The organism is Microbacterium sp. M4A5_1d (assembly GCF_053345465.1).
On record NZ_JBKFAD010000001.1, the window covers coordinates 1631581 to 1689251 of the forward strand.

Genomic DNA, 57671 nt, shown 5'->3' on the forward strand with positions numbered 1-57671 from the left:
GAGCCTGCGCACGCGGTCGACGGGCTCGCGGAAGAGACCGCCGCCGATCCCGACGGCGATCGCGCCCGCGGCGATCCAGTCGGCGGCGTCGTCGACGCCGATGCCGCCGGTCGGCATGATCGCGACGTCGGGCAGCACGTCTCGAACCGCGCGCAGGTGCCCGAGACCGCCGCTCGCGGCGGGGAAGAGCTTCGCCATGCCGCTCGTTGCGGCAGCGGCGCGGAGCTCCGTCGGGGTAAATCCGCCCGCGATGAATGCTGCTTCTCCGGCCGCCGCGCGTACGGCATCCTCGACGATCGTCGGCGACACCAGGAAGCGTGCCCCGGCATCCCGCGCCGCCTCAGCCTGGGCCACCGTCGTGACGGTTCCCGCACCCAGCAGGATGCGATCGAATGCGGTGTCACCGGCGATCTCCGCCAGCACGCGCTCCCACCCCGGGGTGGTCGTCGTGATCTCGAGCACCGGCAGCTCGGCGTCGACGGCGAAGTCGATCTGCCGACGCAGTTCCGCCTCCGACGGCGCCCGCAGCACGGCGACGACGGCGGCGGCGCGGAGCGCGGCGCGCACGTCCGCGGTCATCGTCCCACCTCCGCGAGCTCGCGCCGGGCCGCTTCGAAGGCGTCGAGCTCGGCACGCCGCGGAAAGCCGTCGTGATCGCCGGGATCGGCCACGACCCGGGCCGCGCACCACGCGGCGATGGGCAACGCGACATCGACGGTGTCGCCGCGCAGCGTGCACGAGATCCACGCGGCGGCGAACGCGTCGCCTGCGCCGACGGGGTGCGTCGGCTCGGCGACGACGGAGGCCGGGGTGAAACGCCGACCGTCGGCGTCTCCGGCCAGCGCGCCGCGACCGCCGAGCTTGACCACGACGACGCGGGGGCCCCGGCGGGCGAGATCGTCGACGGCGGCTTCCGTCGAGGTGGTGCCGGTGAGGATGCGTGCCTCGTCCTCGTTGCAGAAGAACGTGTCGACGACGTCGATCCAGTCGTCGACGACCGCTCGGAGCTCGTCCTCCGACATCAGCTGGGGCCGGTGGTTGGCATCGAGCGAGATGGGGATGCCGCGCATCGACGCCTCGTGCAGGACGTTCTCGAACAGCCCCTTCGGGCCAGCGCCGAGGGCCGGCGTGATGCACGTCGCGTGCAGCCAGTCGGCTCCGTCGAGCGCCGCTGCCGGAAGATCATCCGAGCGCAGCCGGCTCGCGGCGCTCGTGGCGCGGTAGTGCTCGGAGCGGATGTCGCCGTCGTCGAGGCGATGCTTGACGATCAGCCCTGTCTGCTCCCCCGGCGCCGCCACGACGAGATGATCGTCGATGCCCTCGACCCGGAGTGTCTCGCGCACGAGCCCGGCAAAAGCGTCGTCGCCGAGCCGCGAGGCCCACGCGACGTCGTGCCCGAGCCGCGCGAGCCCGACCGCGGTGTTCAGCTCGGCACCCGCGACCGTCGCCCGGGTCAGAGTTCCCGTCTCGTCGACGGTCGCGGTGGCGAGCGCCTCGCCGAACGTCACGATCCGGGCGCTCATCGTTCGCCGCCGCTGCGAGCGGGGCGCAGCACGAACAGCGCGTCGCCGGTGAACTCGGGCTGCTCGAGCCGGATGCCGCCGTCCACCGCGGTCCATCGCGCGGCATCGGGTCGCCGTGCCGCCAGGTCGTGGACGGTGACCTCCAGGCCGGCAGCCTCGACGTCGCCGAGAACGAGGGTGAGCGCGAAGGGGGTGGGCGCGTAAACGGCGATCGTGCCGTCGGGAGCGCGCCCGGTGACGGCCCCGGAGGGCTCGGCGACGAGCAGATCGGGAGCCGCATCGAGTCCCCACAGCCGTTCCGCGTCGACGACCCGGCGGAGGTACGCGACATCGTCGGCGCCGGGGAACGCCGCGGCGACCGAGAAGGGGAAGGGCGCCCCGTGCACGTCTTCGGCTGAGAATCCCTCGCCGCGACGATGCCACGACCAGACGCCGTGCGCGCCGTACCCCAGGCCTGCGGCAGCGCCCGAGACGACGCCGGTCCAGCTGGCGCGACGGACGTCGGCGGCCGAGTGCCGCGCGGCGCCGCGGAAACGCCCGAGTCCCTCGTAGCAGGGCTCGAGGTTGATGATCGGTCGAGCGACATCGAGCGCGCGGTAGTCGTGGGTCAGGTCGGCAGGCAGCGTGTCCCAGGCCTCGTTGTGTCCCGACTGCAGCGCATGGAAGTCGACGAGTTCGCTGTCGGCCAGCGGCTGCGGCATCCTCGCGGTCGGAGTGTCGTGCCACGTGACCAGCTGGCCGGGTGCGACCTCGCGCAGCAGCGCCGCCACCGAGCTGTACCGCTCGAGTGCGACGTCGTCGTCGAGGTCGTCGTCGCCCGACACGATCCAGATCGGATCGAAGCGGCGGAACCTCGCGACTGTTTCGCGCACGTAGGTCTCGGTCTGGTCCGCGCTGAGCACGTGCTCGGGCGTGAGGCGGGAGCCCCACGTACCCGGGACGAAGTTGTTCCACAGGAGCACGAGCATCGGCGTGAAGCCGCGCTCGCGAGCCTGCTCGAGCAGCCGCTCGGCCTCGGTCCAGTAGTCCGGATCACCGGCGCCGAAATCGACGGCACCGTCGCGCAGCGCGTACGGCGACCGGGTGCCCGTCGATCGGTCGTGCTCGATGGGCAGGACGCTGATCAGCAGGGCGTTGAAGCCCTGACGCCGGCGGAGTTCGAGATGGTCGAGCCATTCGTTCTCGGTGGGCCCGCCGAAGGCCGCCCAGACGGTGTCGGCCAGGAGGAACGTCGGTTCGCCGCCGTGCAGCAGCCAGCGCCCCGAGGGCGCGATCGACCAGGTGGTCATGGATCTCTTTCGGGTTCGGGTTCGGGTTCGGAGGTTCGAGAAGCGGACGCTCAGGGCGCGATGAGGGCGCCGTCGGGCGCGCGGACCCCTGCGGCCCAGGCGTCGTGCCCGGAGAGACCGGCGGGGAAGCGGGCGGCGGCGGCCTCGTCCATCTCGATCCCCCAGCCGGGGGCGTCGTTGGGCGTCAGCCAGCCGTCGACGATGTCGATCATGCCGGGGAAGACCTCGTGGGTCTCGTCGTTGTAGACGTGACCCTCCTGGATGCCGAAAGCCGGCGAGGTCACATCGAGCGCGACCGCCGCGGCCACGGCGAACGGCGAGGCGTCGCCGGGCGAATGCCAGGCCGTGCGCACACCCTCGATGTCGGCGAGGACCGCGAGCCGGCGCGCGGCGCTGACGCCCCCGATATCCGAGAGGTGGCTGCGGATGTAGTCGACGTGATGCTCGCGGATGAGGCGGGCGGCGTCGGTGAAGGATGTCGCGAGCTCGCCGACCGCGATCGGCACGGGTGACGCGGCCCGCACCTCGGCCAGGCGGTGCCAGTGCTCGGGTGCGAGCACGTCCTCGAGGAAGAAGGGCCGGTACGGCTCGAGCGAACGGGCGAGGGCGATCGCGGTCGCGGGGGTCAGTCGCGAGTGGACGTCGTGCAGCAGCTCTACGCCGTCGCCGAGCGCCTCGCGCACGTGGGCGAACAGCTGCGGCGTGCGGACGAGATAGTCCTCGACCCGCCAGCCCGCGGGGTTCTTCGCCCACGCGAAGGAGCCCGCGACGGGCGGCGCGCCGTAATGTCCGACGCCCTGCTGGCCGGTCTGGATGCGCACGTGACGCTGGCCGGCGGAGATGAGCTCGCGCGCGTGCGCCGTGGTCTCGTCGAGATCGGCACCCTCGGCGTGCAGATAGGTGTCGGCCGCGGCACGCACCCGCCCGCCGAACAGCTCGTACACCGGCATCCCGGCGCGCTTGCCGGCGATGTCCCACAGCGCCATGTCGATGCCCGAGAGCGCGTTGTTGCCGACCGGTCCCTCGCGCCAGTAGCCGGTGAACCGCACCAGACGCAGCAGGTCTTCGATGTCGCCGGGGTATCGACCGACGAGCAGCGGGCGCAGGTGGTCGAGGAAGGCGACGACGGCCTGCCAGCGCTGCGTGAAGGTCGCGCAGCCGTATCCCCACAGTCCGTCCTGGTCGGTGTCGATGCGGACGACGACCAGCGGAATGCCATCGGGCGCCGTCACGATCGCCCGCACGTCCGTGATGCGGACGTTCTCGCGCGGCATCCAGGGCTGATCGAAGGTCGTGGGCTCTGTCGTCATCGGTCGCTCCTCACGAGTGCCGGGTAGGGGGTGGCGGTGCCATCGTGGATCGACTCTCGGGGCTCGAAGCCGAGCACCGTCCGCGCCGTCGTCAGGTCGACGAGCGCGTCGTGCCCGGCGAGGTGCGCCGGCGGCTCGACCGCAGGCGCGTAGCGGCGCAGGAGCTCGGCCGTCGGCACGTCGAGGAGGGTGTCGCGGGCACTGAGCGGCACCACTTCGGCGCCGGCGACATCCGCCCAGAGCGCCCGCTCCACCGCGCGCACGGCGTCGGTCATGGTCAGGTACGCCCAGCCCTCGCGGGCCATCCGCACGGGATCCGCGCGGACCTCGTCGGCGACGTCGCGCAGGACGTGCGGCCATTTCACCAACGGGAACCGCAGCGCGACGACGTCGATGCCGTACCGCCGGTGGGCGTACCGGGCCGTCGCCTCGTCGGCCAGCTTCGACAGCGAGTAGGCGTCGGCGATGTCGGGCGGCGTCCCGGCGTCGAGCGGGAACGCCGGCGGGAACGTGTCGTGCGGATTGTTCGGGTAGCCGATGGCGTTGATGCTGCTGGCGATGACCGCCCGGTGCACACCCGCCTCGGCGGCGCGCGTGAGCACGTTGAACGTCGCCGAGGTGTTGACGCGGAAGATGTCGTACGGGGTGCCAAGGCTCGGATGCGGGATGGCGGCGAAGTGCGCGACCGCGTCGGCGTCGCGCATCGCTTCCTCGACGTCGGCCCGCGAGGTCGCGTCGCCCGTGATCTGCCGGTCCGCGGGGTGTTCTCCGCCGAATGCGAGGGACAGCGCAGTGACCTGGTGGCCGCTCGCGACGAGATGGTCGCTGACCGCACGACCGATCTCGCCGTCGGCGCCGGTGACGAGGATGCGGCTCATCCCTTCACCCCGCCCGCCATGCTCGCGCCGCGCAGGAACTGGCGCTGGAAGATGAGGAACAGCGCCACGGGGATGATCAGCGAGAGGAACAGGGCCGCCATCTGCACGCTCAGCTCGGTCTGGTCGGCAAGGCGAGGCAGCGCCACCGACACCGGCTGCTTGTCGGGGTCGGGCAGCACGAGGAGGGGCCACAGGTAGTCCTTCCACGACGCCACGACCGTCAGCAGGCCCACGACCCCGAGGATCGGTCGCGACAGCGGAAGCACGATGCTCCAGAGGATGCGGAGCGGGCCGGCGCCGTCGATGCGGGCCGCCTCGTAGAGGTCGGCGGGGATCGCCTCGAGGAACCGGGCGATGATGAGCACGTTGAACGCCGCTGCGCCCGCGGGCAGCCACACGGCCCACCAGGTGTTGATCAGCGAGACGCCCAGCACCGGCAGCTCGCGCACCGTGAGGTACAGCGGCACGAGCGAGACGATCGACGGGATGAACAGCGTGGCGAGGATGGCTCCGGAGAGCAGCTTGCCCCACCGCGGCCGGAGCACCGTGATGACGAAGGCCGCCGTCGTCGAGACGACGAGGGTCACGACGACCGATCCCGCCGCGAGGATCGCCGTGTTGGTGAGGTAGTGGCCGATGCGGCCCCGCTCCCACGCGATCGCGAGGTTCTCCCACTGCACGGTCCCGCTGGCGAAGAACGAGAACGGGCCGCGGATGAGGTCCTGCGTCGGCGAGACCGCGGCGAGCGCGAGCCAGATGAGCGGGCCGAGTCCGGCGATCAGCAGACCAGCCAGCACCACGACCTGTCCGATGCCGAGCCACACGCGCACCGAGGGTCGCTGGCGGTCGCTGTCGGAGATGTTGGTGCGCGTGAGCGGATCGGGTGCGACGTCGCGACGCCGGGCGAGCCGCCGGGTGGGAAGAAGGGCGCTCATGCTCGGCTCCAGCGTCGGGTCAGTCGGAAGTAGAGGAGCGACAGCAGGCCGAGCGATGCGGCGAGCAGCACGCTCAGCGCGGTCGCGGCGCCGTAGTCGACGCGCACGAAGGCGTAGTCGTAGATGGTCATGAGCAGCGTCTTGGTGGCTCCCTGCGGCCCGCCGCCGGTGAAGAGGAACGGCTCGGTGAAGATCTGCATCGTGCCGATGATCTGCAGCAGCAGCATCGTCGCGATGATGCCGCGCATCTGCGGCAGGGTCACGTGCCAGACGCGACGCCAGATGCCGGCGCCGTCGAGCTCGGCGGCCTCGTAGAGCTCGGAGGGGATGCTCGTGAGGGCCGCGATGTAGATGATGATCGCCGTGCCCGCGCCGGCCCACGTCGTCTCGAGGACGATCGAGGGCATGGCGGTCGCCGTCGAGTTCAGCCAGGGCAGCGGCCCGATGCCGACCCAGCCGAGCACGGTGTTGAAGAGACCGTCGGCGTCGGGGGCGTAGAAGAACTTCCACAGCAGGATCGCGACCACCGGCGGCACCATGACCGGCAGGTAGGCGAGCGCACTGAAGTACCAGCTGCGCGAACGCATCTCGGAGATGAAGACGGCGAGGGCCAGCGGCACCGGGAATCCGAACAGCACGGCGAGGACCGTGTAGTAGATCGTGTTCAGGGTCGCCTGCGGCAGCCCGGGGTCGGAGAGGACGTACGCGAAGTTCTCCCACCCGACGAAGCTGCTCTCGCCGCCGATGACGACGCGCTGCACGCTCATGGCGAGCGAGCTGACGATCGGTCCCCACGAGAAGTACAGGAAGACGAGGATCGCGGGCGCCGCGATGGCGAGCGCCGTCAGGCTGGGACGCCAACGGCGGCGCCGCCGCGGCGGGGCGGGCTCGGGGGAAGCGGACGCGGATGTCGTCGTCCCGGTCCGCGGTCTCACGTCGGTCATGGGGTCCTCCGGTCGGGGGCGAGCCGAGGTCGTCGGCCCGCCCCGTCGGGTCAGCGGCTCAGGCGGGACTGGACGTCGCTCTGAGCGGTGGAGAGAAGAGCGGGGATGTCGGCGCCCTTGTCGGTGAGCACCGTCTGGACGACGGTGTCGAGCGCGCCGTAGACCTCCTGCGCGTTGTTCACGGGCTCGGGCACGATCGGGATGTCGGCCGAGGCCTCGAGGTAGGGCGTGAAGTTCTCACTCGGAACGTTGATGTAGTCGGCGATCCAGGTGAAGTACTCGGAGTACTGATCGGCGTTGACGACCGGCAGTCCGGGCAGGCCCGTGACCGAGCCGGCCTCGTTCGAGGCGCGCGCGTCGTCGACGGCGGTGTCCTCGTCGAGGAAGCGCTGGAGGTAGAAGAACTCCACCCACTTCACGGCGGCGGCCTTCTCGGCGTCGCTCGCGTTCGGGTTGACGATCTGCACCGTGCCACCGCTCAGCGTGCCCTGCGTGCCGCTGGACTGCGGCATCCCGCCGATGCCGAACTGCTCGGCGGGCAGCTTCAGGTTCTGGACGACGTTGTAGTACGAGTCGCTCGCACCGAGGATCATGCCGATCTTGCCCGCGGCGAAGTCCTGCCCCTGTGACTGGACGTCGTAGAGGGTGTTCTCCGGGAGCGTGCCGTCCTCCCAGCGCATCGTCTGCAGCAGATCGAGCGCGTCGGTCGACGGGGTGTCGTCGAAGGTCGCCTTCGAGCCGTCCTCGTTCTCGACCGTCCCGCCGAACGAGTAGGTCATGCCGGTGAACTGCCACCCGCCGGTGTTCGCGGTCGTCAGCACGGAGAAGCCGGCGGCGTCGGTCGCGTCGCTGATCTTCTTCGCCGCCTCGCGGACCTCGTCCCAGGTCTTCGGCGGGTTCTCGGGATCGAGACCCGCCTGGGCGAAGAGATCGCGGTTGTAGACCAGCCCGAACGAGTACGCGTTCGTCGGGATCGCGAAGACACGGTCTTCGCTGTTCTTCGTGAGGGCGAGGATGGTCGGGTTCAGCGCGTCGAGCAGGCCCTCGCTCTCGAGCGCGTCGGTGATGTCGGCTGCCTGGTTGCGCTTGATGAGCCCTTGCGGCTCGGTGAGCGGGACGCTCATGACATCGGGCAGGCTGCCGCCGGCGGCGAGCGCCTGGAACGTCGAGGCGTCGTAGCCCGTCTCGACGGGCTGCAGGTCGATGTCGGGGTTCGCCTTCTCGAACGCGGCGACGCGCTCGTCGAAGTAGGCGCGGTCCTCCGGCCGGTCGGCGGTCGGGCGGTCGCCGATCTCGATCGTGACGGTGCCGTCGGCGGGCGCCGATGCGTCGCTGCTGCAGCCCGCGAGGGCGGCGACGGACAGGCCTCCGACCGCGATTGCGGCCGCGACGGAACGGAAACGTTTCGTCATTGAAACTCCTAGGTGTGAGTGGCAAGCAGGAAAAACGATTGCTCTCCGATGTCTAGCACCTCTCGACCCGACACGTCAAAACAAAAGTGTTCGAGCGTGTCGATGCATTGAAGATCCGAGGTTCGTCTCGGCGCACGTGTTGACAGACGACTCGCCTGGCGGCCAGACTGCCCGCTGGACAAACGATTTTCCTCCCGTCCACCATCCGCGAACACTCGATGAGGAGCACCGCGTGCCGAAGCATCCGTCCCCCCGTCCCGTCCCGCGGCTCATCGCCGCCTCCGCCGCGCTTGCCCTCGCTGCCACAGCCAGCGTCGCGCTCGCCGCGCCGGCATCCGCAGACGCACCCGCGCTCTCGATCGAACCCGACGCGTGGGGCAACCTGTTCCACGCCGGCGACACGGTGTCGTTCCGGTACGACACGACGGCCCCGACGGTCGCGTGGCGCGTGGTCGACGGCTGGGGCGAGGTCGTCGACGACGGTACGGAACCGGCCGATGGCGCGCTGACGCCCGACGTCACCGAACGCGGCTGGTACCGCCTCGAGGTGACCGCGACCGGTGACGAAGTGGCAGACGCCGCGACGACGTTCGCGATCCTCCCCGACGCGGAGGCCGCCACTTCGGCGACCGGCCGGTTCGGTGCCGCCACGCACTACGGGCAGTCCTGGGATCCGGCTTCGATGCAGGCGCTGACCACGGGCGGCTTCGCCCAGCTGCGCGACGAGGTCTATTGGAGCGAGGTCGAGACGCAGCCGGGCGTCTACGACTGGTCGCGGGCCCGGGCGGAGTTCCTCGACCCCGCCCGCGAACAGGGGATCCGGCCGCTGCTGCTGGCCGGCTACGGAAACCCCCTGTACGACGCGGGCAACGGCCCCGTCAGCCCCGACGCGGTCGCCGCGTACGCCGACTATGCCGCGGCGATGGCCGCGGAGTTCGGCGACATGTCCACCGGCATCGAGGTGTGGAACGAGTGGGATCTCGGGCTCGGCGGCAACACCAACGTCTCGCCCGAGAACTATGTCGCCCTGCTCTCCGCCGCGGCGCCCGCGATCAAGACAGCCAGTCCCGATCTGCCGGTCATCGGCCCCGCGGTGGCGAACCTCAACACCGACTGGCTCGAGCGGACGTTCCAGCTCGGCGCGCTCGATCACCTCGACGGCATCGTCCTGCACCCCTACAGCTACCCCGTCGGAGCCGACGCGCTCGACGAGACGCTGAAGCGCATCGACGCCCTGGTGCGGCGCTACAACGGCGGCGAGTCGAAGCCGCTGTGGATCACCGAGCACGGCTGGCCCACCGGCACCAACGCGCGGGCGGTGTCCGAGCGCCAGCAGGCGGCCGACATCGCGAAGTCGGCCGTGATCGCGGCAGCCCATGACGCCGCGCGGTACTACGTTTACGACCTCGTCAACGACGGCGTCGACGACGCCGAGACGGAGGAGAACTTCGGCCTGCTGCACCACCCCGACGACGAGCTGGGGGCCTTCACCCCCAAGCCCTCGTTCGCCGCCTACTCCGTGGCGGCCGATGCCCTGGCGACGGCGACGTTCGCCGAGCGCGACGAACCGCTGCCGGGACTGCGCCGGGTGCGATTCGACACCGCCGACGGACCGCTCCACGTCCTGTGGTCCGACGCCCCGCAGACAGTCGCACTCGAGGTAGCCGGGTCCGCCGAGCTGACGACGATGTACGGTGCCGCTGAAACCGTCACCGGCGGTGCCGGCGCCCCGGTGCTGGCGTCGACGGGCACGGAACCGCTGTACGTCCGCGGTGAGGTCACGTCCATCGCGCAGACCGATGCCGGGCTGACGCTCGACCCGGGTGTCGTCGGAGCCCCGGTCACGGGCTCGTGGACCGTGCAGGGCCGGGCGGATGCCGCGTCGTCGTGGCGGCTCGTTCTGCCGGACGGGTCCGAGGCGGTCCAGACGACCGCTCCCGGCGCTGTCGCGACCACGGCGGTCTCGTTCCCGGCTCCCGCGACCGCGGGGACGTACGAGACGAGCGCACGCGTCTACGAGGGCGACCACTACGTCGGCACGCTGCGCGCCGCCACGTCGGCGAGCGAACCCGTGACGCTCCAGGCGGCGCAGGCTTTCACCGAAGAGGGGGCCTCGGTGCTCCGCATCCGTGTCGCGAACGCTTCGGCCGCACCCCGTGCGCTTGACTCGCTGTCGTACACGCTGGGCGACGACGGCGGAGAGCCGGAAGCGCCGGCGACGATCGAGCCGGAGGCGGATGTCGTCATCGACGTCCCGCTCGATGCGCTCGCGGGGCCCGCGCCCTTCACTGCGACGGCGGTCGTCGACGGGGTGACGCTGACCGCTTCGGGGCGCGTCGCGCCGGTCGAGCAGGCGTCCGTTCTGCCGGCCGCTCATCGCACGATCACCGTCGACGGCACGCTCGACGACCTCGACGGCGTCACGCCGATCGCCTTCTCCGCCAACCCGGAAGCCGACGACGAGGCCGACCAGTCCGCTGTCGCCTGGCTCACGTGGGACGAGGAGTACCTGTACTTCTCGGCCGATGTCAAGGACGACGTGCACGACCAGCCCGCGCAGAGCGCGAACATCTGGCAGGGCGATTCCATCCAGTTCACCGTCGCAGGCGGCGCCCCCGGCGCCGCGACCACCTGGCACGAGTTCGGCATGGCGCTCACGAGCGCCGGCCCCCAGCTGTACCGCTGGCTCTCCGTCGACGCGGGGGCGGGGCCGGTGCCGGGCGCTCCGGTGGCCATCTCGCGCGACGACGCCGCCGGGCGGACGGTGTACGAGACGGCGATCCCCTGGACCCTGCTGCGCGGCGTCGACAGGGCGACATCCCTCCTCAGCAGCGCCGCGATCGTCAACGAGGCAGACGGCACCGGGCGCGCCGGCTTCCTCTCCTGGGGCGGCGGCATCGCGGGCGAGAAGGACTCGGGCGAGTTCACCGCCGTGCGGCTGCTCGCGCCGGCGCCCGTCGTCGAACCACCTGTCGAACCGACGCAGCCCGTGACGCCGGGCGACGGGGGTTCGGCGGCACCCGGCACCCCCGCCGGCGGCAACGGCACCGCGGCCGGAGCCACCCACGCCCGCGCGTTGGCGAGTACGGGCGGCTCATCCCCGCTCGCGTGGCTCGCCGCCGCGTCCGCGACCGGGGCCGCCGGCATCGCACTGCTCGTCACGCGCCGCCTGACCCGCCGATCGTGACCGTCGCCAAGGAGCCACGCATCGTCGGCCTGCGCGTGGGGCGGCGGCGGGATCTGTCCGTCGCCGCCTCACCGCGGCCGCCCGTGTCGTGGCTCGTAGAGGCGCCCGCCGCGTGGGAGGCGACCCGAGCCGAGCTGCGGCTCGACGGTGGGACGACCGTGGCCACGCGCCCCTACGGCATCCTCGAGGACTGGCCGTTCGCACCGCTGCGAGCCGGCGCCGCGCACCGACTCGAGGCCCGCGTCATCGGCGCCGACTGCACGGCGAGCGCCTGGTCGGAGCCCTGCGAGATCCGCGCGGGGTTCCCCGCCGAGGCGTGGAACGCTCCGTTCCTGCGCCTCGCCAGCCCCCGCCGTACCGCCCAGCCGTTCCTCGCCCGGCGCGACTTCGAGGTCGCCGAAACGGTCGTCGCCGCGGAGCTCCAGGTGACGGCGCACGGCGTCTACCGCGCGCGCCTCAACGGTGTCGAGGTCGACGACGCCGTGCTGAACCCCGGCTGGACGGCATACCAGCACCGACTCCCCCTGCATCTGACCGATGTCACGCCCCTCGTCCGCGTCGGCGCGACGAACACCCTCGCGGTCGAGGTCGCCGGCGGCTGGTACACCGAGGCGTACGGGTTCGGCGAGACGGCGGAACGCTTCTACGGCGACCAGCCCGCTGCCTCACCCCTTCTCCGCCTGCGGCACCGCGACGGTCACGTCCAGGAGATCCGCCCCGATGACCGATGGCGACTCTCCGGTGATGGCGAACTCGTCTCGAGTGGGCTCTACGCCGGTGACGAGATCGACCTCCGCCGGCGGCCGCGCGGGTGGGAAGCCGCCGGCTTCGACGATGCGGCGTGGGAGACGCCGGCCCTGTCCGAACCCGGTCGGCAGCCGGAAGCCATCGACGTCGAGCCGGTGCGGCGCATCCGGTCTCTGCCCGTCGCAGCCATGCCCGCGAGCGATGACCCCGAGCGCGTCCTGCTGGACTTCGGCCAGAACCTCGTCGGGCGCGTGCGGTTCCGCGTCTCGGGCCCGGCCGGTACCCGCATCGTTCTGCGCCATGCGGAGGCGCTCGAGGGCGGACGGCTGAACACCCGGCCGCTGCGGGCTGCCGCTGCCACCGACACGTTCATCCTCGACGGCGCCGCCGACACCGTCTGCGAGCCGCGCTTCACCTTCCACGGGTTCCGCTACGTCGAAGTCACCGGTTACCCGGGTGAGCTCGACCCGGCGGATTTCACCGCCGTAGTGCTGCACACCGACCTGAGGCGAACAGGGTGGTTCTCCTGCTCCGACGAGCGCCTCACGCGCCTGCACGAGAACATCGTGTGGAGCTTCGCCGGCAACGCCCTCGCGCTGCCCACCGACTGCCCGCAGCGCGACGAGCGGCTCGGCTGGACGGGCGATGCCCAGGTGTTCGCCCCGACGGCGGCATCCCTCTTCGACGCGGACGCGTTCTTCGCGTCCTGGCTGGAAGACGTCGCGGCCGAGCAGCGCGCGCGGGGCGGCCGCGTGCCGACGGTGGTGCCGCAGACGCTCGGGCGTCTCGGCGAGACGATGGCCGCCGGCTGGGGCGACTCGGTCACCGTCATCCCCACCGTTCTGCACGAGCGGTTCGGCGATCAGCGGGTGCTCGAGCGGATGACGGACGCGATGCGGGCGTGGGTCGATGCCGTGGCGGATGCGGCAGGACCCGAACGACTGTGGGAGCGCGGGTTCCAGTACGGCGACTGGCTCGATCCGACCTCGGCCCGGCCCGATAAGGCCAAGACCGACCCGGGGCTCATTGCCACGGCCTACTTCGCCCGCTCGGCTCGGCTGACCGCAGACGCGCTCGCCCGCTCCGACGACGCACCGGCGGCCGGCTGCTACGCCGCGCTCGCCGCCGAAGTGCGCGATGCGTTCGTCGCGTCGTACGTCACCCCGCGGGGCCGCCTCGCCTCCGATGCCCCGACCGCTTACGCCCTCGCCCTCGAGTTCGACCTGCTCCCGGTGTCGTTGCGTTCCGCCGCGGCCGAGCGGCTCGCCTTCCTCCTCCGCGCCGGCGGCTACCGGATGGCGACGGGGTTCCTCGGGACCCCGCTCGTCCTCGACGCACTGCTGTCGAACGGACAGGAGTGGGCGGCCGAACGATTGCTGCTGCAGACCATGTGCCCGTCCTGGCTCTATCCCCTGTCGCAGGGAGCGACGACGATGTGGGAACGCTGGGATGCCGTCCGCCCCGACGGCTCGCTGCATCCCTCCGGCATGACATCCCTCAACCACTACGCTCTCGGGTCCGTCGGCGATGTGCTGCACCGACGCGTCGGCGGGCTCGCGTGCGCGGAACCCGGTTGGGCGCAGGTACGGATCCAGCCATGGTTCGTCTCTGCTCTCGAGCACGCCGACGTCGCGCACGACACCCCCCGGGGACGCGCCTCGGTGTCGTGGGAGCGGGATGCCGACATCCGAGGGCAGATCCGCGTCCGGGCGCAGGTTCCGCACGGGGTGACGGCGATCGTCGACCTCGGCGACCGCGCGCCGTTCCCGGTGGGCGCCGGAACCCATACGTGGGACGCGACCACGCCGGTCCGCACCCTCGCCCCGATCGGTGTCGACTCCGACCTCGCCCTGATCGCCGACACCCCGGACGCCTGCGCCGTCGTATCCCGATCGATCGCTGGACACTCCCCCGAGATGGCAGCGGAGTTCGACGCCTACATCCGGTGGGTCCCGGGCAGCCGTCTGCGCGACGAGCTCGCCGCCGTCTCGGCGCCCGACGCGCTCGTCACCTACATCGATGGGGCGCTCGCAGCGCTCACGCATTGAGCTGCGGCATCCGCCCCGCCCCGCCGCCCGGTGTCAAGACCCTGGCACCCGGCCGGACGATCTCTACCGTGGAGCCTGGCCGAGCCGTCCCGGGGCACGGTCGCCGGAGGACGCCATGGCCACGAACGAACCGCCGCCCACAGAGGCGATGCTCGACGGTCGCTACCTGCTGGGCGAATGCGTCGGCCAGGGCGGCATGGCTCGCGTCCACCGAGCCGAGGATGTGCTGCTCGGTCGCACCGTCGCCATCAAGCTGCTGCGTCCCGAGCTGGAAGGGGCGACGACATCCGCCCGCGCCCGAAGCGAGATGACCGTGCTCGCCTCGCTCAACCACCCCGCACTGGTGACCCTCTACGACGCCCAACTCGCACCGGGTCGCGCCGAGTACCTGGTCATGGAGTTCGTGGACGGCCCGACGCTCGCCGCCCGTATCGCCGGCGGCCCCCTCCCCGCGGGTGACGTCGCTGCTCTGACCGCCGACCTCGCCGAGGCGCTGCACGTCGTCCACGACGCCGGGATCGTGCACCGCGACATCAAGCCCTCGAACGTCCTTCTGTCGCAGTCGCCGATGCTCGGCAGCCGGTCGGGTGCGAAGCTGGCCGACTTCGGGATCTCCGTCCTCGTGGATGCCGCTCGGCTCACTCAGCCCGGAACCGTCATCGGAACGGCTGCCTACCTTTCCCCGGAGCAGCTCACCGGCGCGCCGCCTGCTCCGCCCGCCGACATCTACGCGCTCGGCCTGGTCGTGCTCGAGGCTCTCACCGGGCAGCGGGGCTTCCCCCGCGCGGAAGGATTCGGCGAGGCGCTTGCACGACTCACCATCGCGCCCGAGATCCCCGACACGCTCGACCCCGCCTGGGCCGCGCTGCTCCGGGGTATGACAGCGATGCGTCCGGAAGACCGGCCGAGCGCGGCCGAAGTGTTCTCGGCGGCGAACGACCTCGCGGAGCGTCCAGCAGCGCCGGCCCTGCCTCCCGTTCCCGCATCGGTCGCGGCGGCGACGCCCGTTGCCGCAACCGGCACCGCGACGCGTATCCTCCCCGCGACTGCCGCGGGAACCGCGCGAGCGCCGGCCCGCGAGCGCCGGCGGCCCTCGCGGGCGCGGATAGGACTCATCGGGGGCGTGGCCGCCGCGACTCTCGCGGCCACCGCGCTCGGCGGCATGTGGCTTGCCGGTTCCACCGGCGAGACCGCTCCGAGCACGCCCGCCGACACCGAGCAGTCCGCCGTTCCCGAGCCGACGATCACCGAGACAACCGAGCCGGTCACCGTCGTGGACGAGCAGACCGACGAGTCGGAAGAACAGCCGGCCGCGCCCGTCGAGAACACGACGGAGCAGGACGGACCGGCCTCCGAGGCCGACCGGAAGGCCGCCGAAGAGGCGGCGAAGAAGGCAGAGCGAGAAGCTGAGAAGGCCGCCGACGAGCAGAAGAAGGCCGAAGAGCGCGAGAACAAGCGGGATCAGGACAAGCCGGGCCGCGGCTGACGACCGACGTCAGGGCGTGCAGCCTCGCACGGCATCCCCCGCCCCGCCGTTCGCGCGCACGAGCTGGACTTCGATGCAGGTCCGGCCCGACGGGTCGGCGGGAACGGTGACGGTCTCGTCCTCCACACGCTGGGGCGCGGCGGCGCCGTCGAGCGTGACGGGGTACCAGAGATACGAATCGCCCTCGGCCGGATTCGGATTCGTCCAGGTGAACGTCACGTCGGCACCGGCCGCCGTGCCCGCGAGGTCGCCGACGCGCGGCACGAAACCGGCGAGCGGATCCTGAGGGGCGCTGGAGGGAGACTCGCTCGCTCGAGGTTCCGCGGGCGCGGTCGGCTGAAGCATGCTCGCCACCACGACGACGGCGACCACGAGCGCTGCCGCGACGCCGCCGAGGGCGATCCACAGCCAGGAACGCGAACGTCCGGACGAGGTGCTCTCGGCCGGACCCGCGGCCGAATGCCCATCGGGCTCGGCGTGTGCAGCATCCGGGTTCGGCGAGCTCGCGGCGGTGCCGTGCGCCGCGGCTGCGCGCTGCACTGTCTGGTCGGCGACCGGCTCGACCGTGCGCGGTCGGCGGACCGTCGAGTCCTGCCCGGCACGCGCCGACGGTCGGAGCATCGTCTCGTCGGGCGCCGACGGCGCGAACGGCGAGCCCGATGCGGATGGGGCGAACGGCGACGACGCCTCCGCGCCGCTCTTGCGACGGGTCGACCCCGCGGGAGGCGCGGTGGTCGGCTCGATGCTCACGATCCCGCGAACGCGAGTCAGCTCGCCGTCGGCATCCTCTTCCTCCTCCGCGTCGGGCGAATCATCGAGGATGTCGATCGGCGTGACCGAATGGGCCAGCTCGATCTGAACGCGCTGCAACGCGCGGGCGAACGACACGGCGCTGTCGAAGCGAGCTGCCGGGCTCTTCGCCATCGCGCGTGCCAGTGCCTGCTGCAGCGAGGGCGGAACGTCGGCACGGTCGAGTGGCGCGAGCGGCGCGGTCTCGATGCGCTGGATCAGGTCTGCGGCGCCGTTGCGGCCGCCGGGCTGCTCGAACGGCGAACGACCGGCCAGAAGCGTATAGATGGTGGCGCCGAGCGCATAGACGTCCGACCGCACGCCCGAATCGGGACCGTCGCCGAACGCCTCGGGCGGCGACCACGGAATAGACATCCCGGCGGTCTCGTCGGCCCCCTCTGTCGTCGTCGCGATGCCGAAGTCGGTCAGCGCCGGGCGGTTGTACTCCGTCACCAGGATGTTGGCGGGCTTGATGTCGCGGTGCAGGATGCCGGCGCGATGCGCGGTCTCGACGGCGGCGGCGACTTGGATGCCGACGCGGAGGGCCTCGGCGACCGAGAACGCAGCGGCGCGATACCGCACCTGCAGGTTCGGCCGCGGACAGTTCTCCATGACCAGGTACGGACGCTGGTCATCCGACAGGCCGGCCTGATAGATCGTGACGATCGCCGGATGCGTCGACAGCATCGCCATGACGTTCGCCTCGGCGGTGAACTGCTCGACCGAGCCACCGGCCATCCTCTCGGGAAGCAGCACCTTGACCGCGACCTTGCGCCGGGGCAGGTGCTGCTCGTAGAGGTAGACGTCGGCGAAGCCGCCCGAGCCCAGAAGCTCGAGGTAGGTGAAGCCCGGCAGCTGGGGCGGCGGCGCCGGGGGTCGCTTCGCGCTCACGGGAGATCCTCGAAGGCGATCGTCACACCGTCGCCGATGTCGAGCACGTCGCCCGAGACGACCATCGTCGGCTCGCTCGGATGCAGCCGCACCGGGTCGTTGCCGCCGCGAAGCAGCACCGATCCGTTCGTCGTGTCGAGGTCGACGACGAGGACGTGCTCGCCCTCCGCGCGGATCTCGACGTGGTTGCGCGAGATGTCCTGCTCGGGGCTCTCGACAGCGACGAGCGTGGGCAGCATGTCGCCTGTCGAGCGCGAGGAGCGCGGACGCCGACCGATGATCACCGTGTTGTCGAGTTCGACGACCTGCCCGTCCGACACGCGGATGCGTCCCCGCGCGAGACGGCGTGCGGGGACGATCTCCGTCGACTCGTAGACCGCGGGCTCGGTCCGCCGCGCACTGCGGATGTCGGCGACCGCGATGGTCTCGCCGTCGTGATCACCAGCGGGGGCGAGCGGCGACGACACGACGGTGGCGTCGTCGGCGGGGCTGGCTGATGCGGCTGCTTCCGGCTGCTCGACGGAAAGCGTCGGACGCACGACCGTCTCACCCCAGATCATCGCGTGCTCATCGGCGGCTGCCGTGTCGCTGAGCGGGACGAAGGTCTGCGCCCCAGGCGACTCGTCGAACGGGAGTTCGCTCTCGTCCTCCGCCGGGGCAGCCGGGGGCGCCGGCGACGCGGGAGCAGCAGCGGTGGGGGGCTCGACGGAGGACGGTGCCGGCGACTCCGGTGCGGGCACGGCCGGTGTGGTCGGCGCCGCGACGAACGGACTCGCGGGGCGGACGCCCGGTCGCGCGCCCGTCAGATCCACCGTGACCGAATCGGCCGCGACGACACCTTCGACGAACGGAAGCGATGCGGCCTCGTCCGCCGCGTCGGCGAAGAGCGCCGACGCGCGCTGCACGCCGGGGATGTGGCGCTCGACCCACGTCGAGACCCCCTGGCCCGAGACCGACAGCGGGCCCGACTCCGTTTCGACGACGAGCTCGACCGGGCCGCGGACGGCGACGCGGAGCCCGTCGCCCTCGACGATCGCCAGGATGAAGTCGGGAATGGCGGCCAGCGACGTGCCGAACGCGCCCGTCAGGGCCTCGATCACCGCCCCGATGCCGCGCTCCTCCAACCGGCGCCACACGGCCTCGACCGTCGGGATCGAGACGTTCGCGGGCAGGGCGACGGCCGCGGCGGGCGCGAGTGCGACGCGCCACTGCTCCGCGCCCGTTGCCGGAACGTAGCGGACCTCGACCATCAGGCTCTCCCCCCTGCGGCCGCTGCGCGCGGCCGGGTGTCTATGTCCGCGTCATCCGGCTGGGCGGACGGCACGGTGTCGTACGCGTCGTCACCGCCGTCTCCCAGCGCATCGACGACGATGACCGTGACGTTGTCGCGGCCTCCGTGCAGCAACGCCTCGTGGACGAGCCGCTGCGCGGCTTCCTGCGGCTCGGTCTCCTCGTCGAGGATACGGGCGATTCGCTCGTCGTCGAGCTCGGTCGACAGGCCATCGGAGCAGACGAGGATGCGGTCGCCGCTCTCCGCCGGCAGCATCCAGAAATCGGCCTGGCCGACGCTGCCTGCGCCGAGCGCCCGCGTGATCTCATTGCGCCGAGCGTGGCGCGCGGCGGTCTCGGCGTCCATCTGGCCCGAATCGACGAGCTCCTGCACGACGGAGTGGTCGACGCTGATCTGCTCGAGGCGTCCGCGCGCCCACCGGTATGTGCGCGAGTCGCCGATGTTCAATGCCAGCCAGTAACCGGCGTCTCCGACGCGCGTGAGCACGACACCGGTGAGGGTCGTGCCCGCCGCACGCTGGCCGGTGGCGAGCGCGTCGATGTTCACGCGGGCTCGCTCGATGGCGGCGCGGACCTCGCCGTTCGACACCACGGCGGCCCCCACCAGGGACTGGAACTCTGCGACGGCCGCGGCACTCGCACGCGCTCCGGCCTCGTGTCCGCCCATGCCGTCGGCGACGACGAAGACGGGCGCTGCGGCGAGATACGAGTCCTCGTTCGCGCGACCGCGCAGGCCGGCGTGAGTCGCCGCCCCGTGCCCCACCCGTAGCGACATGGGGCTCACCGCATGACCTCGACGACGAGCCAGCGGTCACCGAGATCGAGCCGGTCACCGCTGTGGAGCACGGTCTCCGCTCCGGGCACGACCGGAACGCCGTCTCGCCCGCGCGTCACGACGACTCCGTTGGTCGAGGCCCGATCGATGACCGCGAGGCCTCCGGCGTCGAGGGGCACGAGTTCGAAATGCGTCCGAGAGAGGGTCAGCGTCTCGTCGCGCAGCACGATCGCATCGGCGCCGGCGGCACGCGACGGGTCGCGGCCGAAGACCGTCCGCCCGTAGACGGCCGTGCGGGTGCCGTCATCCCACAGGAGCAGCGCCCGGGTGCCGGTGCGGATGTCGGGGACGCCCGCGAGCGGTTCCGTGTCGAAGATCATCGCGCTCATGCGTCCCCTCCCCGGGCGCGCCGGGCACGGCCGCGCAGCAAGGAGCGCAGGCTGAGCCGGGCTCGCAGGCGGCGCCACACCGACACCCGGCCGCTCATGCCGACGACGATCGCGTCGACCTCGCGCCAGAAGGCGTCGACGTCCTCGGCCGTGGGCTCACCCGGACCGAACACGCGGGCATCCGCCGACGTCGCGAGGGCGGTCACGTCGGGCTGCTCCATCGTCGCGGCGACGACCTGTGCGCTCTCGGTTCGCGTCGCACCCGAGGCGACGGGCGCGTTGAGGTCGACAGCGCGGTCGATCAGTTCGTCCCAGCCGCCCGAGATCCGGTCGGCGGGCTTGTCGGCGTTGCGCCGCTTCGTACGTCGAGCGGTCTTCACCGCCCCCATGATGACGAAGGGAGCGAAGATGATCGCGAGCACGCCGATGCCGATGCCGACGGGTGCGAGGATGGCGCCGATCCAGTCGAAACCGGGATCTTCCTCGTCTTCCTGATCGCGGTCGTTGGCGATCGCGGGCGGCAGCTCGGCCGGCTCCTGAGCCGGCGGCGGCGGCTGCAGCACCTGCGGCTTCGGGTTGGCCCGCGGCGTCGTGGTCTGCTCGTTCGGCTCGTTGTCCTCGTCGGGCGTCGGGTCGAACGGGATCCACCCGTACCCCTCGAACGCGACCTCTACCCACGCGTGAACGTTGTCGCCGGTCGCGGTGAACTCGCCGGCGGTGTCGCCCTCTTCCGGGTGCCACCCCATGACGACTCGCGCCGGGATGCCCAGCTGCGCCGACAGCAGAGCCATCGCGACCGCGTACTGCTCGTCGTCGCCGATGATCTCGTCGCCGCCGAAGAAGCTCGTGATGCGGGCCGCGCCGTGACCGGACGGCGAATACGGATCGTCCTCGAGACCGTGGCTGAAGTATCCGTCGGTCGAGAGCCAGTCCGCCAGCGCCTGCACCTGCTTGATGGGAGTCTCCGCGTCGCCGACGGCATCGGTGGCGATCTGAGACAGCCCGTCGGGAATGCCCTCCTGCTTCGGCATCTTCACCGGCGCGAAGGCGACATCGGCGAGCGCTTCGTTCGTGGGCCGGACGGGGAACACCGTGTCGACGGTGTAGGTCGTTCCCGGCGCGAGACCCGCGGTGACCGCAGCCGTCCCGGTGGCGTCGTTGTAATGGGCGGTGCGGCGCAGCTCGTCGGCGCGTTCGCCCTCGAACTCGATCGACCGCACGGCACCGGCGTCGGGCAGCCACACGCCGCGCAGCTCGTCGATCTCGAACTCCAACCGACCGGGCACACCTTCGGCGTCCGGCGACATGTTCGAGCGCAGGGGCGTGAACGAGCTGGACGAGCCGGCACCCTCGTCCGAGACGTTGAACACGATGCCGTTGTAGGCGTCCATCGTCGCCAGGCGGATGCGGCCGTCCTCCGGGAGGCCCTGCACCGTGAAGAGCGGCGTCTCCGCGTCATCCCGGACGAGTCCGCGGAAGCCCTGCAGCGGGCTCGGGTACTGCTTGACGTCGAAGGGCGGGATGACGATGTCGCGCAGTACGTAGCGCGTCGACGGCGGGCTCGCCACGGCGGCGGTCGCGACGCCGGCGCCCACCGCCACGGCGACGACGGCGGTTCCCGAGATCAGGCGGCGCAGCCGCGTGTGCCGGAGGGTCGCGGCATCCGATGTCGCGGTCGGCTCGATGCGCACGGCGGCGTTGTCGGGGTCCCATGCCTGTCGCAGCGCGAGCCACACCGATGCCACGACGGCGAAGACGACGCCCTGCAGTACGGGCACGGCGGGCTCGGTCATCCCGAGCAGGATCTGCGTGACGAGGAAGGCGGTCACCGGGATCAGGGCCCACGCCGCCTGGCGCAGACGGAGGGCGAACGAGGCGGTGAGCACCGCCGCGACGAGCGTCAGCAGGAACGGAACGATCAGGTGTCCGTCGTACGGCGCCACCGGAGCCACCGTGGTGAGCAGGCGCTTCCACGACTGCACGGAGCCGAGGGCGAGCTGCGTCCAGGTGTCGAGCGTCGGGATGACGCCGAACAGCGCCGTCTGCGGCAGCGCGAGGGCACCGCCGAAGATGAAGTAGGCGGCGACGGTCAGGCCCGCCGTGGGCAGCACGCCCCAGCGACGGTGGGCGCACAGCCAGGCGATGCCGACGCCGATGACCAGTGCGCAGAATCCCGCGAGGAGGTAGGCCGGGCCGTCGAACGTCGGCCCGAAGCCGACGATCGCCACGGCGAGGAGCAGCACGACGGCGACGAGGTCGAGCACGAGCCGGCGGCGCGCGGGCGACATCACGACAGCACCTTCCGCATCGCGGGGGCGAGCTGGTCGAGCGCGCTGATCGAGATGACGTCGGCATCGCCGACGCGGCGCAGCACCGGGACCTCGGCCGATCGATCGGCGACGACGGCGAGCACCCGCACGCCCTGAGGCAGTCGCGAGCACGCGAGCTTGAGCTCGGCCGGGTCGGCGCCCGACCCGCAGAACAGCACGACGATGGCGATGCCGTGGGAGTTCATCGCGATCGTTCCGGCCAGGGCCACGACGCCGCCGTCACGCTGGCGCGAGTGCTCCAGAGCCGACAGGTTGTCCAACAGCCGACGCGGCCCCTGCGTGCGGAGCGGGCCGCGCTGCGTGCGCGCCTCGAGCATGCGGGAGTCGCGCAGCGCGCGCAGGCCGATCGAGCCGGCCGCGGAGATCGCGAGCTCGAACTCGTCGGAGTCGGCGTAGTCGCCGGCGTACGTGGAGAGCCCGAGCACGAAGTGCGACCGACGGGTCTCCTCGTACTGGCGCATCATGAGATTGCCGACGCGTGCGGTGGACTTCCAGTGCACATGACGCAGGTCGTCGCCGGGCTGGTACTCGCGCAGGGCGTGGAACGACACGTCGTCGGGTGCCAGCTGCGTCGAGGGGAGCCCTTCGAGGTCGCGCAGGCGCCCGAGCGAGAGCCCCTCGAGGGGCACGGTGCGCGGGTGCACGTAGAGGTCGACGGCCTGGCGGCGGTCGCTGCTGCGCTCGAAGAGTCCGAGCGGGTCGCCGCGGAGCACGCTGACCGGTCCGACCGCCAGCACTCCGCGGGCGGTCGTGGGGATCGCGAACAGCTCTTCGTGGGCGGCCCCGGGTGCGAGCCGGGGCACGTCGAACTCGCCGCGCCCCGAGCCGACCGGCAGGACGACCCGCGAGGGCAGGATCGGCCGCGACGTGCCGTTGACGAGAGTCAGCCCGCCGATCGCGCGCTCCCCCACGACGACGTGGGTGCGTGTCAGGTCGAGGTCGACGTCGTAGGCGGTGCCGCCGAAGAGGAACGGCACGCTGATGACGACGATCGCGGTGAGGATGACGGCTGCGATGACCATCTCCTGCCAACCGAAGCTGAGTGCGACGACCCACAGCAGCACGGTCGCGAACAGCAGCACCCACCCGAGCGGGCGTATGGTGCGGGTGACGAGGCGGATGCCGCGGCGCGCAACCGCCCACCACGACTCGAGCCGCTCGCGCCAGACGACCAGCCGCGACGGCGCCTCCGCGTTGACGGGGGCGGCGTCGGCCGACAGCGTCGTCGTCCCCACGCGGAGGGTCGCGTCCGCGTCTCGCGTGGTGTCACCGACGGTCCGGGTATCGGCCGTGGTTCCGGCCGCGCGCTCGGCAGCCGCCTCACCGCCGGCAGCACCGCGGCCCCGGCGCGTGCGACGCGTCGGGGTCGGGGCGGCAGGGGGTGTGGCCATCAAGCGTCCGCCCGCGCGAGCGGCGCCTCGACGTCGGCGAGGGCGTTGTTCATGACCGTCTCGGCGGTCGTGCCGGTGAACTCGGCTTCGGGATCGAGCACGAGGCGGTGGGCCCACACCGGCAGCGCGAGCAACTTGATGTCGTCGGGCACGACGTAGTGGCGACCCTGCGCGGCGGCGTAGACCTTGGCGATGCGGATCATCGCGATGGCGCCGCGCACCGAGACGCCGAGGCGCGTCGCCGACGCTTCACGCGTGGCCTCGACGATCTGCGCGGCGTAGCGTGCGACGACCGGATCGATGTGGACGGTCGCGGCCAGGTCGGCCATCTCGCCGACGGCGCGGGTCGTGATCACGGGCTTGAGGCTTGCCGACGGGTTGCGGTCGACGGCGCCGACGAGGATGCGCTCCGAGACCGCGAGGGTCGGGTAGCCGATCGACGTCTTGATCATGAAGCGGTCGAGCTGAGCCTCGGGCAGCTTGTAGGTACCGGCCTGCTCGATCGGGTTCTGGGTCGCGATGACGAGGAACGGACGACCCACCTCGTGCGCGACGCCGTCGACGGTGACCCGCGACTCCTCCATCACCTCGAGCAGGGCCGACTGCGTCTTCGGCGAGGCGCGGTTGATCTCGTCGGCGAGCACGATCGAGGCGAAGACCGGACCGCGGTGGAACTCGAAGCGCTTGTTCGCCTGGTCGTAGATCGTCACACCGGTCACGTCGGAGGGCAGCAGGTCGGGCGTGAACTGGATGCGCGTCGAAGTGCCCTGCACGCTCGCCGCGATCGCCTTCGCGAGGCTCGTCTTGCCTGTGCCCGGCGCATCCTCCAGCAGCACGTGCCCCTCGGCGATCATCGCCGACAGCACGAGCGCCACGACCTCGCGCTTGCCGAGGAGAGCGGCGTCGACGTTGTCGACCAGGCGCGCGAAGGTGTCGCGGAACCACGCTGCCTGCTCGGGTGTCATGCTCATTCGTTCGTTCTCGTTCCTCGTGATGAGTGGATGCCGGGGGCGGATGCGGGGACTACCAGCGCGTCGTGCCGGTTCGTCCCCAGCCGATGATCTCGGCGGAGATGTCGCGTCCGTCGGCCCCGATCCAGCAGTCCAGCTGGATCGAGCCGTTGGCCGGGACGTTGTACGACGACGGGTAGGTGTTGAACTTCCGGTTGCCGTCGTAGCAGTCGATGCGGTAGTTGCCCGCCGGGAAGTCCTGCGTGTTCAGCTTCAGGTGGAAGCAGCCGTTCACGCAGCCGCCGACGGGGGATCCCTTCTCGACCGAAGCGCGCGGCTGCGGCGGGGGCGGGGGGTTCGGCGTCGTCACGCTCGCGGAGGCTTCACGCGCCTCGCTGCCGGCGGCGCTCACACGCACCCGGATGGACTGCGTGCTGCTGTAGCCGACGTCGCCCTGCGAGCGCGATCCGCTCGCGTCGACGCGCTGCCAGCCGCCGCCGTTCACGCTGATCTCCGTGGTGATGTCGCGACCGTTGCGGGCGGGCGACGACCACGACAGCGTGACGCGGTTGCCGTCGCGGCTGGCGTTGGCCGACGGGTTACCGATCTGGCCGTACGGCGCGACCTGGTTGGATGCCGCCGAGGGCTCGCCCTCGTACCGCGATCCGTCGGCCGTGGCGACGGCACGAACGCGCACCGTGTAGGTGCCGTTGTTGTTGACCTGACCGTTGCCGATCGTGCCCGATCCGCCGTTGCCGCCGCCGATCCAGTCGTTGCGCCAGCCGCCGTTGTTGACGGAGTACTGGTAGCTGACCTCGCCCGGGTTCGCGCCGTTGAGCGGCCCGGCCGTCCACGAGACGGTGACGCGGTTGTCGCCTTCGCTCGCGCTGATGCCGGTCGGGGCGCCGGGAGGCGTGAAGGCGCGTCGAGGCGCGGATGCCGCACTCCACTCGCCCCAGCCCGCCTTGTTCTGGGCGCGGACGACGAACGTGTAGTCGGTCGTCGAGGTGTCGACGGTCACGGCCTGGCTCGTCTGACCGGCGGGCACGCTGATGGTGTCGACGGTCGCCCCGCCGCGGCGGACCTGAAGCTGGTATCCCGCGATCGCGTCGCCGTTGTTCGCCGGCTGGTTCCAGCTCACCTGCATCTGCGAGCGATTGCCGACCGGGTTGAGGCGCTGCGTCGACGGTGCTCCAGGAGCGTCCGGCTTGCCGGCGGGCACCATCGCCTGCGACCAGACGCTCCAGCTCGACGGCTCGGGCGCACGGTTGTGGGCTCGGACGCGCACCTGGTACTGGACGCCGTTCTGCAGCCCGTCCCACGTGATGCGGGTACCGGTCACGCCGGTCTTCTCGGCGACCCCGGACGGCGGTGCGGGCGAGATCTGCAGGCTGTAGCTCTCGACGGGCGAGCCCTCGGTGCGCGGAACCGTCCACGACACGTCGAGGCTGCGGTCGCCGAAGGCCAGGCTCGGCGGGTTCGGCGTGTCGGGCCGCTGATCGGGACGCGCGGTCTCGGACGGCAGCGACGGGTCGGACTCGCCGACGCGGTTGGTCGCGGTGACCACGAAGTTGTACTCGACGTTGTTCGTCAGTCCGTCCAGCGTGCACGTCGTCGAACGGCACTCGCGCGTGTACGAACCGGCCGTGGAGCGCACGGTGTACCCGGTGATGGACGCGCCGTTGTCCACCGGCGGCGACCACGACATCACCACGGTGCGGCTCTCGACGCTCGTCACTGTCGGCTTGCCGGGAGCATCCGGACGCCCCTGGACGGTGATGCGGATCTGGCCCTCGACCTCACGGTCGGGGTCGCCCGTCGCGTCCTGGATCCGGTACCGCACGACGAGGGTTCCCACGAAGTCGTCGCGGCTGGTGACCTCTACGCGATCACCGGCGACGGTCGCCGAGGCTCCCGAGGTCTCGGTGAACGCTCCGACGACCTTCAGCGGCGTCTCGGGGAACGGGTTCACGTCGTTGTCGAGCACGGCGACCGAGATGGTCTCACCCTGGTCGGCCTGCTCGATGACATCGGCGTTCGCGGTGGCGAGCGGGCGCGTCGAGGCGGTCACGGTGACCGTGATCGTCGCCGTCACCGGGTCCGATTCGCCGTCGGTGACGCTCACCTGCACGGGCAGCGAGGTCCCCTTGGCGACGTCCGTGCTCGCCTCCACCGAGAGCACCGAGCCGTCGATGCGCGCGGTCAATCCGTCGGGCGAGCCGCCGACGATCGCGAACCGCAGCTTCTCGGCATCGCCGGGATCGGGGTCGGTCGCGAGCGCGGCGAGATCGAGGGTCCGCGCATCCTCGCCCTGCGCGACCTCCATCTGCGCGCCGATCATGCTCGGCGGGCGGTTGTCGGGCGGCGTGACGGTGATCGGGATCATCAGGGTCGCCTTGCGGCCCTCGGGGTCGTCGGGCCCCGAACCGTCGGTGACTTCGAAGGTCAGGGCGTCCTGACCGAAGTAGTCGGCAGCGGAGGTGTACTCGAGCGTCCGCTCGTCCTTGACGAGGGATGCACCGTTGGAGTGGGCCGCCGTGACCTTCTCGGCCTCGGTGATGACGACATCCCGTCCGCCCGAGGCGCGCACGTACTCCGACAGCGGCAGCTCGACGGTCTCACCGCTCTGGACGACGAGAGGCTCGGTCGAGATGAGGCTCGGCGGCAGCTCGGCGAGCGAGGGCACGTGGATGAAGGCGGCCGCGGTGAGCTCGTCCTCGTCGGTGATGAAGTAGGTGATGAGCTGGCGCTCGTCGGTCAGCGGCACCGACACCGTGCCGTTGGGGCGCACGGTGGCGTTCTCGCCGCCGGCGCCGAGGGTCACGCGCAGCGCACTGCGTGTGCCGTCGGGGTCGTCGTCGTTGTCGAGCACCGCGACCTCGGCCACGCCGTTCTCGTCGACGTCCTCGGCGCGCACGCGATCGTCGCGGGCGATCGGGCGCTGCAGCGGCACGTCGGGGTCGACGGTGATCTGCACGGGGGCCGTCGCGGTGAGGCCGCGGACGTCCTCGATCGTGTACTGGATGCTCGTGTTCATCGGCACGTCGGGCGCAGTGATGACGATCTGCTCGCCCGACACCTCGGCCGCGAGACCGTCGACGTCCGGCACCTCGAGCGCGTCGGCAGCGAAGCCGAACTGGTCGCCGTCGGGGTCGGAGTCGTTCTCGAGCACCGAGACCGCCACCTGGCGTCCCGGCCGCATGATGACGGCATCCTTCACGGCGTACGGCGCCTGATTGGTCGTCTCGGGCGGCGCGACGCCGACCTGGATACGCGCCGTTCCCTCCTTGCCGAGGCGGTCGCGCACCCGGTAGGTGAACGAGTCGGAGCCGACGCTCGTGTCGAAGGCCTCGTAGACGAAGGTGTTCGACCCGGTCTCGACGATGCGACCCTTGCTCGGCGAGCTCGCGATGCCGATCAGCTCGACGGAGTCGCCGTCCTCGTCGATGCCGTCGAGGGGCACCGGGATCGTGACCTTCGAGCCGCTCAGGGTGCGCGCGGTGAGGTCGCGGGGGCGCGGCGCGGCGTTGGCGTCGTCCTGTCGGGGCAGGATCTGGATCGTCACGTACGCACCGGCACGCTGACCCGAGCTGTCGACAGCCTCATAGGTGGCGTTGACGGTCTTGGGCTCGTCACCGGCACGGAACCGGAGCTTGTCCTCCGAGACGAACACCTGGCCGTCGGCCTCGTCGACGAGCGGCGGAACGAGCTCGGGAGACACATGCAGGGTGTCGCCGTTGGGGTGGGTGTCGTTCGCGAGCACGTCGATCGTGACGACATCGCCGACGCGCACGACCGCCGTGTCGTTGTTCGCGACCGGTGGCCGCAGCCGGTCGGGCGCCGGGATCGGGATGACGACGATCTCGCCCGTGGCGGATTGGTCGCCGTTGGAGATCGTGTACGACACCCGCGTCTGCTCGCTGAGCGAGCCCTGGTCGGTGATGCGGACGGTCTCGTGGCCGAGCACGGCTGCCGTGACGCCGCCCTCGGGGTCGGCGGTCACCGACTGGACGACGAGGATGCCGCCGGCCGGGTCGGTGTCGTTGCCGAGGACGTTGACCAGCACGTCGCCGCCCGTCGGCAGCAGCGCGACGTCTCGCACGGCGACGGGCGGGAGGTTGGTGTCCGCCGCCGGCAGCACGTCGACGCGCACGAGTCCAGGGACGCTGTTGGGGCCCGCCGAGACGAGGTAGTCGACGTAGTAGGTGTTGACGACGTCGGACGTGAAGGTGAAGGTCTGCTCGGCGAAGTCGGGCTGGATCGTCGCGCCTTCGACCTCCTCGACGCGCGTCAGGCGCAGCGGCTCGCGCCCCGCGCTCGTGTCGTTGGTGAGCGGCGACACCGTGACCGACTGGCCGACCCGGGTCACGACGTGGTCGGCGTTGGTGACGGGGACCGTCGTCCCGGGAGGACGGACGTCGATCCGAAGCACTCCGGCGCCGTCATCCGTGCCGTCCGAGACGATGATCGGCACGTCCTTGCGGCCCTGCACCGCGCCGATCGCACGATAGGTGATCTGTCCGTCGGACGTGAAGTCGGCCTCGTCGCCGCCGTCGGGCTGGACCGACTTCAGGAAGATGTCGTCGCCGTCCGGGTCGATCCATTCGCTCAGGACGTTGTACGACGTGGTGCCGCCGGCCTCGACCGTCACCGGCGTGACGCGCTGCTGGACGGGCGGGGAATTCTCGTTGTCGCCGCGCACCGAGAGCCGCACCGTCGCGGATGCCTCGCCGCCGCGGCCGTCGTCGGCGGTGTAGGTGAACGACGTCGAGCCTGACGCATCGTCGGGCACGGCGATCTGGAGGGCGCCGCCGTTCTGGATCTGCGATATCTCACCGAACGCGGGATCGCTCGTGGCCTCGGCGACGAGCACGTCGCCGTCGGCATCGGTGTCGTTGAAGAGGACAGGCAGCACGGTCGTGCGACCGGGGCGCACACCGAACGAGTCGTCGCCGGCGATCGGCGGCGTGTTCTCCTCGGTCCGCTCGGGCAGGGCGGTCTCGACCGTCTCCTCGGTCGTCTCCTGCTCCTCGTCGCCGGTGCCTTCCGGCGGGGTGATGTCGGTCCAGTTGTCGACGCGCTGCATGTTCTCGCTCGCGAGCCAGGCCGCACCGCCGAACACGTCGTTGAGCACGACGACATCCCGATTCACGCGGAACTCCAGTTTCGCGGCGGGATCGATGCCCTCGATCTCCTGCACCAGATCGTCGGCGTCGTTCGCACAGTCGCGGACGAAGACTCCCGATCCCGACCACGCGCCGTAGGCACAGCCGCCGACGTAGACGGGGTCGGCGGGGGTGCCCTCGGCACCGGCCTCGATCGTCGTCGTCTGTCCCCCGGGCTGCACGCGCAACAGGGCGCTGCGCGTGCTCACGGTGAGGGTATCGGCGGAGTTGGACGGACGCTGCAGCAGCGCATCGGCGGGAAGATCGGTCTGCGAGCCGTCGCCGCCATAGAGCACATTGGTCTCGCGGTCGAGCACGAACGGCGTCTGCCCGAGTGAGGTGATGGCCAGCTCGTGATCCTCGGCGATGCCCTCGAGGCTCCGCTCGGCGGTCTGCGCGACGGTGCCGTCGCCGATCGGCGCGTAGGCGTACAGCGACGCGCCGGCCGCGGACGCGGCATAAATCGTGCCGTCTGTGCCGACCGTCGCCGTCGCGTTCTCCCCGAGCTCGGCGATCGGCTCGTTGCCTTCGAAGCTGAAGCCGTTCACACCGGCGAACTGGACGGTGCGCAGGTCTCCCGCGGCGTCGAGCACCGAGACGGTGTCGGATCCGAGGGCGATCTGCGCGCCCGGCTGCACCTCAGCGGTTCCCGACAGCACGACCTTCGCGGGATCGACGGCCGACATCGCCGATCCGTCCGCGTCGACCACGACGACGCGGGGACCGGATTGGAGCACGTCGTACTCGGCGGATGTCGTGCGCAGGCTGCCGTCGAGCACGCGGGACTCGTTGTTGTAGTGCCCCACGAGCAAGCTGGACTGCTTCGTCACCCACACGCCGCCGTCGTGGAGATCGACCTCGGTCGTGGGCTCACCCTCGTAGGCGACCGCGAGGGTTCCGATGGTCAGTGCCGCGACGGTGACGATACCGGCGGAGATGAACGTTCGCGGGCGTGCCCGCAGCCACGAGGTCGACGTCATTGGGCTCGGCTCCCCCCGGGGCGACGGTGATCGGCCCGGCTTCCGGGCTCGCACTGGTTGAACTGCGGAACCACCCTATGTCAGGAGAAGTGCCGGATTTGTCGGTTGACATGGGGAGTTCTCCCCATGTCGACCATCGCGATGGTGTGCATCATCTCTCCGATCCGGCGCGGGTGCCGATGTAGCGGCCGAGATGCTCCGCTGTGAGGGTGTCGCCAGCCGCGACGAGGTCGGCCGGTGTCCCCTCGAACACGACCCGCCCGCCGTCGCGCCCGGCACCCGGTCCGATGTCGATGATGTGATCGGCGTGCGCCATGACGGCCTGATGATGCTCGATGACGATGACCGAGTTGCCGGCGTCGACGAGCCGGTCGAGCAGCGCGAGCAGATTGTCGACATCCGCGAGATGCAGACCCGTCGTCGGCTCGTCGAGGATGTACACCGAGCCGGACGTAGCCATCGAGATCGCGAGCTTCAATCGCTGCCGTTCTCCGCCCGAGAGGGTGCTCAGCGCCTGCCCCAACGTGATGTACCCGAGGCCGACGTCGATCAGGCGCGACAGGACTCCTCCCGCCGCCCTCGGCGGAAGCGCCTCGGCGGCCTCTGCCGCGCTCAGGGCGAGCACCTCGGCGATGGTGCGACCGTCGAGGGTGTACCGGAGCACCTCGGGGCTGAATCCCGACCCCTCGCATACGTCGCACTCCGTCTCGACGGATGCGGTGATGCCGAGCTTCGTGACGATGACGCCCAGCCCCTTGCAGGCCGGGCACGCGCCCTGCGAGTTGGCGCTGAAGAGAGCGGGCTTGACCCCGTTCGCCTTGGCGAACGCCGAGCGGATCGGATCGAGCAGGCCCGTGTAGGTCGCCGGACTGCTGCGCCGGTTGCCCCGGATCGGCGACTGATCGACGACGACCACCCCGTCCCGCCCCGCGAGGCTGCCGTGGATGAGCGACGATTTGCCCGAGCCGGCCACACCGGTGACGACGGTGAGAGTCCCGAGCGGGATGTCGACGTCCACCGACTTGAGATTGTTGGCGGTCGCACCCCGGATCTCGAGGATGCCGGACGCCGTGCGCACCGCCGCTTTCAGCTGTGCCCGGTGGTCGAGGTGCCGACCGGTCAGCGTGCCGGATACCCGCAGCTCGGCGACCGATCCCGTGAACTGGATCCTCCCGCCGTTCCGTCCTGCGCCGGGCCCGAGATCGATGACGTGATCGGCGACCTCGATGACCTCGGGTTTGTGCTCGACCACGAGCACCGTATTGCCCTTGTCGCGGAGCCCGCGGAGCAGATCGTTCATCCGCTGGATGTCGTGCGGGTGAAGACCGGCTGTCGGCTCGTCGAAGACGTACGTGACGTCGGTCAGGCTCGACCCGAGATGCCGGATCATCTTCGTTCGCTGGGCCTCGCCGCCCGAGAGTGTTCCCGAGGAGCGGTCGAGCGAGAGATAGCCGAGGCCGATGTCGATGAACGACTGCACGGTGGCACGCAGTCCCGCGAGCAACGGCTCGACGGAGGGGTCGTCTATCGAGCGGAGCCAATCGGCGAGGTCGGTGATCTGCATCGCCGCGGCATCGGCGATGTTCACTCCGGCGATCCTCGCCGAACGTGCCCCGTCGTTGAGCCGCGTCCCCCCGCATGCCGGGCAGGGCATGAACTTCACCGCCCGCTCGACGAACGCCCGGACGTGGGGCTGCAGCGACTCGCGGTCCTTCTGCAGCATCGACTTCGTGACCCGCGGGACGAGTCCCTCATAGGTCATGTTGATGCTCTGGATCTTGACCTTGGTGGGCTCTTTGTAGAGGAAGTCCTCGAGCTCGGTATCCGAGTAGTCGGCGATCGGCTTGTCGGGATCGAGCAGTCCCGATTCGCTGTACCCGCGCACCATCCAGCCGTCGGCGCTGTAGCCCGGAACCCGGATGGCGCCGTCATTGAGAGACTTCGACCGGTCGACCAGCTCATCGATGTCGATGTCGCTGACCTCGCCGAGCCCTTCGCAGTCGGGGCACATGCCGCCCGTCACCTGGAACGACCGGCGTTCCGCACGGCCTTCCTCGCCTCCGACGGCGATCATGATCTCGCCGGCACCCGACACCGACGGCACGTTGAACGAGAACGCCTGCGGCGACCCGACGAACGGCTGGCCGATACGACTGAACAGCACGCGCAGCATGGCATGCACGTCGGTCGCCGTGCCGACCGTCGAGCGGGCGTTCGCGCCCATCCGCTCCTGATCGACGATGATCGCCGGGCTGATGTTCTCGAGCGCGTCGACATCGGGGCGCCCGATCTGCGCCATGAACTGCTGGACGAAGGTCGGGTAGGTCTCGTTGATGAGACGCCGCGACTCGGCGGCGATCGTGCTGAAGACGAGCGAGGACTTGCCGGAACCGCTCACGCCCGTGAAGACGGTCAGCCGTCGTTTCGGGATGTCGACGTCGACACCGTTCAGATTGTTCTCACGCGCACCGCGGACGCGGATGAGCTCGTGCGAATCGGCGGCGTTCTCAGCGGATGCGGCGGCCATCGGACATCCTCTCGGTACGAACCTCCCCATTGTGGGGCTTCGTGTCGTCGAGGGCGAGAGCTCGGTGGCATCCGACGACGTGGTCGTCGACCATGCCGGACGACTGCATGAGCGCGTACATCGTCGTCGGCCCGACGAACCGGAACCCGCGGCGCCGCAGGGCCTTGCTCATCGCCTCGGATTCCGCCGTCACCGGGGGCACGTCGGCGAGCGTTGCGGGGCGTGGCCGGTCAGCCTCGGGCGCGAACGACCACATGAGCTCGTCGAACTCGCCGTCGGAGAAGCCGAGCAGCAGCCTCGCGTTCGAGATGGTGGCCTCGATCTTCGCCCGATTGCGGATGATGCCGGCATCCGCCATGAGGGCCGCGATCTCGTCGGCGCCGAATGCGGCCACGCGCACCGGCTCGAATCCCGCGAAGACTTCGCGGAAGCGCGGGCGTTTGCGCAGGATCGTGATCCAGCTGAGCCCCGCCTGGAACCCCTCGAGGCTCAGCTTCTCGAACAGCGCGCGGTCGCCGTGGAGCGGGCGCCCCCATTCTTCGTCGTGGTAGCGCCGGTACTCGACGTCATCGCCCACCCAGCCGCATCGGTCCAGGCCGTCGGGTCCGGTGATGAGGTCGAGCGCCATTCCGCCAGGCTAGCGAGCGCCGCCGACATGCGGCGGTTCGCCACCGCCGCAGCCGGTCTCACGAGCCGCGCTTGCCCGACTTCGCGAGCGTCTTCTCCGAGACGGGCGCGGTACCCGACGCGGCGAGGTCGGCGAAGTACTCGCGTGCCTCGCGCTGCCGCTCCGCCTCCGCGCCCGACGCGATGGGCGCGCGGACGTGCTCGGGCGCGAAGCCGAAGGCGTCGACGAGGTCCTGGGCATGCGGGCGCAGACGCGCGCACAGCCGGTCGATGTAGCTCGTGACGGCCGCCGCGCGCTGGGTCGAGAGGCGACCGTTGATGAGGTACCACGCGAGATGCCGCTCGATGAGGGTCAGACCGAATAGGTCGCGCAGCCACACGAGCACCTGGCGGGTGCCCTCGTCTTCGATGCGCTCGACACCCTGTGCGAACGCTTCCCACTGGAGGAGCTCACCGTGAGCGCGGGCGGCCTCGATCAGCTCCGACTGGTGCTGGTTGAAGACGGCAGCGGCATCCTGCTGCGACATCTTCGATGCGGGCCGCAGCGCGGCGGCGATGTCGGCGATCATCTGCTCGACCCGGCCCGTCAGCAGCTCGTGCTGCTGCTCTGCCCGCAGCCCGAGCTGCACCGATCGTGCCGTCTGCCCGAAGTCGGCGACCGACTGACCGAGCCGACGCAGCCCGGCACCGTGGAACACGCGCTCGGCGGTGGAGACGGCGGCGAACTTCGCGAGCGCCTTCGCGTCGGCTCCCTTGAACTGCTTCGCGTAGTCGCTGAGCAGACGCTTGCCCACCAGCTGCAGGAGCACGTTGTTGTCGCCCTCGAAGGTGGCGAAGACATCGAGGTCGTGGTGCAGGTCGACCATGCGGTTCTCGGCAAGGAAGCCCTGGCCTCCGCACGCCTCACGGCACTCCTGGATCGTGTCGAGCGCATGCCACGTCGACAGCGGCTTGAGGGCGGCGGCGAGCGTCTCGAGGTTCTCGCGCCCCTCCGGGGTGTCGGTGCGCCCCGAGAACACGCCGTCGAAGGACTGCAGCAGCTCGTCGTGCGAGAAGTACTGCGCGTAGGTCTGCGCGATGCGCGGCAGCAGGCGGCGCTGATGCCGGCCGTAGTCGAGCAGGGTGACCTCGTCGGTGCCGGCACCGGAGTCGAACTGACGACGCTGGTTGGCGTACGTCACGGCGATGTACTCCGCGAGCGCCGAGGCGGTCGTGGCGGAGCCGTCGAGCGATACACGCCCCTGCACGAGGGCGCCGAGCATCGTGAAGAACCGGCGGCCGGGGCTCGCGATGTCGGAGCTGTAGGTGCCGTCCGCAGCGACGTCGCCGTACCGGTTGAGCAGGTTCGTGCGCGGGATACGGACGTGATCGAAGTGGAGACGGCCGTTGTCGATGCCGTTGAGCCCGCCCTTGACGCCGTCGTCCTCGCCGCCGACACCGGCCAGGAAGTTGCCCTCGTCGTCGCGGAGCGGCACGAAGAAGCAGTGGACGCCGTAGTTCACGCCGCCCGTGATCAGCTGAGCGAAGAGGGTGGCAGCCTTGCCGTGCACCGCCGCGTTGCCCAGGTAGTCCTTCCACGCACCGCGGAACGGCGTGTGGATGACGAACTCCTCGGTCTCGGGGTCGTACGTGGCGGTCGTGCCGATGGCCGCGACATCCGATCCGTGCCCGGTCTCGGTCATCGCGAACGCGCCCGGCAGGCGCATCTCCATCGCGTCGCGCAGCCAGGCGTCGTGGTGGGGCTTCGTGCCGAGCTGGTGGATGGCCGAGCCGAAGAGGCCCCACTGCACGCCGGATTTGATCTGCAGGCTGGGGTCGGCCAGCACGAGCTCCTGGAAGCCGGCGAGGTTCGCACCGTTGTCGCCGTCGCCGCCGTACTCCTTGGGGTAGCCGCGTCCGGAGGCGCCGCGTTCGACGAGCAGGTGGAGCTGCGTGAGCACGCGTTCGCGGTGCTCGGCCATCGGCTCGCCCGGGATCTGCCAGAACACGGGATCTTTGATCATCTCGCGTGCCTCGCGCCGCGTCGCCGCCCAGGTTCCGAGCAGCATGTCGGTGACCGCGTCGATGTCGATGCGCGCCTCGTGCGCCTCCTCCGCGGTATGGGGCGCGGTCGGGGCTCCCCCGGCGGGGGTGCGGTCTGCGGTTGCGGGCTTGTGGGGACGAACAGCGGCGTCGGTCATCGCGTGCCTTTCGACGTCGGAAGGATCGGAGTCAGTATTCACGGTAGGACTTCCACAACGCCTCGCCAAGCGAGTTGGTCGGTCAGCACAACCGGATGCCGGTACGTCGGCGACCCGCATTGTGCGACGGCGACATCCACGCTCGCCTCTGCGATCAGCGCGCGCCCTGCATCCGCGCCATCGCGGACTGGATCGCCACCGCCGCCGCGCCCCGGGCCCACGCTCGGAAGCCCGTCTCGTCGACGTGGATCGTGATCTCGGCGGCATCCGCGGACCGCCCCGCGCGGATCGCGTCGCGGATCTCGGTCTCGGCGAGCGCGAACAAGCCGATACCTTCGCCCGCGAGGACGACGTCCGCCTGCAGCGAGAGGTTCGCCGCGAGCGCGATCATCCGGCCGAGAGCGATACCGGCGCCGGCGACCACGGCGCGCGCCGCGGGCTCTCCCGCACTGGCGAGCCGCAGCGTCTCGTCGTAGTCGACGGGCCGGCCGAGTGCCGCCGAGACCTGCGCTGCGATCGACCCCGACGAGAGCATCGCCTGCGAGCAGCCGCGGTGCCCCTCGGAGCACAACGGACCATAGGGATCGAGCGGCAGATGCCCGCCGGTGCCGACGATGGCGTCGAGCGTGCGCACGACCCGACCGCCGACGACGAGGCCATAGCCGACGCCGGCGCCGATCGTGATCGTGATGAACCCCGGCAGACCGCGACCGGCGCCGAACCACCGCTCGGCCTCGGTGAGGGCGACGAGGTCGTTCTCGACCGTCACGGGCGCGCCGATCGCCTGTTCCAAACGCGCGCCGAGGTCGACCTCGCCCCACCCGAGGAACGGCGCGTGGCGCACGACGCCGTCGTGGACGTTGCCGCCGAGCCCGAGACCCACGCCGACGAGGCCGTCAGCGCCGAGCGCCGTAACGGCCGCGGCGACCTCGCCGACGACGGCATCCGGATCGCGATCGGGGATGGGTCGCTCGTGTTCGGCGAGAAGGTCGGCACGGATGTCGGTACGCACGGCGTACAGGCCGTCGCCGGTGAGCTTCATGCCGATGAAGCAGCCCGAGTTCGGGGCGATGTCGAGCGGGCGCGACGGTCGGCCGATCGAGCCGTCGGAGATGTCGTCGAGCTCGACGAGCAGGCCGCTGTCCAGCAGCGGTTTGGCGAGCCGGGTCAGGCTCGCCGGCGACAGACCGAGTCGCGTCGTGAGCTCGCGTCGCGACAGCGGACCGTGAATGAGGACGGCGCGGGCCAGGGCGGCTTCGTTGTCGCTCATCGTCACCCCTTATCGAGTTGGTTCCAGTGTGACACAAAAGTGGGTGCTGGCTGGCGCAAATGGCGTCGAATCATCGCGCTGGGTGATCCTTTATTTTCATGGTAGAACTAACCCCATGGCCGATTCCGACAACGATGTCCTTCACGATCCGACCGACACGACGGCACCGGTCGGCGCGGTCGCCCACCTGCGCCGCGACGGCACGAGCGTCGTCGTCGACCTCGCGGCACAGCCGCATCCTGCGATCGTGCACTGGGGCGAAGACCTCGGCGACGCCTCGGAACGCACGCTGCAGTCGCTCGCGATCGCGGCGCGGCAGCAACGCGTCTCGGGCGGCCTCGACACGACGGCCCGACTGACCCTCGCCCCGACCGAGGCATCCGGCTGGCTCGAGACCCCCGCCGTGGAAGGACACCGCGACGGCCGCGGCGCGAGCGCCCTGTTCACTCTGCGCGACGCCGTCGTGAACACAGACGCAATGCGCGTCGACCTGGCCGACGACGAGGCCGGGTTGGCCCTGCGGGTCGATCTCTCGGTCGGCGCCGGCGGGCTGCTGCGCGGCCGCCTCACCCTGCGCAACACCGGCTCGACCCCGTACACGGTGCTGACGCTGCAGGCGATGTTGCCGTTGCCGTGGGATGCCGCCGAGATCCTCGACACGACGGGGCGACACCTGCGCGAGCGCTCCGCCCAGCGCCACGATCTCACCTTCGGATCGCACGTGCGCGAGAGCCGGCGCGGCCGTCCCGGCGCCGACGCCACGCTGCTCCTGGCCGCCGGACGCCGCGGCTTCGGCTTCGAGCACGGGCGCGTGCACGGCGCACACGTCGCGTGGAGCGGCAACCAGCGACTGCTTGCCGAGCGCACCCCGACGGGCGATGTCTTCCTCGCCGGCGGCGAGCTCTACGGACCCGGCGAGATCATCCTGGCCCCGGGCGAGGAGATCGCCTCGCCCGAGCTCCTCGGGTCGTGGGGCGACGGCCTCGACGAGCTCGCGGCGCGGTTCCACGCCGGCGTGCGTGCCCGCCCGCAGCACCCGCACCGTCCGCGCCCCGTGACCCTGAACACGTGGGAGGCGGTCTACTTCGACCACTCGCTCGAGAAGCTCCTCGCGCTCGCCGACCGGGCCGCCGAGCTCGGCGTCGAGCGGTACGTGCTCGACGACGGCTGGTTCCGGCTGCGCCGCGACGACACGGCCGGACTCGGCGACTGGTACGTCGACGACACCGTGTGGCCGCAGGGACTGCACCCCCTCGCCGACCACGTCGTCGCCCGCGGCATGGAGTTCGGCCTGTGGTTCGAGCCCGAGATGGTCAACCCTGACAGCGACCTCGCGCGGCAGCATCCGGAATGGCTGTTCCGCGGGCGCGCCGGACTGCCACCCTCGGCCCGCCAGCAGCAGGTGCTCAACCTCGCGCATCCGGGCGCCTACGACTACATCTCCGAGCGCATCCACGCGATCCTCGCCGAGTACCCCATCGCCTACATCAAGTGGGACCACAACCGAGACCTCGTCGACGCGGCATCCGGTCCGGGAGGCGCACGCCAGGTGCACGCGCATACCCTCGCCGTGTACCGGCTGATCGACGAGCTCAAGGCGACCCACCCGGGGCTCGAGATCGAGAGCTGCGCGTCGGGTGGCGCCCGCACCGACCTGGGCATCCTCGACCGCACCGACCGGATCTGGACCAGCGACTGCCTCGACCCCGTCGAGCGCCTCGAGATCCAGCGCTACACCGCCCTCGTGGTGCCGCCCGAGATGATGGGCATGCACCTGACCACGCCCCATGTGCACTCGACGGGGCGCACCGTGTCGCTCGCCCTGAGCGGCGCCGTCGCCCTGTTCGGACACTTCGGGATCGAGTGGGACGTCACGACGATCTCGGATGCCGACGCGGTCGCGGTCGCGGAGTGGGTGGCTCTCGCCAAACGCGTACGCCCGCTCGTCGCGACCGGGCGGCTCGTCAACGTCGACGTCACCGACCCGGGGCTCGACGTGCGCGGCGTCGTCGGCGCCGACCGGGACGCGGCGTTCTTCACGATCGCCCAGACGCAGACGCTCATCTCCTCGCCCGCCGGCCGCGTCCGGTTGCCGGGACTCGACGACGCGACGGAGTACCGCGTGCGACTCATCACTCCGTGCGGCCTCGTGCAGACCCCGGCGCAGTCGCCGCTGGACTGGGCGCACCACGACACGGTGCTCACCGGACGCCAGCTCGCCGTGACGGGGGTGCGTCCCCCCGTGCAGAACCCGCAGCAGGCCGTCGTCGTCGAGATCACCCCGGCCTGACCGACCCATCCCCCCAGCGCAAGGAGGCGCGCCCCATGAGAAGACGAACCATCCGCACCGCCGCCGCCGTCGTCGGGCTCACCGCCCTGATGATCGGAGCCGGCGGATGCGCGGCGAACCCCGGCAACGGGGTGACGACGATCGACTTCTTCCAGTTCAAGGGAGAAGCCCTCGAGGACTTCACCGAGATCATCGCGCAGTTCGAGGCCGAGAACCCCGACATCCGGGTGGTCCAGAACCAGGTCGCCGATGCCGAGACGCTGATCCGGACGCTGCTCGTGAAGAACCGCACGCCCGACGTCATCACACTCAACGGCAACGGGAACTTCGGCAAGCTCGCCGAGGCCGGGGTCTTCTACGACTTCTCGGACGAACCTGTGCTCGACACGATCAACCCCGGGGTGCAGCAGATCCTCGAGCAGCTCGGCAACGCCCCCGGCGAGGTCAACAGCCTCGGCTACGTCAACAACGCCAACGGGATCATCTACAACCGCGCCATCTTCGCCGAGCAGGGCCTCGAGGTGCCCGAGACGTGGGACGAACTGATCGCGCTGTGCGACACGCTCGTCGAGCGCGGCATCCCGCCGTTCGCCACCTCGCTCGCCGAGAACTGGACCGCCATGCCGTCGTGGAACGGCATCGGCGCGTACGCCGCGCAGGACGGCTTCTTCGACGCGATGCGCTCGGAGGGCGAGAACGTCGGCCCGGACGCTCCGGTGTCGTTCGAGCAGGACTTCCCCGAGATCATGGAGCGTCAGGCGCAGCTGTTCGCGTATTCGCAGGAGGGCTACCGCGGGGCCTCGTACGACGACAGCACGGCGCTGTTCGCGCGGGGCGGTGCCGCGATGATGCTGCAGGGCATCTGGGCCCTCAGCCCGGTCAAGGCCGTCAATCCCGACATCGACGCGGCAATCTTCCCCTACCCGGTGCCCGAAAGCCCCGACGACCGCATGCTCGTATCGGGTGTGGACGTGACGGTGACGATGGCTCGCGACACCCCGCGCAAAGAAGAGGCGCTGCGCTTCATCGAGTTCCTCTTCCGCCCGGATGTGATCGAGCGGTTCGCAGCAGCCCAGACCATGGTGCCGTCCGTCGTCGGCGCCGAACTGGGCGACGACCCGGCCCTCGAGTCGATCGCGCCCTACTTCGACAGCGGCCGGATCACCGGCTTCATCGACCACCAGGTGCCGACGGCCATTCCGCTGACGGGCATCGTGCAGCAGTTCCTCTACGACGGCGACGTCGACGGGGCCCTGCGCACCCTCGACAACGAGTGGCGCAAGGTCGCCGCCCGCACCATCACCCCGGTCGAGGAGGACTGAGATGGCCACCACCGTCGCCCCCGCCCCGCGCTCGCGATCGAAGCTCGCTCCCCGCGCCTACTACTGGTTCGTGTGGCCCGCCGTCATCGCGTTCGCCGCGTTCCACACCCTGCCGGTCATCATCGGCGTGTTCTTCAGCTTTACGAACTATGCCGGCTACGGCACGTGGGACTTCGTCGGCATCGCGAATTACGTCAACATCTTCCGAGACGACCGCGTCCTGCAGGCCTACACCTTCTCGTTCCTGTTCGCGATCGTGGCCACGGTGCTCACCAACGCCATCTCGCTCGCGATCGCGCTCGGCCTCAACGCCAAGATCCGAGCCCGGAACTTCTGGCGCGGCGTGTACTTCGTGCCGTACATCCTCGCGGTGCTGGTCGTGGGCTACGTGTTCCAGTTCGTGTTCTCGAACTCGCTGCCGAAGATCCTCGCGGGCATCCCGCTGTTCCGCGACAACATCCTCACCAACCCCGACTGGGCGTGGACGGCGATCGTCGTGCTGGCTGTCTGGCAGGCCTGCGCCTTCTCGATCATCATCTACCTGGCGGGGCTGCAGACCATCCCCGCCGACATCTACGAGGCGGCATCCATCGACGGCGCCACCCCGGCCCGCCAGTTCCGCTCGATCACCTTCCCCCTGATCAGCGCCTTCTTCACCATCAACGTCGTGCTCAGCCTGAAGGGCTTTCTGCAGGTGTTCGACCCGATCATCGCCCTCACCAACGGCGGCCCGGGAACCTCGACCGAGTCGGTGACGATGCTGATCTTCCGCGGCGGCTTCACGGGCGGCGAGTTCGCCTACCAGACCGCCAACGCCGTGATCTTCTTCATCGTCATCACGATCGTTTCGCTGCTCCAATTCCGGGTCCTTCAGCGCAGAGAGGCCGACTTCTGATGTCCAGCTCCACCTCCACCCCGGTCGAGGCCGGCCCCGCCACCACCGCCGTCGTCGTCCCCCGCCGTCGTCGCGGCGGTGGCGACCCCGGAGACACCCGCCCCACGAACTGGTGGGCGACCGCGCTCATCGCGGTGTGCTCGCTCACGGTCATCATCCCGCTGTACCTCGCCGTCGCCGTCGCCCTCAAGACGCCGGCGCAGCTCGCCGACGGCACCGGGTTCGAGCTGCCGTGGCCGATCAACTGGGACAACTTCGCCGTCGCGTGGGAGCGCACCGACTTCCCGCAGGCGCTGCTGAACACCGCCATCATCACCGTGGGCTCGGTCGTGTTCACACTGTTCACGAGCTCGCTGGTCGCCTACGCGCTCGCCCGAAACCTGCACCGCCCGTTCTTCAAGGGCGTGTTCTACTACCTGCTGGCCGCGCTGTTCGTGCCGTTCCCGATCATCATGCTGCCCCTGGTGAAGCAGACGTCGCTGCTCGGGCTCGACAACCCCGGCGGCATGATCGTCCTCTACACGATCTACGGCCTGAGTCTGAACATCTTCATCTACACCGCGTTCATCCGCTCGATCCCCATCGAGCTCGAAGAGGCGGCGCGGATGGACGGCGCCTCGACGTGGCGCGTGTTCCGGCAAATCGTCTTTCCGCTGCTCATGCCGATGAACGCCACCGTCGGCATCCTGACGTGCGTCTGGGCCTGGAACGACTTCATCATGCCGCTGGTCGTGCTGACATCGCCCTCAGACCGCACGCTGTCGCTCGCGCAGTACGTGTTCCAGGGGCAGTACAACACCGACTACACCGTGGCCTTCGCCTCGTACCTCATGGCGATGGCGCCGCTGCTGATCATCTACATCTTCTCGCAGCGCTGGGTGATCTCCGGGGTGATGCGCGGCTCGATCAAGTAGCCGCGGCGGGAGCCGGCGAAGCGCGGTGCTCGTCGTCAGTGGGATGCCACGACGGCGAGCACCGCGTCGCCGTAGGCCTCGCGCTTCTTGGCTCCGATGCCGGTGATGCCCTCGAGGTCGGCCGAGGTGCGCGGCCGGCGATCGGCGAGCGCGCGCAGCGTCGCGTCACCGAAGACGATGTAGGCCGGAACGCCCTGCTCGCGCGCCTGTTCGGCACGCCAGGCACGCAGCGCCTCGAACAGGTCGCGATCGCTCTCGGCGACCTGCTCGACCGCGGCCGACTTGCGCACGCGAGAGCCGCCGCTGTTCTGGCCCCGCCCGAGCACGTCGCGGCGCAGGGGGACGTTAGCCTCGCCCTTGAGCACCGGCGCTCCGGCCTCGCCGACCGCGAGCACGCCGTACTCGCCGCGAGCGACGAGGATGCCGCGGGCGAGCAGCTGCCGGATGACACTGCGCCAGTCCTGGTCTGACAGATCGGAGCCGAGGCCGTACGTCGCGAGTTCGTCATGACGCTGCTGCCGGATGCGCTCGGTCGACGCTCCGCGCAGGATGTCGACGAGGTGGCCGGCGCCGAACGACTGGTTGCGCTCGCGCTGCAGCCGCACGATCGTCGAGAGCAGCTTCTGGGCGGGGATCAGGCCGTCCCACGTGTCGGGCGGCGTGAGGCAGGTGTCGCAGTTGCCGCAGGGCTCGGAGTCCTGGCCGAAGTAGCCGAGCAGGTTCTGCCGACGGCACGCGACCGTCTCGCAGAGGGCGAGCATCGCGTCGAGGTGCTGCCCCATGCGCATCTTGAACGTGCGGTCGCCGGGGCTCTGATCGATGAGGCGCCGCTGCTGCACGACATCCCCCAGGCCGTAGGCCATCCAGGCGATCGACGCTTCGCCGTCGCGTCCGGCGCGCCCGGTCTCCTGGTAGTACCCCTCGACAGACTTCGGCAGATCGATGTGGGCCACGAACCGGACGTCGGGCTTGTCGATGCCCATGCCGAACGCGATCGTGGCGACCATGACGACACCGTCTTCGCGGAGGAACCGCGACTGGTGCTTGGCGCGCATCTCGGCCGGAAGACCCGCGTGGTACGGCAGGGCGTCGAGACCCTGTGCGGCGAGGTAGTCGGCGGTCTGCTCGACCGACTTGCGGCTGAGCGCGTACACGATGCCGGCGGATCCCTCGGGCATCGAGCGGATGAAGGTGACGAGCTGCCGCCGCGGATCGACCTTCGGCTCGATGCGGTACTGGATGTTGGGTCGGTCGAAGCTCGCGACGAAGTGCCGCGCCTGCGGCAGGCGCAGCCGCTCGGTGAGCTCCTGGTGCGTCGCGCGGGTCGCAGTGGCGGTGAGCGCCATCCGCGGCACCCCGGGGAACCGCTCGTCGAGGTCGCCGAGGGCGAGGTAATCGGGACGGAAATCGTGGCCCCACTGCGAGACGCAGTGCGCCTCGTCGATCGCGATGACGCTCAGGGCGCCCCGCTGGAGCAGCTGCGTCGTCTGCGGCACGCTCAGACGCTCGGGGGCGACGTAGAGCAGGTCGAGCTGACCCGCGAGGTACGCCTGCTCGACACCGGCGCGCTCACCCGGAGACTGTGTGGAGTTGAGGTAGGCCGCCCGCACGCCGTTGGCGATCAGCGCATCGACCTGGTCGTGCATGAGCGCGATGAGCGGGCTGACGACGAGTCCCGTTCCCGGGCGCACGAGCGCGGGCACCTGGTAGGTGATCGACTTGCCGCCGCCGGTGGGCATGAGCACGACGGCATCCCCGCCGCCGATGACGTGCGAGACGATGTCGCCCTGGTCGCCGCGGAAGTCGTCGTAGCCGAAGACCTCCTTGAGCACGGCGCGCGGGTCGGCGCCGGTGAAATCGCGACGCTCGAGCGAGAGGACGGCGGCGGGGGCCGCGTTCGGCACGGCACGCGGCGGCGCGGCACGCGGCGGCGCGGCGCCGGCGGATGCGCGGTCGCGGGTGGCGCGAGCGACGGCAGCGCCGTATCCGTCGAACTCGGGCGGCGGCGGCGCGTCGAAATCCTCGGGCGGTGCGAACTCGTCGGGGTTCCAGTCGAGGTCGGCGTAGGGATCGGCATCCCAGGACTGCTGCTCTCGACTCACTCGATTCACGATAGCCGCGGCATCCGACAGCCCGCTCCGTGCGTTCACAGGCGGGGTCACCTCCCGCCTCGTCAGCACCACCGTTCGGCGAGCGTCATGACGACGTTGAGGTTGCGGTTGGTCGCGATGCCGAGGAGCTTCGCCGCGCCCAGGGGATCGACCGTCCCGTCCTGATACCCGGGTTGCAGGAGCGCGTGGACCGCGCGGCCGCGGACCAGCATGCGGCCCGCGGCGGTCGCGAGCGCTTCGACCCGGGCGGCCGTGTCGGCGTCGAGCTCGTCCTTGAGCAGGTAGACGTAATGGCGGGCCAGGCCGGGGTTCGCCTCGCTCAGGGCGAGTGCCTCGGCGGCGAGCGCGGCGAACTCGTCGGCGCGGAACGTGATCGCCGGAACCTCGAACCCTCGATCGGCCGCGTATGCCCGCTCGAGCGTCTGCTCGATCTTCGCGCGGGAGCGCATGCGAGTGTCGAAGCGGATGTTGCCGGTGTTGATGTGCGTCGCGACGTCCTCGAAGCCGACGGCCTCGGTCACGCGGCGGATGTCGTCCTTCGGGAAGACGCGCGTCGCGCCGAGGTTGATCGCCCGCAGGAACCCGAGATGTGTGGCCACCGGCTCATCCTGCCCCAGGCCCGCGACATCCGGCATGGCCCGGCCATTCACGTCCCGGAGTCAGAGGCGGACGACCTCGGTCACGCGCACAACCGCCGTGCCTGCCTCGACGGACTGCTCCAGGTCGACCTCGGCCCGGATGCGCCAGTCGTGGTCTCCGGCGGGGTCGTCGATGACCTGCTCGACGCGCCAGAGTCCGTCGCGGGCCGCGGACTCGTCGATCACGCAGAGCGACGGCGAGCGCGCGGCACCCCCGGTGAGGACCTCGTCGTGGTCGTCGTAGTAGCGGTCGAGGACCTCCGGCCAGTCGACCTCGGGGTCGAGGGCTTCGAGCGCTTCGTCGTCCTGCAGCGCGGCGAGCTGTACCCGGCGGAACATATCGTTGCGCACCAGCACCGTGAACGCGCGCCGGTTCGCCAGCACCGACGGCGGCGCGGGCGGAACGACGGGAGCGTCGGGGTCGCCGGTGGGGTGCGCGAGCGACTCCCATTCGTCGACGAGGCTCGAGTCGACCTGGCGCACGAGCTCGCCGAGCCACTCGATGAGGTCCATGAGGTCGTCGGTGCGGGCCTCGGCGGGCACCGTCTGGCGGATCGCCCGGTACGCGTCGCTGAGGTAGCGCAGCACGAGGCCCTCGCTGCGACCCAGTTGGTAGAACGACACGAACTCGCCGAACGACATCGCCCGCTCGAACATGTCGCGCACGACCGACTTCGGCGACAGCTCGAAGTCGCGCACCCACGGCTGGCTCGACGCGAAGGTCTCGAACGCCTGGGCGAGCAGGTCGGCGAGGGGCTTGGGCCAGGTGATCTCCTCGAGCAGCGCCATCCGCTCGTCGTACTCGATGCCATCGCGCTTCATCGCGCCGACCGCCTCGCCGCGCGCCTTGTACTCCTGCTGCGACAGGATCGCGCGCGGGTCGTCGAGCGTCGCCTCGATCACGCTCACGACGTCGAGCGCGTAGTGCCCGGTGCCGGTCTCGGCATCATCGGGCGACAGCAGCTCGATCGCTGCGAGCGCGAACGGCGACAGCGGCTGGTTGAGCGCGAAGTTCGGCTGCAGATCGACGGTGAGCCTGATCGTCGACTCGGCCGGAGAAGCAGAAGACGCGGGGCGCACGACCTCGACGATGCCGGCGGCGACCAGGGTGCGGAAGATCGCGAGGGCCCGGCGGGCGAGGGCATACTGACGGGCGCGAGGCTCGTGGTTGTCGAAGACGAGCGAGCGGACGTTGCCGAACACGTCACCCCCGCGGCCGATGACGTTGAGCAGCATCGCGGCGGACAGCTGCAGCTGTGGCGTGAGGGGCTCGGGCTGCGCCTCGACGAGCCGCTCGAACGACCCCTCGCCCCAGTTGACGACGCCGGTGGGCGCTTTCTTGCGCACGATCTTCTTGCGCTTGGCGGGGTCGTCTCCGGCCTTCGCGAGCGCGACGGCGTTCTCGATCTCCCACTCCGGCGCCATGACCACGACGTTGCCGTGCGGGTCGAACCCGGCGCGACCCGCACGGCCCGCGACCTGGTGGAACTCGCGGGCCGTGAGCTGCCGCATCCGGGTCCCGTCGTACTTCGACAGCGCGGTGATGACGACCGTGCGGATCGGGACGTTGATGCCCACCCCGAGCGTGTCGGTGCCGCAGATGACCTTGAGCAGCCCGCGCTGTGCGAGCGTCTCGACGAGGCGCCGGTAGCGCGGCAGCATTCCGGCGTGGTGCACGCCGATGCCCGCCCGCACGAGGCGCGAGAGGGTCTTGCCGAAGCCGGTCGTGAATCGGAACCCGCCGATCGCCTCGGCGATGGCATCCCGCTGCTCGCGCGTCGTGATCTTCACGCTCGACAGCGCCTGCGCACGCTCGAGCGCCGCGGCCTGCGAGAAATGCACGATGTACACCGGGGTCTCGCGCTCCTCGAGCAGCCGCTCGAGCACGTCGTGCACGGGGCGCCGCTCGTACGAGAAGTGCAGCGGCACCGGCCGCTCGACGCCGGTGACAAGAGCGGTCCGCCGGCCCGTACGACGTGAGAGGTCGTCGGCGAGGTCGGTCACGTCGCCGAGCGTGGCCGACATCAGCAGGAACTGCGCGCGCGGCAGCGTGAGCAGCGGCACCTGCCACGCCCAGCCGCGATCGGGGTCGCCGTAGAAGTGGAACTCGTCCATGACGACCTGGCCGACGTCGGCGTCGGCTCCCTCGCGCAGGGCCAGGTTCGCGAGGATCTCGGCCGTGCAGCAGATGATCGGCGCCTCGGGGTTGACCGACGAGTCGCCCGTCACCATGCCGACCCTCTCGGCCCCGAAGATCTCGACGAGCGCGAAGAACTTCTCGCTCACGAGCGCCTTGATCGGAGCCGTGTAGTACGTGCGTCCACCACGGGCGACGGATGTCGCGTGCGCCGCGACCGCGACGAGCGACTTGCCCGTGCCCGTCGGCGTGGCCAGCACCACGTTCGCCCCCGAGACGAGCTCGATGACCGCTTCGTCCTGCGCCGGGTAGAGGGTGAGGCCCCGCCCTTCCGCCCACGTCGTGAACGCGTCGTAGATGGCGTCGTCGGAGGGATCCGGGCCGATGAGGTCGAGCAGCGGCGCGGAGGTCATCCCTCGAGTCTGCCCTACGCCCGCGGAGCGGTGGCCGCCGCGTCGACCTGCGGCCCACGGCCGTTGCGTCGCACGCCGATCACCCGGCCGTGCCGGCATCCTTCGCCTCGAGCACCCGGCCGCACGACTCGTCGACTCGCGCGGCGAACGCCGGATCGGACTGCGCCCGGGCGAGCACCGCGTCGTACATCGCGGGGAGCACCGTCGGATCGGCCGACGCCAGCACGATGTCGACCCCGGCCGACAGCGCCTCGACGGCCCGATCGCCGGGGGCGACGATCTCCGCTGCCGCCGCGGCCGAGAGGTCATCGGTGATCACGACGCCGTCGAAACCGACGCGATCGCGCAGCAGGTCGAGCACCGCCGGAGAGAACGCGGCCGGGTGATCCGGATCGATGTGCTGATACCGCGCCGTGCCGACCATGACGAGCGACGGACCGGATGCCGTGAGCTCGCGGTACACGTCGACATCCGGCGAGTCCGCCGAGACCACGCTGTCGAGCACTTCGGCGGTGTAGTCGGTGTTGGCATCCACCCGGCCGAGCCCGGGGAAGTGCTTGAACGTCGGCAGCACGCCCGATGCGCGCATTCCGTCTGCGAATGCGCCGGCGCCCGCGGCGACGGCCTGCTCGTCGTAGCCGTACTGCCGCCCGAGCGCGCCGATGGGCGGGTTGTTCAAGCGGGTCTCGGCGCTCGTGACGATGTCGGCCACGGGGGCGAGATTGACGTCGATGCCCGCGGCGGCCAGCTGCCCGCCCCAGGCGGTGGCGGCCGTGCGGAGCGCGTCGCGGCCGAGGTCGGCCTGCCGGATGGCGTAGGGGATCTCGTCGAACCCGGGTCCGCTCAGCACCTGCACCTCGCCGCCCTCCTGGTCGGTCGCGACCCAGAGCTTCGGTGATCCGTCGATGGCGAGGTCGCGGAACTGCGCGACGAGGGCCGCCGTGGCCTCGACGCCCGAGCTCGAGCGGCCGTGGAGGAAGAGGCCGCCCACGCCGCGGTCGCGGATCGCGGCTGCGGCATCCGGCGAGACCGTGTCGACCGGCGTGCCCACCATGAGCATCTGACCGACGCACCCTTCGAGCCCGAGGGCCGCGGCGGGGTCGGGGGAGGCTGTGGGAGTCGGGGGTGCCGGAGCCGTCGCGGTCGGGCTCGGGGCGGACGTCGTCGGGTCGGCCGGTGCGGGCTCGGGGGCGCAGCCGACGGCGAGCGCCAGCACCCCGACCAGGGCGGCGGCGAACGCGGAACGGGCGGCGCGCGAGGAGGAGGGAGTGCGGGTCACCCCTCCATGGTCACCCGGTCAACAGCAGCGCGCACCCGGGTTGCGGTCCTGGTCGTCCATGCGCTGGCGCCAGAACTGCCGCTCGGTGAGGGGCGGGGTGTCCGGGTGCGTCCGGCGCTGGTGGGCGAGGTACGTCGCGTACGCGTTGTCACCCATGAGCGAGGTGACGTACCAGTGCAGCGCACGCGCGGCGCGGAGGACGGCCCGACCGGCGCGCGCGCACAACTCCTTCGATCCGGGGCGCGGCGGCGCGGAAACAGCGGTTCGCGGCCCGCGAGGCCCCGATTCTGAGGAGTTGTGCGCGAGCGCCATCGGTCAGTGCCCCCGGCGAGCGGTCTCAGCCCGCTCCTCGGCGAGGAGCGGCTCCCACTCCTTCTCGAGCTCGCGCTCGGGGGCGGTGGGGATGAGTCCGGCGGGCGCGAAGCGGCGAGACGGGACGGCGGGGTCTTCGGTGTCATCTCCCCCGCCGCGCACGATGGCTCGCACCGCGACGATCACGGCCGAGACGATCACGATGATCGCGAGGACGACGAAGATGATCGACAGCGTGCCCTGCACCCCCGTGTTGCGGATGACCGCCTCCACCGTCGCAACCGGCCCCAGGCTCGCGTCTCCCGAGGCGAGGGCATCGCGGTAGCGGAAGTGGTTCGCCCAATAGCCGATCGCCGGCACCGGCGAGAAGATCTTGTACGCCGAGGCCGTGATCGTCACGACCGCGGTGAAGGCCAGCGGGACGGCGATGATCCAGATCCACTTCACGTACGAGCGCCCGCGCTTCGCGACGATCGCGAGGACGACGGCGAGCGCGATCGCCGCGAGCAGCTGGTTGGCGATGCCGAACAGCGGGAAGAAGGTGTTGATGCCGCCGAGCGGGTCGGTGACGCCGAGGATCAGGATGGCGCCCCACCCGGCGACCATAATGGCCGTGGTGATCCAGACACCCGGACGCCACGACACGTCGCGGAATCTCGGGATCCAGGCGCCGATGGAGTCCTGCAGCATGAAGCGGGCGACGCGGGTTCCGGCATCCACCGCCGTCAGGATGAACAGCGCCTCGAACATGATCGCGAAGTGGTACCAGAACGACATCATCGCCTGGCCGCCGAGGGCCTGCTGCATGATGTGCGCGAGCCCGAGCGCGAGAGTCGGCGCGCCGCCGGTGCGCGAGACGATCGACTCCTCGCCGACGTCGGCCGCCGTCGAGATCAGCAGGTCGGGCGTGATCTCGACCCCGGTGAGACCGAGCGAGTTGACGAAGGCGACCGCGCCTTCGACGGTGCCGCCGGTCGCGGCCGAAGGAGCGTTCATGGCGAAGTAGATGCCCTGGTCGATCGAGATCGCGGCGACGAGCGCCATGATCGCGACGAACGACTCCATGAGCATGCCGCCGTAGCCGATGAAGCGCGTCTGGCGCTCCTTCTCGACGAGCTTCGGCGTCGTCCCCGAGGCGATGAGCGCGTGGAATCCCGAGAGCGCGCCACAGGCGATCGTGACGAACAGGAACGGGAAGAGCGGGCCGGCGAACACCGGACCCAGTCCGTTCTCACCGAAGATGGTGACCGCCGGCACCGAGATCTCGGGGCGGACGAGCACGATCGCCCCGGCGAGCATGACGATGACGCCGATCTTCATGAACGTCGAGAGGTAGTCGCGCGGAGCGAGCAACAGCCACACCGGCAGCACCGCGGCGATGAAGCCGTAGATGATGATGCCCCACGCGATGACCGTGCGGTCGAGGTGGAAGATCTCCTGCCCCCAGGCGGTGTCGGCGACCCATCCGCCCGCGATGATCGCGCCCATCAGCAGCACGAACCCGATGATCGACACCTCGGTGACCTTGCCGGGCCGGAGGTAGCGCAGGTAGACGCCCATGAAGAGCGCGATCGGGATCGTCATCGACACCGAGAAGACGCCCCACGGGCTCTCGCCGAGCGCGTTCACCACGACGAGCGCGAGGATCGCGACGATGATCAGCATGATGAGCAGGGATGCCACGATCGCGGCGGTCCCGCCGATGCGCCCGAGCTCCTGACGGGCCATCTGCCCGATCGTCCGGCCGCCCCGGCGCATCGAGAAGAAGAGCACGGTGTAGTCCTGCACGGCGCCCGCGACGACGACCCCGACGATGATCCAGATCGTCCCGGGGAGGAATCCCATCTGCGCCGCGAGCACCGGGCCGACGAGCGGACCGGCGCCGGCGATGGCCGCGAAGTGGTGGCCGTAGAGCACGCGGCGGTCGGTCGGCACGTAGTCCTTGCCGTCCTGCTTGACCTCGGCGGGCGTCGCACGCCGGTCGTCGGGCCGCAGCAGGTAGCGCTCGATCACCTTCGAGTAGAAGCGGTAGCCGATGAGGTACGTGCAGACGGCGGCGAAGACGAACCAGATCGCGTTCACCGTCTCGCCGCGGACGACGGCGAGCATGACCCATGCGAGCCCGCCGAGCAGCGCGATCGCGATCCAGATCACGACCTTGAGCGGTGTCCAACGGGCGGCGGCGCGATGCTGGTCGTCGGAGACCGCGACCGGCGGCAGTTTCGGATCGGTGACGATGTCGGACGAGGATCGAGGCATCGGTTCTCCTGGGGGAAGGCGCTTCATTGCGTTTTCTCAGCTTAGGCGGACGCACCCCGGCAATCCCGGTATTCGGTCGTAATGGTCTCGACCGGCCTTACCGTGGAGGTGATCGAGAGGAGATCACCATGACCGACGAGACCCCCACCGTGATCCGCAACGACGAGCAGGACCGCTACGACCTCCACGTCGGCGACGTGGCCGCCGGTTTCGCCGCCTTCCGGCGCGACGACGAGGGGCGCCTGGTGTTCGATCACACCGAGGTCGACAAGGCCTTCGGCGGGCGCGGCCTCGGCAAGGCGCTGGCCGCCGATGCGCTCGCCGACGTCGCGCGCCGTGGCGAGACCGTCGTTCCCGAGTGCCCGTTCATCGTGAAGTTCCTTCGTGAGAACGAGGTTCCCGGCCTGAAGATCGAGTGGCGCGACGAGGATGCCGCCGACGCCGCTGCCCCGGCGGAACCGTCGGCGTGACCCGCTTCGACGCCGAGACGGCGCCCGTCGACGAAGACCCGGGGACGGGTTCCCCCGGTCCCCGACGGGCGTTGCTCGAGGCGCGCGAGGTGCCGCTCGGCGGCGTGCGGGCGATGTCGGTGTACCGCTTTCTGCCACAGCGCGATCTGCCGCTCGTCGGCGCCTGGTGCTTTCTCGACCGCTTCGGCCCGCAGCGCACGCGGATGCGGGTTGAGCCGCATCCGCACATCGGACTGCAGACCGTCACCTGGCCACTCGCCGGCGAGGTGCACCACCGTGACACGCTCGGCAGCGATGTCGTCATCGAGCGCGGCGCACTGAACATCATGACCAGCGGTGCCGGCATCGCCCACTCCGAGTATTCAGTCGGCGACGAGCCCGTCCCCCTCGACGCGCTGCAGCTGTGGGTTGCCCTCCCCGAGGAGCGCCGCCACGGCGCCCCCGACTTCGAGCGTCACGTCGACCTGCCCGAGCTCGACCTCGGCGGCGGCGCCAGGGCGACCGTCGTCGTCGGCGAACTCGCCGGACGCGTCTCGCCCGCGACGATGCACACGCCGATCGTTGGCGCCGAGCTGCGGCTGCCCGCCGGCGCGATCGTCGACCTGCCCCTCGAGACCGCGTGGGAGTACGCCGTCGTGCCGGTCTTCGGGTCGGTGCGGGTCGACGGGGCGGAGGATGCCGTCGCGCCCGGCGCTCTGCTGTACCTCGGCGACGGACGCCGCGGCATCCGTCTGACCGCCGGAGACGAGGAGGCGACGGTGTTCCTCCTGGGCGGGGAGCCGTTCGGCGACGAGATCGTCATGTGGTGGAACTTCGTCGGCCGCAGCCACGACGAGATCGAGGTTGCGCGCGAGGAGTGGGAAGCGGCATCCGATCGGTTCGGCCACGTCGTCGGTCACGGCGACGAGCGCATCCCCGCCCCGCCGCTCCCGCACGTGCGGCTGACGCCCCGCCGCCGGCGGCTCTGACTCATCCCCTCATGGATGTGTCGGCTGGTTCAGGTCGCGCGGGTCAGGTATCGCTGTCGGTGGCGTCATAGTGCTCCGATGCCCGGAGGGCTTCATCGGCGAGGGCCCGCTTGCTCGCTTGCCAGAACCAGATGGCGAGGGGAGCAGCGAGCGCCAGGGCCGCTAGGCCGGGGACCCACAGGCCAGCCATCAAGAACTTCGCCGCGACGAGCATGAGGCCGATGGCGAGCATGCTGACGCAGCTGCGAATGATGAGTGCCCCCGCCTTCATGCTCGGACTGTAGCGGTCTCGGTTTTCGCGATGGGCTATCGAAGCGGTTGTCCGCCTTCCACCAGACGCGGCCCGTCAGACGCGTTCGGTGTGCAGGAGCGTCTGCAGCATCGACCTCGCCCTCGCGTGTCGGCTGCGAACCGTGGCGGCATTCATTCCCAGGTGCCGCGCGGCCTCCACCAGCGTGAATCCATCCCAGTAGACGAGGCGGATGATCTCCTGATCGACCACCTGGAGCTTGGTGAGCGCAGCGCGCACATCAGCAGCATGATCCTGCTCCTCGGTCGGCGCCACCTCCATGAGGTGTCGTGCGAGCTTGTTCGTGAGCGCATGCCGACGCGCATGCGATCGCCAGCCTTGAGAGAGAACGCGGCGAGCGATACCGAACATCCACATCCGCGCCTCGACGGCATCGGAGGGAACCGACCGCGCCTTGCGCCACACAACGACGAGGGTTTCACCCAACAGGTCTGCGGCATCTTCGCGATCGGGCACACGCCGGACGAAGTAGTCGAGGAGTGCACCGGCGTGATCCTTCACGAGCTGGGCGACGCGCTGGTCGTTCGTCGGGGCGGGCTCAGATGCGCCCGTCAATGCAGCTGTCCCGTGCAGTCGGTGTCGGTGCCGACACCACCGTCGCCGGGCAGGATGTGAACGTCGGCCCCGGCGAAGATCACATCCTGAGCCGCCCCGAAGAACGGCGCGAAGTCACCGGCCGCGTCGCGCTTGAGAGCCTCCTCGTAGATCTTCTGGCCGACACCATCCCAGTTCTGAGCCGCGATGTACTCGACGGCCTTCGTGTTGGTCTCGACGTGGTCGAGTTCGCCGTTGAAGAGCCCGATCGAGCAAGAGATCTCACGACCGGTGTCGGTGACGTATGAGACGGGGATCTCGAAGTCTGGGATCATTCGCGGGTCGGTGCCGGCTGTAGACGCGAGCGCGATCCCCGGCAAGGCGAGCACCGGCACAGCGACCCACGACAGCCGGCGGACACGCCGCCGACGCGCGGCATGAATGCGCGCTGCGATCCCGACGCGTTCTACTTCAGCTGCGACCATTCCGTCCGTTGATACGCGGCGCGGGGCACTTGCCCGCAACAGGTCATCAATCGATGTGTCCATGGAGTCCTCCTCGGTGCTCACCACGTACATGGCCGGACCTCGGTCGAACGTTGCACGGCAGAGAGAAGTCGTCGCCGACAGCTTCGGCCGCGCGCCAGGAGAAGTGAATGGTCTAGCGGACGGCGGCGAGGACCTCCTGCTCCTCGTCCGTCGTCAGCCCGGAGCGCCGGGGCCGGTCGAGGCCGCGCGAGATCTCGTCCGTGAGCACACGGGTCAGGGTGTCTGCGAGCGGTCGCGACCGACCTCCGGTGGCAACGAAGGCACTTCCATCTCGCTGAGCGAAGCCCACGGCCTCGATCGGCAGCCACAACGGGAGAGACCGGGGGCCGGCCCAATAGTGCACGTCGAGAGCGAGGAGCTCTCCGTCGTCAACCGTGATGAGTTCGCCGTCGAACCCGGCGACCGACCGCGCGGCACGAAAGAAGTCATGCATCGCGTGGGCCTCACCGACGGCGTTGACGACGCCGGTGATCCCGGCCGCACCCGCGCTGACGATCCAGTCCGCGAGGTCCTCGACGTCGATGAACTGGACGAATCGCCGGCTCATCGTCGGAGCGAGCACGTTGCCACCGCGGTGCAGCCGAGCCGGCCAGTAGCCGAGGCGGTCGCTCGGATCACCCGGACCCGCGATCAAACCGGGCCGGGCGATGAGCAGGCGGTCACCGAGCGCTGCCGCGGAGGCCCGTTCGGCGGCCACTTTCGCGTCGGGATACTCGGCGAGGTTCTGCGGTTCGACCAGCTGCGCCGTTTCGTCGGCGCCCGGCGTGCTGTTGTCCGCGTACACCGACACGGTCGAGACGAGAGTCCAGTGCGCCGCTCGGGCGGCGAGCGCCTTCAGTGCGGACTCGACGAGCTGCGGCTCGGAGGCGAGCTCGACAACGTCATCCCATTCACCCCCGAGACCCTCGTAAGCCCCGGCGAGCGATCGGTCGGCACGCACGAGCTGCACACCATCCGGCGCCGATCCGGACTCGCCGCGCGCCAGGCAGACCACCTCGGCTCCGCTGTCGCGCGCCTGTCGCGCGATCTCGCGCCCCAGCCATCCGGTTCCGCCCAGCACCAGAGTCCGTCTCATGCCCGCCAGTCAACCGGCACCGGCCGGCGCGAAGGGGTCACCTTCGCTGTGGGCGCAAACTGCGCCCGGGTGCCCGCGGGCGAAGCGCGGTTGTTGAATGGTCGGATGAGCGCTCTCACCGACTACATCGCAGCCTGGAAGACCAATGACACCGAGCGGATCGTCGAGACCGTCACGGAGGATGTCGTGATCACCGAGAGCTTCGGTCCGGTGTACTACGGCCGGGAGCGCGTGCGGGAGTGGTGCGAGAAGTGGAACGAGGAGGGGTCGCGCGTTCTCGACTGGACGATCACGAACGAAGCCCAGGCCGGAGATCTGCTCGTGGCGGAGTGGCGGTTCGAGTACCACCAGGACGGTGAGGACCGGACGCTCCTGGGGGCGACGATCGCGACCCAGCGCGACGGCAAGATCGCGCAGCTTCGCGAGTACGCCGTCACCGCCGATCTCTACACCTGGGAAGGCGAGTGGAGATAGTCGCCAGCCTCACAGCCGGGCGCGGGGCACGACGTCATCCGCGAGGCTGATGCGTGGTCATCCAACCGAGCGACGACGCAGACCGCAGGGGTCCGTAGCGTCGGTCTCATGACGAAGCCCCGCCTTCCCCGCGACCTCCCGCCCGGCGCCGCCGCGCTCGGCATGGCAGCCATCCTGCTGACGCTGTCCGGTTGCGCCGCCGTCGACAACGTCGCCTATGGGCGCGCCGAGAGCACTTACGCGACAGCGAAGGAGTTCGCGCAGGCACGCGGCGAGGCTCCCGCGTGGCTGCCCGCCGACGCACGCGAACTCACGCGCGTCGTCTCGACCCGAGCTGAAGCCGAGTCGATCGTGTTCTCGAGCGAGACCGGCCTTGCGGCGGACTGCGCCGAGGTCGAGCGCCTCTCGGCCCCCACCATGGAGATCACGTCCGGGCCCGATATCTACACGATCGACCGCGTCGCCGTCTGCGGCGAGTGGGCGGTGGCGGGGAGTAACGGCACCTACTACGCCTGGACTCCGGCCAAGGAGGTCGAGTAGCCCTGATCGACGGGACGGATGCCGGATGCCTCACGACCCGCTCAGACGACGCGACCCGTTGGATCGAGCACTTCTACCTGCCCGCGTCCTTGCAGGGGCGGGGCATCGGAAGCGCTGTCCTGCAGTCGGCGATCATCGAACCGTACGACGGACCGACGCGCCTGAACGTCCTGCAGGGCAGCGCCGCACGGCGCTTGTACCAGCGGCATGGCTTCGCCCTGGACAGCGAGGACGACGTCGACGTGTGGCTGACCCCGCGACCCTCCGCCTGATCAGAGTGCCGGCCCGGCGGGCACGGCGTACTTGAACCCGACGTGCGAGTCGGCGAAGCCGAGCCTGCGGTAGAAACGGTGCGCGTCGACGCGCGCGGCATCCGATGTCAGCTGCACGAGGGCGGCGCCGAGCTCGACCGCCGCGGCATCCATCACCCACCGCATGAGCGCCGTGCCGATGCCGGATGAGCGTTCGGCGCTCGCGACGCGCACGGCCTCGACGAGGAGACGGGTGCTCCCCCGCCGCGCCATCCCGGGGATCAGGGTCAGTTGCATGGTCGCCGTGACTCGACCGGCCTCGTCGACGGCGACCAGCAGCTCGTTCGCGGGGTTCGCGACGATCCGCTCCAGAGCATCTGCGTACGCACCGCGGTCCTCGTCGCGGGCGGCGTCACCACGCCCCGCGCTGATCGGGTCATCCGACAGCAACCGCACGATCGCATCGAGATCATCGGGCGTCGCGCGACGGATGACGACATCTGCCGAGCGGGAGCGGACGGATGCCGGGAGGTTCAGGCCTTCGATCACGGTTCTACTCTCCGGCCGGCTCCGGCACGCGCTCAGCGCCGCGTGAGGTTGCCGTCGGCCCACTCGCCG

General features: G+C 70.5%; 44 protein-coding genes (2 of these 44 only partly in view). 12 read left to right on the plus strand and 32 right to left on the minus strand.

What is annotated here, in order from left to right:
- The 8 genes in view from ACLBWJ_RS07850 to ACLBWJ_RS07885 are tightly spaced (at most 50 nt apart) and all read right to left on the minus strand, a layout consistent with a single transcriptional unit that may run on beyond the window.
- Window positions 1-579 carry the 5' portion of a bifunctional 4-hydroxy-2-oxoglutarate aldolase/2-dehydro-3-deoxy-phosphogluconate aldolase gene (locus ACLBWJ_RS07850; RefSeq protein ID WP_323987066.1) on the minus strand. Its footprint begins 27 nt before the window's first position, so 579 of the gene's 606 nt are visible here — the first part of the coding sequence; the start codon lies at window positions 577-579; its stop codon lies beyond the left edge, outside the window.
- Window positions 576-1523: a sugar kinase gene (locus ACLBWJ_RS07855; RefSeq protein ID WP_274178174.1), complete on the minus strand. Its 948-nt coding sequence runs from the start codon at window positions 1521-1523 to the stop codon at window positions 576-578. Before ACLBWJ_RS07855 ends, ACLBWJ_RS07850 begins: the two co-directional genes overlap by 4 nt.
- On the minus strand, window positions 1520-2812 hold the full coding sequence (locus ACLBWJ_RS07860) for an apiosidase-like domain-containing protein (protein WP_274178173.1): 1293 nt from the start codon (window positions 2810-2812) through the stop codon (window positions 1520-1522). The genes ACLBWJ_RS07855 and ACLBWJ_RS07860 overlap by 4 nt, the downstream gene beginning before the upstream one ends.
- 50 nt (window positions 2813-2862) lie before the next feature.
- Window positions 2863-4122, minus strand: coding sequence for an enolase C-terminal domain-like protein (locus ACLBWJ_RS07865; RefSeq protein ID WP_274178172.1), 1260 nt, complete (start codon window positions 4120-4122; stop codon window positions 2863-2865).
- Window positions 4119-5000, minus strand: a complete 882-nt coding sequence (locus ACLBWJ_RS07870; protein ID WP_114588988.1) for an NAD-dependent epimerase/dehydratase family protein — start codon at window positions 4998-5000, stop codon at window positions 4119-4121. The genes ACLBWJ_RS07865 and ACLBWJ_RS07870 overlap by 4 nt, the downstream gene beginning before the upstream one ends.
- Complete coding sequence (locus tag ACLBWJ_RS07875) at window positions 4997-5935, minus strand: carbohydrate ABC transporter permease (protein WP_112615917.1); 939 nt, start codon at window positions 5933-5935, stop codon at window positions 4997-4999. Before ACLBWJ_RS07875 ends, ACLBWJ_RS07870 begins: the two co-directional genes overlap by 4 nt.
- On the minus strand, window positions 5932-6879 hold the full coding sequence (locus tag ACLBWJ_RS07880; protein WP_274178171.1) for a carbohydrate ABC transporter permease: 948 nt from the start codon (window positions 6877-6879) through the stop codon (window positions 5932-5934). The genes ACLBWJ_RS07875 and ACLBWJ_RS07880 overlap by 4 nt, the downstream gene beginning before the upstream one ends.
- A 50-nt stretch (window positions 6880-6929) precedes the next feature.
- Complete coding sequence (locus tag ACLBWJ_RS07885) at window positions 6930-8291, minus strand: extracellular solute-binding protein (protein ID WP_274178170.1); 1362 nt, start codon at window positions 8289-8291, stop codon at window positions 6930-6932.
- Window positions 8292-8523: 232 nt separating this feature from the next.
- On the opposite strand from ACLBWJ_RS07885, the gene ACLBWJ_RS07890 reads away from it, so the two are divergent.
- The 3 genes from ACLBWJ_RS07890 (at window position 8524) to ACLBWJ_RS07900 (ending at window position 15759) form a co-directional block, all read left to right on the plus strand.
- Window positions 8524-11478 carry a sugar-binding protein gene (locus ACLBWJ_RS07890; protein WP_274178169.1) on the plus strand — a complete coding sequence of 985 codons (2955 nt, stop codon included), beginning with the start codon at window positions 8524-8526 and terminating at the stop codon, window positions 11476-11478.
- A complete protein-coding gene (locus ACLBWJ_RS07895; RefSeq protein WP_447660045.1) occupies window positions 11475-14273 on the plus strand; it encodes a family 78 glycoside hydrolase catalytic domain in 2799 nt (932 codons plus the stop codon). The genes ACLBWJ_RS07890 and ACLBWJ_RS07895 overlap by 4 nt, the downstream gene beginning before the upstream one ends.
- A gap of 115 nt (window positions 14274-14388) precedes the next feature.
- Window positions 14389-15759 carry a serine/threonine-protein kinase gene (locus tag ACLBWJ_RS07900; RefSeq protein WP_447660046.1) on the plus strand — a complete coding sequence of 457 codons (1371 nt, stop codon included), beginning with the start codon at window positions 14389-14391 and terminating at the stop codon, window positions 15757-15759.
- Between the two features lie 9 nt (window positions 15760-15768).
- On the opposite strand, the gene ACLBWJ_RS07905 is transcribed toward ACLBWJ_RS07900, so the two are convergent.
- From ACLBWJ_RS07905 to ACLBWJ_RS07960, 12 genes are all read right to left on the minus strand, one after another.
- Window positions 15769-17439, minus strand: a complete 1671-nt coding sequence (locus ACLBWJ_RS07905) for a serine/threonine-protein kinase (RefSeq protein ID WP_404568367.1) — start codon at window positions 17437-17439, stop codon at window positions 15769-15771.
- Window positions 17436-18689 carry an FHA domain-containing protein gene (locus tag ACLBWJ_RS07910; protein ID WP_447660047.1) on the minus strand — a complete coding sequence of 418 codons (1254 nt, stop codon included), beginning with the start codon at window positions 18687-18689 and terminating at the stop codon, window positions 17436-17438. The genes ACLBWJ_RS07905 and ACLBWJ_RS07910 overlap by 4 nt, the downstream gene beginning before the upstream one ends.
- Window positions 18689-19504: a PP2C family protein-serine/threonine phosphatase gene (locus ACLBWJ_RS07915; RefSeq protein WP_114588980.1), complete on the minus strand. Its 816-nt coding sequence runs from the start codon at window positions 19502-19504 to the stop codon at window positions 18689-18691. Before ACLBWJ_RS07915 ends, ACLBWJ_RS07910 begins: the two co-directional genes overlap by 1 nt.
- A 5-nt stretch (window positions 19505-19509) precedes the next feature.
- On the minus strand, window positions 19510-19893 hold the full coding sequence (locus ACLBWJ_RS07920) for an FHA domain-containing protein (RefSeq protein ID WP_282501885.1): 384 nt from the start codon (window positions 19891-19893) through the stop codon (window positions 19510-19512).
- Window positions 19890-22181, minus strand: a complete 2292-nt coding sequence (locus ACLBWJ_RS07925; RefSeq protein ID WP_447660092.1) for a transglutaminase-like domain-containing protein — start codon at window positions 22179-22181, stop codon at window positions 19890-19892. Before ACLBWJ_RS07925 ends, ACLBWJ_RS07920 begins: the two co-directional genes overlap by 4 nt.
- Window positions 22181-23614 carry a DUF58 domain-containing protein gene (locus tag ACLBWJ_RS07930; protein ID WP_282501884.1) on the minus strand — a complete coding sequence of 478 codons (1434 nt, stop codon included), beginning with the start codon at window positions 23612-23614 and terminating at the stop codon, window positions 22181-22183. Before ACLBWJ_RS07930 ends, ACLBWJ_RS07925 begins: the two co-directional genes overlap by 1 nt.
- Window positions 23614-24585 (minus strand): AAA family ATPase, encoded by a 972-nt coding sequence (locus tag ACLBWJ_RS07935; RefSeq protein WP_114588976.1) that lies wholly within the window; start codon window positions 24583-24585, stop codon window positions 23614-23616. Before ACLBWJ_RS07935 ends, ACLBWJ_RS07930 begins: the two co-directional genes overlap by 1 nt.
- Before the next feature lie 52 nt (window positions 24586-24637).
- Window positions 24638-30709, minus strand: a complete 6072-nt coding sequence (locus ACLBWJ_RS07940) for an Ig-like domain-containing protein (protein WP_447660048.1) — start codon at window positions 30707-30709, stop codon at window positions 24638-24640.
- Window positions 30710-30860: 151 nt separating this feature from the next.
- Window positions 30861-33236 carry an ATP-binding cassette domain-containing protein gene (locus tag ACLBWJ_RS07945; RefSeq protein ID WP_447660049.1) on the minus strand — a complete coding sequence of 792 codons (2376 nt, stop codon included), beginning with the start codon at window positions 33234-33236 and terminating at the stop codon, window positions 30861-30863.
- Window positions 33217-33864, minus strand: coding sequence for a DNA-3-methyladenine glycosylase I (locus ACLBWJ_RS07950; RefSeq protein ID WP_112615889.1), 648 nt, complete (start codon window positions 33862-33864; stop codon window positions 33217-33219). Before ACLBWJ_RS07950 ends, ACLBWJ_RS07945 begins: the two co-directional genes overlap by 20 nt.
- Window positions 33865-33922: 58 nt before the next feature.
- On the minus strand, window positions 33923-36043 hold the full coding sequence (locus ACLBWJ_RS07955; RefSeq protein ID WP_447660051.1) for an acyl-CoA dehydrogenase family protein: 2121 nt from the start codon (window positions 36041-36043) through the stop codon (window positions 33923-33925).
- A gap of 154 nt (window positions 36044-36197) precedes the next feature.
- Window positions 36198-37313, minus strand: coding sequence for an ROK family transcriptional regulator (locus ACLBWJ_RS07960; RefSeq protein WP_323987052.1), 1116 nt, complete (start codon window positions 37311-37313; stop codon window positions 36198-36200).
- A gap of 115 nt (window positions 37314-37428) precedes the next feature.
- Between ACLBWJ_RS07960 and ACLBWJ_RS07965 the strand changes: the two genes are divergently transcribed.
- The 4 genes from ACLBWJ_RS07965 to ACLBWJ_RS07980 are packed head-to-tail and all read left to right on the plus strand — an operon-like array spanning window position 37429 to window position 42734.
- Window positions 37429-39603 carry an alpha-galactosidase gene (locus ACLBWJ_RS07965; protein WP_447660052.1) on the plus strand — a complete coding sequence of 725 codons (2175 nt, stop codon included), beginning with the start codon at window positions 37429-37431 and terminating at the stop codon, window positions 39601-39603.
- 35 nt (window positions 39604-39638) lie between these two features.
- Complete coding sequence (locus tag ACLBWJ_RS07970; RefSeq protein WP_274178157.1) at window positions 39639-40925, plus strand: ABC transporter substrate-binding protein; 1287 nt, start codon at window positions 39639-39641, stop codon at window positions 40923-40925.
- A 1-nt stretch (window position 40926) separates the two neighbouring features.
- Entirely contained in the window at window positions 40927-41820 is an 894-nt protein-coding gene (locus tag ACLBWJ_RS07975) for a carbohydrate ABC transporter permease (protein ID WP_274178156.1), read from the plus strand.
- A complete protein-coding gene (locus tag ACLBWJ_RS07980; RefSeq protein ID WP_114588969.1) occupies window positions 41820-42734 on the plus strand; it encodes a carbohydrate ABC transporter permease in 915 nt (304 codons plus the stop codon). Before ACLBWJ_RS07975 ends, ACLBWJ_RS07980 begins: the two co-directional genes overlap by 1 nt.
- Before the next feature lie 35 nt (window positions 42735-42769).
- On the opposite strand, the gene recQ is transcribed toward ACLBWJ_RS07980, so the two are convergent.
- The 6 genes from recQ to ACLBWJ_RS08010 form a co-directional block, all read right to left on the minus strand.
- Window positions 42770-44836: a DNA helicase RecQ gene (recQ, locus tag ACLBWJ_RS07985; RefSeq protein ID WP_269266943.1), complete on the minus strand. Its 2067-nt coding sequence runs from the start codon at window positions 44834-44836 to the stop codon at window positions 42770-42772.
- A 71-nt stretch (window positions 44837-44907) separates the two neighbouring features.
- Entirely contained in the window at window positions 44908-45444 is a 537-nt protein-coding gene (locus ACLBWJ_RS07990; protein WP_274178153.1) for a DUF1697 domain-containing protein, read from the minus strand.
- A gap of 60 nt (window positions 45445-45504) precedes the next feature.
- Window positions 45505-48033, minus strand: coding sequence for a DEAD/DEAH box helicase (locus ACLBWJ_RS07995; protein WP_447660054.1), 2529 nt, complete (start codon window positions 48031-48033; stop codon window positions 45505-45507).
- 79 nt (window positions 48034-48112) lie between these two features.
- On the minus strand, window positions 48113-49312 hold the full coding sequence (locus tag ACLBWJ_RS08000) for a glycoside hydrolase family 3 N-terminal domain-containing protein (protein ID WP_323987046.1): 1200 nt from the start codon (window positions 49310-49312) through the stop codon (window positions 48113-48115).
- A gap of 18 nt (window positions 49313-49330) precedes the next feature.
- Window positions 49331-49537: a YbdD/YjiX family protein gene (locus ACLBWJ_RS08005; protein WP_274178151.1), complete on the minus strand. Its 207-nt coding sequence runs from the start codon at window positions 49535-49537 to the stop codon at window positions 49331-49333.
- Window positions 49538-49627: 90 nt separating this feature from the next.
- The gene (locus ACLBWJ_RS08010) at window positions 49628-51883 is read right to left on the minus strand and encodes a carbon starvation CstA family protein (RefSeq protein WP_447660055.1); all 2256 of its coding nucleotides are present in this window, start codon (window positions 51881-51883) and stop codon (window positions 49628-49630) included.
- A gap of 128 nt (window positions 51884-52011) precedes the next feature.
- On the opposite strand from ACLBWJ_RS08010, the gene ACLBWJ_RS08015 reads away from it, so the two are divergent.
- Together ACLBWJ_RS08015 and ACLBWJ_RS08020 are read left to right on the plus strand one after the other, a co-directional pair.
- Complete coding sequence (locus ACLBWJ_RS08015; protein ID WP_112615867.1) at window positions 52012-52353, plus strand: GNAT family N-acetyltransferase; 342 nt, start codon at window positions 52012-52014, stop codon at window positions 52351-52353.
- A complete protein-coding gene (locus ACLBWJ_RS08020; protein WP_354451551.1) occupies window positions 52350-53321 on the plus strand; it encodes a pirin family protein in 972 nt (323 codons plus the stop codon). The genes ACLBWJ_RS08015 and ACLBWJ_RS08020 overlap by 4 nt, the downstream gene beginning before the upstream one ends.
- A 43-nt stretch (window positions 53322-53364) precedes the next feature.
- Here ACLBWJ_RS08020 and ACLBWJ_RS08025 read toward each other — a convergent pair whose 3' ends face one another.
- The 4 genes from ACLBWJ_RS08025 to ACLBWJ_RS08040 all read right to left on the minus strand — a co-directional run bounded on the left by ACLBWJ_RS08025 (window position 53365) and on the right by ACLBWJ_RS08040 (window position 55788).
- Complete coding sequence (locus ACLBWJ_RS08025) at window positions 53365-53592, minus strand: hypothetical protein (protein ID WP_354451553.1); 228 nt, start codon at window positions 53590-53592, stop codon at window positions 53365-53367.
- Window positions 53593-53667: 75 nt separating this feature from the next.
- Window positions 53668-54186 carry an RNA polymerase sigma factor gene (locus ACLBWJ_RS08030; protein WP_447660056.1) on the minus strand — a complete coding sequence of 173 codons (519 nt, stop codon included), beginning with the start codon at window positions 54184-54186 and terminating at the stop codon, window positions 53668-53670.
- On the minus strand, window positions 54183-54500 hold the full coding sequence (locus ACLBWJ_RS08035) for a hypothetical protein (RefSeq protein ID WP_447660057.1): 318 nt from the start codon (window positions 54498-54500) through the stop codon (window positions 54183-54185). Before ACLBWJ_RS08035 ends, ACLBWJ_RS08030 begins: the two co-directional genes overlap by 4 nt.
- Window positions 54501-54825: 325 nt before the next feature.
- Window positions 54826-55788: an NAD-dependent epimerase/dehydratase family protein gene (locus ACLBWJ_RS08040; RefSeq protein WP_447660059.1), complete on the minus strand. Its 963-nt coding sequence runs from the start codon at window positions 55786-55788 to the stop codon at window positions 54826-54828.
- A 105-nt stretch (window positions 55789-55893) separates the two neighbouring features.
- On the opposite strand from ACLBWJ_RS08040, the gene ACLBWJ_RS08045 reads away from it, so the two are divergent.
- The 3 genes from ACLBWJ_RS08045 (at window position 55894) to ACLBWJ_RS08055 (ending at window position 57074) form a co-directional block, all read left to right on the plus strand.
- Entirely contained in the window at window positions 55894-56262 is a 369-nt protein-coding gene (locus tag ACLBWJ_RS08045) for a nuclear transport factor 2 family protein (RefSeq protein ID WP_404568378.1), read from the plus strand.
- A gap of 108 nt (window positions 56263-56370) precedes the next feature.
- Window positions 56371-56802 (plus strand): hypothetical protein, encoded by a 432-nt coding sequence (locus ACLBWJ_RS08050; protein ID WP_447660060.1) that lies wholly within the window; start codon window positions 56371-56373, stop codon window positions 56800-56802.
- A gap of 5 nt (window positions 56803-56807) precedes the next feature.
- Entirely contained in the window at window positions 56808-57074 is a 267-nt protein-coding gene (locus ACLBWJ_RS08055) for a GNAT family N-acetyltransferase (protein ID WP_404568579.1), read from the plus strand.
- Here ACLBWJ_RS08055 and ACLBWJ_RS08060 read toward each other — a convergent pair whose 3' ends face one another.
- A complete protein-coding gene (locus tag ACLBWJ_RS08060) occupies window positions 57075-57602 on the minus strand; it encodes a GNAT family N-acetyltransferase (RefSeq protein ID WP_282501870.1) in 528 nt (175 codons plus the stop codon).
- 32 nt (window positions 57603-57634) lie between these two features.
- Window positions 57635-57671, minus strand: the end of a protein-coding gene (locus ACLBWJ_RS08065) for a winged helix-turn-helix transcriptional regulator (RefSeq protein WP_114588955.1). It continues 293 nt past the right edge of the window; the window shows 37 of its 330 coding nt (coding positions 294-330); the start codon falls outside the window, past its right edge — the gene reads right to left on this strand; it ends in the stop codon at window positions 57635-57637.

Excerpts from the sequence above, each read along its gene's own strand:
- ACLBWJ_RS07855 (WP_274178174.1), bottom strand. The coding sequence starts at position 1,523 with ATGAGCGCCCGGATCGTGACGTTCGGCGAGGCGCTCGCCACCGCGACC.
- ACLBWJ_RS07860 (WP_274178173.1), bottom strand. The coding sequence starts at position 2,812 with ATGACCACCTGGTCGATCGCGCCCTCGGGGCGCTGGCTGCTGCACGGC.
- ACLBWJ_RS07865 (WP_274178172.1), bottom strand. The coding sequence starts at position 4,122 with ATGACGACAGAGCCCACGACCTTCGATCAGCCCTGGATGCCGCGCGAG.
- ACLBWJ_RS07870 (WP_114588988.1), bottom strand. The coding sequence starts at position 5,000 with ATGAGCCGCATCCTCGTCACCGGCGCCGACGGCGAGATCGGTCGTGCG.
- ACLBWJ_RS07875 (WP_112615917.1), bottom strand. The coding sequence starts at position 5,935 with ATGAGCGCCCTTCTTCCCACCCGGCGGCTCGCCCGGCGTCGCGACGTC.
- ACLBWJ_RS07880 (WP_274178171.1), bottom strand. The coding sequence starts at position 6,879 with ATGACCGACGTGAGACCGCGGACCGGGACGACGACATCCGCGTCCGCT.
- ACLBWJ_RS07885 (WP_274178170.1), bottom strand. The coding sequence starts at position 8,291 with ATGACGAAACGTTTCCGTTCCGTCGCGGCCGCAATCGCGGTCGGAGGC.
- ACLBWJ_RS07900 (WP_447660046.1), top strand. The coding sequence starts at position 14,389 with ATGGCCACGAACGAACCGCCGCCCACAGAGGCGATGCTCGACGGTCGC.
- ACLBWJ_RS07910 (WP_447660047.1), bottom strand. The coding sequence starts at position 18,689 with ATGGTCGAGGTCCGCTACGTTCCGGCAACGGGCGCGGAGCAGTGGCGC.
- ACLBWJ_RS07915 (WP_114588980.1), bottom strand. The coding sequence starts at position 19,504 with ATGTCGCTACGGGTGGGGCACGGGGCGGCGACTCACGCCGGCCTGCGC.
- ACLBWJ_RS07920 (WP_282501885.1), bottom strand. The coding sequence starts at position 19,893 with ATGAGCGCGATGATCTTCGACACGGAACCGCTCGCGGGCGTCCCCGAC.
- ACLBWJ_RS07925 (WP_447660092.1), bottom strand. The coding sequence starts at position 22,181 with ATGTCGCCCGCGCGCCGCCGGCTCGTGCTCGACCTCGTCGCCGTCGTG.
- ACLBWJ_RS07930 (WP_282501884.1), bottom strand. The coding sequence starts at position 23,614 with ATGGCCACACCCCCTGCCGCCCCGACCCCGACGCGTCGCACGCGCCGG.
- ACLBWJ_RS07935 (WP_114588976.1), bottom strand. The coding sequence starts at position 24,585 with ATGAGCATGACACCCGAGCAGGCAGCGTGGTTCCGCGACACCTTCGCG.
- ACLBWJ_RS07940 (WP_447660048.1), bottom strand. The coding sequence starts at position 30,709 with ATGACGTCGACCTCGTGGCTGCGGGCACGCCCGCGAACGTTCATCTCC.
- ACLBWJ_RS07945 (WP_447660049.1), bottom strand. The coding sequence starts at position 33,236 with ATGGCCGCCGCATCCGCTGAGAACGCCGCCGATTCGCACGAGCTCATC.
- ACLBWJ_RS07950 (WP_112615889.1), bottom strand. The coding sequence starts at position 33,864 with ATGGCGCTCGACCTCATCACCGGACCCGACGGCCTGGACCGATGCGGC.
- ACLBWJ_RS07955 (WP_447660051.1), bottom strand. The coding sequence starts at position 36,043 with ATGACCGACGCCGCTGTTCGTCCCCACAAGCCCGCAACCGCAGACCGC.
- ACLBWJ_RS07960 (WP_323987052.1), bottom strand. The coding sequence starts at position 37,313 with ATGAGCGACAACGAAGCCGCCCTGGCCCGCGCCGTCCTCATTCACGGT.
- ACLBWJ_RS07965 (WP_447660052.1), top strand. The coding sequence starts at position 37,429 with ATGGCCGATTCCGACAACGATGTCCTTCACGATCCGACCGACACGACG.
- ACLBWJ_RS07970 (WP_274178157.1), top strand. The coding sequence starts at position 39,639 with ATGAGAAGACGAACCATCCGCACCGCCGCCGCCGTCGTCGGGCTCACC.
- ACLBWJ_RS07975 (WP_274178156.1), top strand. The coding sequence starts at position 40,927 with ATGGCCACCACCGTCGCCCCCGCCCCGCGCTCGCGATCGAAGCTCGCT.
- ACLBWJ_RS07980 (WP_114588969.1), top strand. The coding sequence starts at position 41,820 with ATGTCCAGCTCCACCTCCACCCCGGTCGAGGCCGGCCCCGCCACCACC.
- ACLBWJ_RS07995 (WP_447660054.1), bottom strand. The coding sequence starts at position 48,033 with ATGACCTCCGCGCCGCTGCTCGACCTCATCGGCCCGGATCCCTCCGAC.
- ACLBWJ_RS08010 (WP_447660055.1), bottom strand. The coding sequence starts at position 51,883 with ATGCCTCGATCCTCGTCCGACATCGTCACCGATCCGAAACTGCCGCCG.
- ACLBWJ_RS08015 (WP_112615867.1), top strand. The coding sequence starts at position 52,012 with ATGACCGACGAGACCCCCACCGTGATCCGCAACGACGAGCAGGACCGC.
- ACLBWJ_RS08025 (WP_354451553.1), bottom strand. The coding sequence starts at position 53,592 with ATGAAGGCGGGGGCACTCATCATTCGCAGCTGCGTCAGCATGCTCGCC.
- ACLBWJ_RS08035 (WP_447660057.1), bottom strand. The coding sequence starts at position 54,500 with ATGATCCCAGACTTCGAGATCCCCGTCTCATACGTCACCGACACCGGT.
- ACLBWJ_RS08040 (WP_447660059.1), bottom strand. The coding sequence starts at position 55,788 with ATGAGACGGACTCTGGTGCTGGGCGGAACCGGATGGCTGGGGCGCGAG.
- ACLBWJ_RS08045 (WP_404568378.1), top strand. The coding sequence starts at position 55,894 with ATGAGCGCTCTCACCGACTACATCGCAGCCTGGAAGACCAATGACACC.
- ACLBWJ_RS08050 (WP_447660060.1), top strand. The coding sequence starts at position 56,371 with ATGACGAAGCCCCGCCTTCCCCGCGACCTCCCGCCCGGCGCCGCCGCG.